This is a genomic window from Mycobacterium colombiense, from assembly GCF_001953985.1.
GTDB classification, from domain to species: domain Bacteria; phylum Actinomycetota; class Actinomycetes; order Mycobacteriales; family Mycobacteriaceae; genus Mycobacterium; species Mycobacterium colombiense_B.
In genome coordinates this window covers 57,672-115,342 of record NZ_MBEI01000066.1, presented here as the reverse complement: position 1 = coordinate 115,342, position 57,671 = coordinate 57,672, and the positions used below count along the sequence as shown (strand labels likewise).

The 57,671-nt window shown below is 68.1% G+C and carries 53 protein-coding genes (2 of these 53 cut by a window edge); 22 read left to right on the top strand and 31 right to left on the bottom strand.

Annotated elements, in window-relative coordinates; genetic code table 11:
• Window positions 1-349 carry the beginning of an NADH-dependent enoyl-ACP reductase InhA gene (inhA, locus tag A5732_RS21390; protein ID WP_076103227.1) on the bottom strand. Its footprint begins 461 nt before the window's first position, so the window shows 349 of its 810 coding nt (coding positions 1-349); its start codon is at window positions 347-349; its stop codon lies beyond the left edge, outside the window.
• A 34-nt stretch (window positions 350-383) separates the two neighbouring features.
• On the bottom strand, window positions 384-1,139 hold the full coding sequence (gene fabG1, locus A5732_RS21385; protein ID WP_064950162.1) for a 3-oxoacyl-ACP reductase FabG1: 756 nt from the start codon (window positions 1,137-1,139) through the stop codon (window positions 384-386).
• Window positions 1,140-1,235: 96 nt separating this feature from the next.
• Between fabG1 and A5732_RS21380 the strand changes: the two genes are divergently transcribed.
• Window positions 1,236-2,786 carry a hypothetical protein gene (locus tag A5732_RS21380; RefSeq protein WP_076103226.1) on the top strand — a complete coding sequence of 517 codons (1,551 nt, stop codon included), beginning with the start codon at window positions 1,236-1,238 and terminating at the stop codon, window positions 2,784-2,786.
• 10 nt (window positions 2,787-2,796) lie between these two features.
• On the opposite strand, the gene A5732_RS21375 is transcribed toward A5732_RS21380, so the two are convergent.
• The 6 genes from A5732_RS21375 to A5732_RS21350 form a co-directional block, all read right to left on the bottom strand.
• Window positions 2,797-3,804 (bottom strand): VWA domain-containing protein, encoded by a 1,008-nt coding sequence (locus A5732_RS21375; protein WP_064950164.1) that lies wholly within the window; start codon window positions 3,802-3,804, stop codon window positions 2,797-2,799.
• Window positions 3,801-4,751: a DUF58 domain-containing protein gene (locus tag A5732_RS21370; RefSeq protein ID WP_076053124.1), complete on the bottom strand. Its 951-nt coding sequence runs from the start codon at window positions 4,749-4,751 to the stop codon at window positions 3,801-3,803. Before A5732_RS21370 ends, A5732_RS21375 begins: the two co-directional genes overlap by 4 nt.
• Window positions 4,748-5,878, bottom strand: a complete 1,131-nt coding sequence (gene moxR1, locus A5732_RS21365) for a chaperone MoxR1 (RefSeq protein WP_064950166.1) — start codon at window positions 5,876-5,878, stop codon at window positions 4,748-4,750. Before moxR1 ends, A5732_RS21370 begins: the two co-directional genes overlap by 4 nt.
• A 164-nt stretch (window positions 5,879-6,042) precedes the next feature.
• Window positions 6,043-6,777, bottom strand: a complete 735-nt coding sequence (ripB, locus tag A5732_RS21360; RefSeq protein ID WP_065056445.1) for an NlpC/P60 family peptidoglycan endopeptidase RipB — start codon at window positions 6,775-6,777, stop codon at window positions 6,043-6,045.
• A gap of 25 nt (window positions 6,778-6,802) precedes the next feature.
• Window positions 6,803-8,248 carry an NlpC/P60 family peptidoglycan endopeptidase RipA gene (gene ripA, locus A5732_RS21355; protein ID WP_076053125.1) on the bottom strand — a complete coding sequence of 482 codons (1,446 nt, stop codon included), beginning with the start codon at window positions 8,246-8,248 and terminating at the stop codon, window positions 6,803-6,805.
• A 239-nt stretch (window positions 8,249-8,487) separates the two neighbouring features.
• On the bottom strand, window positions 8,488-9,036 hold the full coding sequence (locus A5732_RS21350; protein ID WP_076103225.1) for an Rv1476 family membrane protein: 549 nt from the start codon (window positions 9,034-9,036) through the stop codon (window positions 8,488-8,490).
• 234 nt (window positions 9,037-9,270) lie between these two features.
• Between A5732_RS21350 and A5732_RS21345 the strand changes: the two genes are divergently transcribed.
• Window positions 9,271-12,102 carry an aconitate hydratase gene (locus A5732_RS21345; RefSeq protein WP_076103224.1) on the top strand — a complete coding sequence of 944 codons (2,832 nt, stop codon included), beginning with the start codon at window positions 9,271-9,273 and terminating at the stop codon, window positions 12,100-12,102.
• Between the two features lie 25 nt (window positions 12,103-12,127).
• The gene (locus tag A5732_RS21340; protein WP_076103223.1) at window positions 12,128-12,709 is read left to right on the top strand and encodes a TetR/AcrR family transcriptional regulator; all 582 of its coding nucleotides are present in this window, start codon (window positions 12,128-12,130) and stop codon (window positions 12,707-12,709) included.
• A 38-nt stretch (window positions 12,710-12,747) separates the two neighbouring features.
• On the opposite strand, the gene A5732_RS21335 is transcribed toward A5732_RS21340, so the two are convergent.
• The 4 genes from A5732_RS21335 to trxA form a co-directional block, all read right to left on the bottom strand.
• Window positions 12,748-12,945, bottom strand: a complete 198-nt coding sequence (locus A5732_RS21335; protein ID WP_076103264.1) for a helix-turn-helix domain-containing protein — start codon at window positions 12,943-12,945, stop codon at window positions 12,748-12,750.
• A gap of 101 nt (window positions 12,946-13,046) precedes the next feature.
• Window positions 13,047-14,684: an ABC-F family ATP-binding cassette domain-containing protein gene (locus tag A5732_RS21330; protein WP_064950171.1), complete on the bottom strand. Its 1,638-nt coding sequence runs from the start codon at window positions 14,682-14,684 to the stop codon at window positions 13,047-13,049.
• Between the two features lie 26 nt (window positions 14,685-14,710).
• The gene (locus A5732_RS21325; protein ID WP_076053128.1) at window positions 14,711-15,520 is read right to left on the bottom strand and encodes an enoyl-CoA hydratase; all 810 of its coding nucleotides are present in this window, start codon (window positions 15,518-15,520) and stop codon (window positions 14,711-14,713) included.
• Between the two features lie 55 nt (window positions 15,521-15,575).
• Window positions 15,576-15,929 (bottom strand): thioredoxin, encoded by a 354-nt coding sequence (gene trxA, locus A5732_RS21320; RefSeq protein ID WP_044485223.1) that lies wholly within the window; start codon window positions 15,927-15,929, stop codon window positions 15,576-15,578.
• A gap of 186 nt (window positions 15,930-16,115) precedes the next feature.
• Between trxA and A5732_RS21315 the strand changes: the two genes are divergently transcribed.
• The 3 genes from A5732_RS21315 (at window position 16,116) to A5732_RS21300 (ending at window position 19,705) form a co-directional block, all read left to right on the top strand.
• On the top strand, window positions 16,116-17,942 hold the full coding sequence (locus A5732_RS21315; RefSeq protein WP_076103222.1) for an acyl-CoA dehydrogenase: 1,827 nt from the start codon (window positions 16,116-16,118) through the stop codon (window positions 17,940-17,942).
• Between the two features lie 81 nt (window positions 17,943-18,023).
• Entirely contained in the window at window positions 18,024-18,794 is a 771-nt protein-coding gene (locus A5732_RS27825) for a DUF5666 domain-containing protein (RefSeq protein WP_170880049.1), read from the top strand.
• A 146-nt stretch (window positions 18,795-18,940) separates the two neighbouring features.
• Window positions 18,941-19,705, top strand: coding sequence for a DUF5666 domain-containing protein (locus tag A5732_RS21300; RefSeq protein WP_076103221.1), 765 nt, complete (start codon window positions 18,941-18,943; stop codon window positions 19,703-19,705).
• A gap of 47 nt (window positions 19,706-19,752) precedes the next feature.
• On the opposite strand, the gene A5732_RS21295 is transcribed toward A5732_RS21300, so the two are convergent.
• From A5732_RS21295 to A5732_RS21265, 7 genes are read right to left on the bottom strand one after another with little or no spacing between them, the layout of a single operon-like run.
• The gene (locus A5732_RS21295; RefSeq protein WP_064950177.1) at window positions 19,753-20,100 is read right to left on the bottom strand and encodes a metal-sulfur cluster assembly factor; all 348 of its coding nucleotides are present in this window, start codon (window positions 20,098-20,100) and stop codon (window positions 19,753-19,755) included.
• Window positions 20,075-20,575: a Fe-S cluster assembly sulfur transfer protein SufU gene (gene sufU, locus A5732_RS21290; protein ID WP_139334660.1), complete on the bottom strand. Its 501-nt coding sequence runs from the start codon at window positions 20,573-20,575 to the stop codon at window positions 20,075-20,077. Before sufU ends, A5732_RS21295 begins: the two co-directional genes overlap by 26 nt.
• A complete protein-coding gene (locus tag A5732_RS21285) occupies window positions 20,572-21,831 on the bottom strand; it encodes a cysteine desulfurase (protein WP_076103220.1) in 1,260 nt (419 codons plus the stop codon). The genes sufU and A5732_RS21285 overlap by 4 nt, the downstream gene beginning before the upstream one ends.
• Window position 21,832: 1 nt before the next feature.
• Window positions 21,833-22,618: a Fe-S cluster assembly ATPase SufC gene (sufC, locus tag A5732_RS21280; protein WP_064950180.1), complete on the bottom strand. Its 786-nt coding sequence runs from the start codon at window positions 22,616-22,618 to the stop codon at window positions 21,833-21,835.
• Complete coding sequence (sufD, locus tag A5732_RS21275) at window positions 22,615-23,808, bottom strand: Fe-S cluster assembly protein SufD (RefSeq protein WP_076103219.1); 1,194 nt, start codon at window positions 23,806-23,808, stop codon at window positions 22,615-22,617. Before sufD ends, sufC begins: the two co-directional genes overlap by 4 nt.
• Window positions 23,808-25,256 (bottom strand): Fe-S cluster assembly protein SufB, encoded by a 1,449-nt coding sequence (gene sufB / locus A5732_RS21270; protein WP_064950182.1) that lies wholly within the window; start codon window positions 25,254-25,256, stop codon window positions 23,808-23,810. The genes sufD and sufB overlap by 1 nt, the downstream gene beginning before the upstream one ends.
• Window positions 25,253-26,068: a helix-turn-helix transcriptional regulator gene (locus A5732_RS21265; RefSeq protein WP_142248272.1), complete on the bottom strand. Its 816-nt coding sequence runs from the start codon at window positions 26,066-26,068 to the stop codon at window positions 25,253-25,255. Before A5732_RS21265 ends, sufB begins: the two co-directional genes overlap by 4 nt.
• Before the next feature lie 80 nt (window positions 26,069-26,148).
• Here A5732_RS21265 and mptB point away from each other — a divergent pair, with 80 nt between their 5' ends.
• From mptB to A5732_RS21245, 4 genes are all read left to right on the top strand, one after another.
• Window positions 26,149-27,906, top strand: a complete 1,758-nt coding sequence (gene mptB / locus A5732_RS21260) for a polyprenol phosphomannose-dependent alpha 1,6 mannosyltransferase MptB (protein ID WP_076103217.1) — start codon at window positions 26,149-26,151, stop codon at window positions 27,904-27,906.
• Window positions 27,903-28,868, top strand: a complete 966-nt coding sequence (locus tag A5732_RS21255; protein ID WP_076103216.1) for an ABC transporter ATP-binding protein — start codon at window positions 27,903-27,905, stop codon at window positions 28,866-28,868. The genes mptB and A5732_RS21255 overlap by 4 nt, the downstream gene beginning before the upstream one ends.
• Window positions 28,869-28,945: 77 nt before the next feature.
• Complete coding sequence (locus tag A5732_RS21250; protein ID WP_253189099.1) at window positions 28,946-29,656, top strand: ABC transporter permease; 711 nt, start codon at window positions 28,946-28,948, stop codon at window positions 29,654-29,656.
• A gap of 58 nt (window positions 29,657-29,714) precedes the next feature.
• Window positions 29,715-30,656, top strand: a complete 942-nt coding sequence (locus A5732_RS21245) for a COX15/CtaA family protein (protein WP_076103214.1) — start codon at window positions 29,715-29,717, stop codon at window positions 30,654-30,656.
• On the opposite strand, the gene A5732_RS21240 is transcribed toward A5732_RS21245, so the two are convergent.
• Complete coding sequence (locus A5732_RS21240; protein WP_076103213.1) at window positions 30,606-31,271, bottom strand: hypothetical protein; 666 nt, start codon at window positions 31,269-31,271, stop codon at window positions 30,606-30,608. The two genes, A5732_RS21245 and A5732_RS21240, sit on opposite strands and share 51 nt — an antisense overlap.
• A gap of 19 nt (window positions 31,272-31,290) precedes the next feature.
• On the opposite strand from A5732_RS21240, the gene A5732_RS21235 reads away from it, so the two are divergent.
• On the top strand, window positions 31,291-32,265 hold the full coding sequence (locus tag A5732_RS21235) for a quinone oxidoreductase family protein (RefSeq protein ID WP_076103212.1): 975 nt from the start codon (window positions 31,291-31,293) through the stop codon (window positions 32,263-32,265).
• A 160-nt stretch (window positions 32,266-32,425) separates the two neighbouring features.
• On the opposite strand, the gene A5732_RS21230 is transcribed toward A5732_RS21235, so the two are convergent.
• Window positions 32,426-33,352: a heme o synthase gene (locus tag A5732_RS21230; RefSeq protein ID WP_065075181.1), complete on the bottom strand. Its 927-nt coding sequence runs from the start codon at window positions 33,350-33,352 to the stop codon at window positions 32,426-32,428.
• Window positions 33,353-33,606: 254 nt separating this feature from the next.
• Here A5732_RS21230 and tkt point away from each other — a divergent pair, with 254 nt between their 5' ends.
• From tkt to A5732_RS21195, 7 genes are all read left to right on the top strand, one after another.
• The gene (tkt, locus tag A5732_RS21225) at window positions 33,607-35,706 is read left to right on the top strand and encodes a transketolase (protein WP_076103211.1); all 2,100 of its coding nucleotides are present in this window, start codon (window positions 33,607-33,609) and stop codon (window positions 35,704-35,706) included.
• A gap of 16 nt (window positions 35,707-35,722) precedes the next feature.
• Window positions 35,723-36,844: a transaldolase gene (tal, locus tag A5732_RS21220; protein WP_076053153.1), complete on the top strand. Its 1,122-nt coding sequence runs from the start codon at window positions 35,723-35,725 to the stop codon at window positions 36,842-36,844.
• The gene (gene zwf, locus A5732_RS21215) at window positions 36,841-38,385 is read left to right on the top strand and encodes a glucose-6-phosphate dehydrogenase (RefSeq protein ID WP_076103210.1); all 1,545 of its coding nucleotides are present in this window, start codon (window positions 36,841-36,843) and stop codon (window positions 38,383-38,385) included. The genes tal and zwf overlap by 4 nt, the downstream gene beginning before the upstream one ends.
• Complete coding sequence (opcA, locus tag A5732_RS21210) at window positions 38,382-39,293, top strand: glucose-6-phosphate dehydrogenase assembly protein OpcA (protein WP_064950199.1); 912 nt, start codon at window positions 38,382-38,384, stop codon at window positions 39,291-39,293. Before zwf ends, opcA begins: the two co-directional genes overlap by 4 nt.
• Window positions 39,290-40,045: a 6-phosphogluconolactonase gene (pgl, locus tag A5732_RS21205; RefSeq protein WP_076103209.1), complete on the top strand. Its 756-nt coding sequence runs from the start codon at window positions 39,290-39,292 to the stop codon at window positions 40,043-40,045. The genes opcA and pgl overlap by 4 nt, the downstream gene beginning before the upstream one ends.
• 88 nt (window positions 40,046-40,133) lie before the next feature.
• Window positions 40,134-40,532 carry a hypothetical protein gene (locus A5732_RS21200; protein ID WP_064950373.1) on the top strand — a complete coding sequence of 133 codons (399 nt, stop codon included), beginning with the start codon at window positions 40,134-40,136 and terminating at the stop codon, window positions 40,530-40,532.
• 20 nt (window positions 40,533-40,552) lie between these two features.
• Window positions 40,553-41,482, top strand: a complete 930-nt coding sequence (locus tag A5732_RS21195; protein WP_076103208.1) for a histone deacetylase family protein — start codon at window positions 40,553-40,555, stop codon at window positions 41,480-41,482.
• A gap of 1 nt (window position 41,483) precedes the next feature.
• Here the strand turns inward: A5732_RS21195 and A5732_RS21190 are convergent, their stop codons facing one another.
• The 10 genes from A5732_RS21190 to A5732_RS21145 all read right to left on the bottom strand — a co-directional run bounded on the left by A5732_RS21190 (window position 41,484) and on the right by A5732_RS21145 (window position 53,517).
• On the bottom strand, window positions 41,484-42,470 hold the full coding sequence (locus A5732_RS21190; protein WP_076103263.1) for an aldo/keto reductase: 987 nt from the start codon (window positions 42,468-42,470) through the stop codon (window positions 41,484-41,486).
• Between the two features lie 107 nt (window positions 42,471-42,577).
• Window positions 42,578-43,369, bottom strand: a complete 792-nt coding sequence (locus tag A5732_RS21185) for a DUF4239 domain-containing protein (RefSeq protein ID WP_076103207.1) — start codon at window positions 43,367-43,369, stop codon at window positions 42,578-42,580.
• Window positions 43,370-43,444: 75 nt separating this feature from the next.
• Complete coding sequence (ppc, locus tag A5732_RS21180) at window positions 43,445-46,252, bottom strand: phosphoenolpyruvate carboxylase (protein ID WP_076103206.1); 2,808 nt, start codon at window positions 46,250-46,252, stop codon at window positions 43,445-43,447.
• 52 nt (window positions 46,253-46,304) lie between these two features.
• A complete protein-coding gene (secG, locus tag A5732_RS21175) occupies window positions 46,305-46,538 on the bottom strand; it encodes a preprotein translocase subunit SecG (protein WP_064950377.1) in 234 nt (77 codons plus the stop codon).
• A gap of 30 nt (window positions 46,539-46,568) precedes the next feature.
• The gene (gene tpiA / locus A5732_RS21170) at window positions 46,569-47,354 is read right to left on the bottom strand and encodes a triose-phosphate isomerase (protein WP_076053164.1); all 786 of its coding nucleotides are present in this window, start codon (window positions 47,352-47,354) and stop codon (window positions 46,569-46,571) included.
• 14 nt (window positions 47,355-47,368) lie between these two features.
• Window positions 47,369-48,598 (bottom strand): phosphoglycerate kinase, encoded by a 1,230-nt coding sequence (locus A5732_RS21165; protein WP_076053166.1) that lies wholly within the window; start codon window positions 48,596-48,598, stop codon window positions 47,369-47,371.
• Between the two features lie 3 nt (window positions 48,599-48,601).
• On the bottom strand, window positions 48,602-49,621 hold the full coding sequence (gene gap / locus A5732_RS21160) for a type I glyceraldehyde-3-phosphate dehydrogenase (RefSeq protein WP_064950380.1): 1,020 nt from the start codon (window positions 49,619-49,621) through the stop codon (window positions 48,602-48,604).
• Window positions 49,622-49,745: 124 nt separating this feature from the next.
• Window positions 49,746-51,170, bottom strand: a complete 1,425-nt coding sequence (locus A5732_RS21155) for a phytoene desaturase family protein (RefSeq protein ID WP_076103205.1) — start codon at window positions 51,168-51,170, stop codon at window positions 49,746-49,748.
• Window positions 51,167-52,924 (bottom strand): DUF3556 domain-containing protein, encoded by a 1,758-nt coding sequence (locus A5732_RS21150; RefSeq protein WP_076053169.1) that lies wholly within the window; start codon window positions 52,922-52,924, stop codon window positions 51,167-51,169. The genes A5732_RS21155 and A5732_RS21150 overlap by 4 nt, the downstream gene beginning before the upstream one ends.
• A 146-nt stretch (window positions 52,925-53,070) precedes the next feature.
• Entirely contained in the window at window positions 53,071-53,517 is a 447-nt protein-coding gene (locus tag A5732_RS21145) for a hypothetical protein (protein ID WP_076103204.1), read from the bottom strand.
• Window positions 53,518-53,765: 248 nt separating this feature from the next.
• On the opposite strand from A5732_RS21145, the gene A5732_RS21140 reads away from it, so the two are divergent.
• The 4 genes from A5732_RS21140 to A5732_RS21125 all read left to right on the top strand — a co-directional run.
• Window positions 53,766-54,506 (top strand): lysophospholipid acyltransferase family protein, encoded by a 741-nt coding sequence (locus tag A5732_RS21140; RefSeq protein WP_231120104.1) that lies wholly within the window; start codon window positions 53,766-53,768, stop codon window positions 54,504-54,506.
• Between the two features lie 3 nt (window positions 54,507-54,509).
• On the top strand, window positions 54,510-56,141 hold the full coding sequence (fadD12, locus tag A5732_RS21135) for an acyl-CoA ligase FadD12 (RefSeq protein ID WP_076103203.1): 1,632 nt from the start codon (window positions 54,510-54,512) through the stop codon (window positions 56,139-56,141).
• The gene (locus A5732_RS21130; RefSeq protein WP_076053175.1) at window positions 56,141-57,412 is read left to right on the top strand and encodes an alpha/beta hydrolase; all 1,272 of its coding nucleotides are present in this window, start codon (window positions 56,141-56,143) and stop codon (window positions 57,410-57,412) included. The genes fadD12 and A5732_RS21130 overlap by 1 nt, the downstream gene beginning before the upstream one ends.
• Before the next feature lie 136 nt (window positions 57,413-57,548).
• On the top strand, window positions 57,549-57,671 hold the start of the coding sequence (locus tag A5732_RS21125; RefSeq protein WP_076103202.1) for a DUF559 domain-containing protein. 723 nt of this gene lie beyond the right edge of the window; only the first 123 of its 846 coding nucleotides appear in the window; its start codon is at window positions 57,549-57,551; its stop codon lies off the right edge, out of view.

Sequence of the window (57,671 nt, the reverse complement as noted above, 5' to 3'; positions counted from 1 at the left end):
AGACGTCCTCGTACGGCGCGTCGAAGAACGGGTTGATGCCCATCCCGGTCTGCGGCATGAAACCGATCGAGTGCACCACACCGTCGAGCTTGTTGCCTTCGCCGATCTCGGCCGTCACCCGCTCGGCGAGCGAGTTCAGGTGCTCCTCGTTTTGCACGTCGAGTTCGATCAGCGGCGCCTTCTCCGGCAGCCGGTCGGCGATGCGCTGAATCAGGCGCAACCGGTCGAACCCGGTGAGCACCAACTGCGCACCCGCCTCCTGGGCCGCCTTGGCGATGTGAAACGCAATCGACGAATCGGTGATGATCCCGGAGATCAGAATCCGTTTGCCGTCGAGCAGTCCTGCCATGTCCGTCCTCAATATCCTTGTGTCGTGGTTGAAGTCAGTGGCCCATGCCCATGCCGCCGTCGACCGGGATGACCGCACCGGCGATGTAACTCGCGTCCTCGGAGGCCAGGAAGCTGACCACCCCGGCGACCTCCGCGGCGGTGCCGACCCGCTTCGCCGGAATGAATTCCAGCGCCCCGGCCTGAATCCGCTCGTCGAGCGCGCGCGTCATCTCGGTGTCGATGTAGCCGGGGGCCACCACGTTCGCGGTCACCCCGGCCTTGGACAGCTCCCGCGAGATCGAACGGGCCATGCCGATCAGACCGGCCTTGGCCGCAGCGTAGTTGGACTGGTTGCCGATGCCCCAGCTGCCGGAGACCGAGCCGATGTAGATGATCCGGCCGAACCGCTTCTTCTGCATGCTGCGCGCGGCGCGCTGGGTCACCCGGAACGCCCCGGTGAGGTTGGCGTTGATGACCTGCTCGAACCGCTCCTCGGTCATCCGGATGAGGAATGCGTCCTTGGAGATGCCGGCGTTGGACACCAGCACCTCGACCGGGCCCTGGTGCTCTTCGACCTCTTTGAAGGCGCGGTCGATGGCGTCGTTGTCGGTCACGTCGCACTCGACGCCGAACAGTCCCTCGGGCGCCCCGGATCCGCGGTGCGTGATGGCCACCTTGTGGCCGTCGGCGGCCAGCCGCTGTGCGATCGCCAGCCCGATCCCCCGGTTTCCGCCGGTGACCAGGACTGAACGGGATACGAATGCCGGTTTGACGCCGTTGGCGGCGGGTTCGGTGGCTGCTTCAGTCACCCGGCCAACTTATCGCCTCGGCCAGCCAGCGCTGCAATCGGCTCAGCGCGAACGCAACGCGCGAACCCGAGGCGGCTCGCCTAGTATCTGAGCCTCATGGCCGCTGCCCCGACCCGTCTCTTCAGGATCGACGCCCGAGCCGCGGCGCTCTTCGCCGTTTGCTGCGGCGCTCTGCTCGTCTTGCTGCTGGTACGCAACCACGGGCTGTTCGGCCATCCCGTCTACGAGGCTGGAGATCCGGCGGCCAACTCGATTCTCACCATGCAAGCCAAGCATTTCGCCCTGCTGACCGGTCACTACTCCAGGGTCGGTTTCCACCATCCCGGTCCGGCTTTCTTCTACGTGCAGGCGGCCGGCGAATGGTTGCTGCACGACGTGACCGGTGTCGTTCCGGCGGCCTACAACGGGCAGGCGATCGCGATCATGGCCCTCAACGCGACGCTGATCGCACTCGCGCTGACCATCCTCTATTCGTGGGTGCGCTCGGCACCGGCAGTGCTCACCGCGGCCGGCATCACCCTGATCTTCCTCGCCGAACACCCCCAGCTGGTGTGCTCCACCTGGATGCCGCACGCCTGCTTCGCGCCCTTCTTCCTCTACCTCGTCGCGGTCGCGTCGGTGGCGGCCGGACGGGTGCGCCACCTGTGGATCATGGTGCTCGCCGGCGGCCTGCTGGTGCACGGGCACGCGGAATTCCTGCTGCTGGTGCCCCTGCTTGCGCTGGCGGCGCTGGTGCCCCAGCGGCGCCAGTTGCTCGCCCACCGCCGCGACGTGCTGGTCGCCGCGGCGGTGCTGGCGTTGTTCCTGCTTCCGATGGTGCTCAACGTGATCCTGCACTGGCCGGGCGAGATTCCGCAGTACCTGGCCTACGGCCATCGCGCCCCGAACCCACCGGTCGCGGCCGCGCGGTTCCTCGTCCAGTTCTGGGGCCCGGGCCCCGCCCTCGGCGCGATGTTCCTGGTGGCGCTGTTCGCGGCGGATCTGGCGCTGGTCCGCAAGCTGTCACATCCCGGCGTCGACGAGGCGGTGTATGACTTCTCCCGCCGGCTGCTTCGGGTCACCGCCTTGGCCACCGCGCTGTTCGCCTTCTACTGCTGGTACGGCGTGGACCATCTCTGGCAGTCGTACATCGGCGTCTTCTCCTACGCGTTGCCGCTGGCTTTGCTGATCCTGGGCTCGTCGGCGCTGGTGGTGCTGGCGATGTCACGGCCGGAGCCGGTAGCCCGGCGCCTGCCGGCCGGCGTCGCGGCCGTCAGCCTGGCGGTCGGGGTGGCGCTCGCGCTCACCACGGTCTCCTTGCGCCGGGACCGCGACGAGCTGACGGGTGTGCCCATCGCGCTCCACTACCTGGTCGCGCACGCCCACGGTAAGCCGATCGTGCTGCAGACCCGCACCGACGAATCCTGGGCCGACGCGCTCGCGCTCCTCGACGCCGCCACCCGGGACGGACAGCGCGCCTGCCTGGCGCAGGAACGCTGGCGGCTGCAGGCCACCCCGGAGTTCATGTGCACGCCGCAGGAGCTGGCCGGCGGGGCGCGCTTCACGCTCAGCCGCGTCGACCCGGTGGCGCCGGGCGTGCCCGTGGTGCCGAACCTCAATCCGATCCCCGCGTCCTACCCGCCCTCGGCAATCATCGCCGCCGGCTGACGGCCGAACGCTAGGTCGGTAGGCGCCGGTTGATCAGCAACGCCGCCAGCGCGGCCAGCGCCAGCACCAGCGCACCCAGCCGCACCCAGCCCACGCTGGCATCGCCCTTGATGGTCTCGTAGCCGATCTGCTGCTGCAGCGTCGCGTACACGGACTTCAGTTCCTCCAACGACGCTGCGTTGTAGGCGTTTCCACCTGAGAGCTGGGCGACCTTCTTCAGCGTCGCGTCGTCGACGGGCACCGGCTGGCGCTGGTCGTTGATCTCGACGAAGCCGTACGGGGTGCCGAACGAGATGGTCGAGATCGGCACGCCCTGGTCCTTGGCGGTGCGCGCGGCGGTGAAGGCACCCTTCGGGTTGTCCGGGTTGGTTGGCATCGTCTCCTTGCCATCGGAGAACAGCACGATGCGCGCCGGCGGCGGCTTGTCGCCGCCGCCGATCACCGCGCCGACCGTCGCGATGGCCTGCAGGGCGGTGAAGATGCCCTCCCCGGTCGCGGTGCGGTCGGCGTACTGCAGCTTGTCCAGCGCGGTCTTGGTCGATTCGCGGTTGGTCGTCGGCGACACCAACACCGTCGCGGTCCCCGCGTAGGCGATCAGCCCGAGGTTGATGCCCGGGGTCAGCTCGTCGGCGAACTGCTTGGCGGCCTCCTGGGCGGCCGCCATCCGGGTCGGCTGCACGTCGGTGGCGCGCATGGATTGCGAGACGTCGATGACCAGCATCACCACCGCGCGGTTGCGGGGAATCCGGACGTCGTTCGTCGGGCCCGCCATCGCGATGGTGAACAGCACCAGCGACGCGATGAGCAGAATCGCGGGCAGGTGACGCCACTTGGGTGGCCGTTTGGGGGCGACGCTTTCCAGCAGCTCCATGTTGGCGAACCGCAGCATGCGCCGCTGCCGCGCCAACTGCATCAGGATGTAGAGCGCGGCCAGCCCGACGACGACAAGCAGGAAAAGAAAGAACCACGAATGTTCAAAGCCCGACAACGACATTGGGCCGAGTAGCGGCAGTGTCACTGCCGCCCTGCCAATGCACCGCGCCGGCGGGATTCGACAAAGCGCACGATGTCGGCGATCCAGTCACGGTCGGTGCGCAGCGTCAGGATCGGGGCCCCGCAGCTGCGGATGGTGCGAGCCACGTCGGCACGGTGCGCCGCGGCGGCCTTGGCGAAATCGTCGCGCAGCTGAGCGTCGATGGTGAATTCGCGGGTGACGCCGGACTCGGCGTCCTGCAGCACCACGTCGCCGATGTCGGGCAGCTCGACGTCGCGCGGGTCCAGCACCTCGATGGCCAGCACCTCGTGCCGGGCGGCGACGGCCCGCAGCGGGCGCATCCAGTTGATCGGCCCGAGGAAGTCGCTGATGATGACCGCCATGCCGCGGCGGCGTTCCGGCCGGCGCAGCGAGTCGATCGCCGTCGCCAGGTCACCGCGCACCCCGACCGGGGCCCGGGGCGTGGTGGCGATGGTGCGCAGCAGCGTCTGCTCGTGCTGCCGACCGGAGCGGGCCGGTACCCGGGTGATGTTGGCGCCGGTGGAGACGATCGCGCCCAGCCGGTTGCCGCCCCCGCTGTTGAGGAAGGTGATGGCTGCCGCGGCCGCGACGGCCAGGTCGCGCTTCTCGCACACGGTGGTGCCGAAGTCCAGGCTGGCCGACATGTCGACCACCAGCCAGGTTTCCAGCTCGCGGTCGGCGATCATCTGCCGCACGTGCGGGTGCGTGGTGCGCGCGGTGACGGCCCAGTCCATCCGGCGGACGTCGTCACCGGGCTGATACTCGCGCGACTCCCCCGGCTCCGAGCCCGGCCCCGGGATCAGGCCGAGGTGATCGCCGTGCAGCACACCGTCGAGCTTGCGTTTGACGGTGAGCTCGAGGGTGCGCAGCGCCGCCGACAGCTTCGGGTCGTCGATCTGACCCCGCTGCATCGACGGCGGATGGACCGCCGGCCGCTTGGGGTCGGTCACCGACCGCTGGCCGCGCCGGCGGGTTGCATCACCGGGGGCACCGAATGACCTTGCTGCGGAACGGCATTCACCTGAGGCAGGGCAACCGTCTGCAGCACCCGGTTGATGACGATCTCCGGTGAGATCTCGTCGGCCAGCGCGTCGTAGGTGAGCACCAGCCGGTGGCGCAGCACGTCGGGGATGACGTCCACGACGTCCTGCGGGATCACGTAGTCACGGCCGCGGACCAGCGCCAGCGACCGGGACGCGGCGATGATGCCCAGCGAGGCGCGGGGCGACGCCCCGAACGAGATCCACGTCTTGACGTCGTTCATGCCGAGCTGTTCGGGGTGGCGGGTGGCGGTCACCACGCGCACCACGTAGTCGACCAGCGCGTGGTGGACGAAGACGTTGGCCGCGATGTCCTGCAGGCGCAACAGGTCGCCGGTGTTCAGGATCTGCTTGGGCTCCGGCGGGCGCACGCCCATCCGGTAGATGATCTCCCGCTCCTCCTCCGGCGACGGGTAGCCGACGTTGATCTTGAACAGGAACCGGTCGCGCTGAGCTTCGGGCAGCGGGTAGACACCCTCGTGCTCGATCGGGTTCTGCGTCGCCATCACCAGGAACGGGTTGGGCAGCGGGAACGTCTTGCCGCCGATCGAGACGTGCCGCTCCTGCATGACCTCCAGCAGCGCCGACTGCACCTTGGCCGGCGCGCGGTTGATCTCGTCGGCGAGCAGGAAGTTGACCACCACCGGGCCGAGCTCGGTGTCGAACTCTTCCTTGCCCTGCCGGTAGATGCGGGTACCGATGATGTCGGTGGGCACCAGGTCGGGCGTGAACTGGATGCGCGCGAACGTCCCGCCGACCACCTTGGCGAACGTCTCGACGGCCAGCGTCTTGGCCACGCCGGGAACACCCTCGAGCAGCACGTGTCCCTTGGACAACAGGCCGACCAGCATGCGCTCCACCAGCTGGTCCTGGCCGACGATGATGCGCTTGACCTCGAAGATGGCCCGTTCCAGGGTCTGCACCTCGGCGGCCAGTCCGTTGCCACCGCCCGTCGGCGCTTCGTGAGCCGGGCCGGTTTGCCCGCCCGGGCCCGAGTAACCGCTGGCGCCTGGCGGCGGCCCACCTGCTGCTGTCATGAACTGCTACCTTCCACGGCTCAACCGACAAAGCTCAATCGGACACGATTGCTGGCACGACCGATGTCGTGGCGACGTGCCCGCGTCCAACTATTCCAGGCCCGCCGAATTCCGTCGACGCTGGTGCACCGGCCCGGGGGCCCGCCCACTCAACCGCACGTGGGTCAGTACTCGATGATCCTGGTCAAAAACGGCGTCATGCCGGGCTTACGAACCGGGCTGACCGTAACCTTGGCGGCGCTGCCCGACGCCTCGAGCATCTGGCCGTTGCCCAGGTACATGGTGACGTGCTGGCTGCCGCCCGGGCCGTAGAAGATCAGGTCGCCGCGCCGGGCTTGGTCCGGCGGGATGTGGCGCCCGGCGTTGTACTGGTCGCCGGAGAACCGCGGGATCAGCACGCCGACGCCGGCGAATCCGTACCGCATCAGGCCCGAGCAGTCGAAGCCGGTGATGTTGGCGCCATCGCCGACGCCCTTGCTCGGGCCGTCCAGCGAGCCACCGCCCCACGAATACGGCACCCCCATCTGGGAGCCCATCCGGCGGATCACGTACTCGATGGCCTGCCGGCCGTTTGCCCGCGGAATCTTGGCGCCGGGGTTGCTCGGGGTGGCCGCCGCGGCGGGCGGATCGCCACCGAGGTTGATCCCGAGCCCGCTCAAGAATTGCTTGCCCAGGTCCATCGTGGTCTGGGTGGCCTGGGCGGTGGCCTGCAGCGAGGCGTTGGCGACGGCGAGCGGGTCGCCGGGCGCGCCGGCGCTGATCTGCGCCGGCAGGGTGGGGTCCCACTGGCCCGGGTCGGCACCGGCGAGAGGAGCCGGCGCCGCCACAGAAAACATCAGCCCGGACACCACTGCGGTGATCCAGGCGAAGTTGATGAGACGAAACCGATTGCGGCGCATGGCTCCTCGTTCAATGCTCACTCGATCACCATTCGATGTACCGGACCACGTAGGGCGTCATGCCGCTGGTGCGCACCGGGGCGACGCGGACCTTCAACCCGATGTCGGGCGCCTCGAGCATCTGACCGTCACCGAGGTAGATCGTGACGTGCTGGCTGCCGCCCGGGCCGTAGAAGATGACGTCGCCGCGGCGCATCTGCGAGGACGGGATCTTGCGGCCCAGGTTGTACTGCGAGCCCGAGTAGTGCGGCAGCTTGATGCCCACCCCGGCGAACGAGTACAGCACCAGCCCCGAACAGTCGAAGCCGGTGATGCCCGCCCCGGAGTCGATGCCCTTGCTCGGGCCGGCCGCGTTGCCGCCGCCCCAGGAGTAGGGCACGCCGATCTGCGACATGCCGCGCCGGATCACGTATTCGGTGGCCTGCCGGCCGTACACCCGGGGAATGCGCCCGCCGACGCCACCGGGCGCCGCGTTGGTGATGCCGGTGTCGTCGGGCTTGAGGATGCCCATCTGCTGCAAGAAGTTTCGGCCCAGCCCGGCGGTCACCTGAGTCGAGGTGGCCGAGATGCCGAGCACCTGGTTAATCACTGCGATCGGGTCCCCGGGAACGTTGGCGCTGGGGATCATCGGCAGCGTCGGGTCCCAGGCGCCATCCCACTGACGGCCCCCGGACGACGGCGCCGGCCCGCCCGATCCGGTCTCCCACCGGTCACCCGACGCGGGCGCTCCCGGCCCTCGGGCGCCGGCGGACCACTGCCGCGCCGCCTCGCGCTTGGCCGCCTCGAGCTTGATCTGAGCCTGATCCCGTTCGGCGGCAAGGCGAATGATGTCTTCGCGTTGCTGGTCGAACTTCTGCTTGGAGTTGGTCAGCGCCGCCACCGCGGCGTCCTGGCTGGACTTGGCGTCGGCGGCGGCCTTGTCCGCATTCTGCTTGGCCAGCCGGGCCGCCGACTCCTTGTTCACCTGCTCGGTGCGGGCCTGCTGCAGCTTGGCCATCACGGTCTGCGAGCTGGTGGTCAAGTTCTTGGCGGCGGCTTCGGTCGCGATGATGTCGTCGGGGCTGCTCGCCGTCAGGTAGCTGTTCGACGGACCGTTCATATAGGTGGCCGCGGCGAACGTGTCGAAGCGGCGCTGCGCCCCGGCGATGGCGATGTTGGCGTCTTTGACCGCCTGCTGGCTGGTCTCCACATCGTGCTGGGCGGTGGCCGCGTTGTCCCGCGCGGTCTCGACGTCGACCAGAGCCTTGTTGACGCTTTCCTGTTCGGTCTGGATTTCGGCGCTCAAATTCTGCAGCCGCTGGTTGGCCTTGGCGACGTTGGCGATGAGTGCGGCCAGGTTGTCGGCGGTGGGATCGGCCTCCGCGAGGCCCGGCGTCGCGATCAACAGCGCCAGGCTCAAAACGGATGGGACGACGGGCCGCACCAGCCTTGCGGCCGGTCGCGCAGAAGACCCCCAGCGTGTCCGTCTCATTCGACTCAGGTCTCCTACGGCTCAACACGACGGGTGGCGCCAGCCACAGATTCCCCGAAAGGCGCCAAAGACAACACCAGCATCATTTGCACCGTACGTCACACCAGTGGGCGTGCAAACGCTCCACCGAAATCGCACTCTCTACGTGCGTTTAATGTGACCGAACAGTGACCTGACCGGTTTGCCGCAGTCGGCCGTGAGGGCCCGTCGACAGACCCCGAAGATGCGAATACCGGTGGCTACACGGCGGTATCGGTGTCGGCGGCGGGGGCCGCCGTGGTGTCGTCCGTCGTTGCTGAGCGCTTGCTACGCAACTGCAACAACCGGGTGCCGACGGCCGCCGCGAACACGGCGATCAACAGGAAAATCGTCAGCCCGGTCCAGGGAAACTCGGGCGTGTCCAACTCGTGCAAGAAATGCTGCGCGGAGACCACCGGGTTGCCCGTCTTGGCGATGTCCTCGCCGGCCTCGAGCGTGACGCGGGGGAACTGAGTGCTGTAGCTGCCGACGTAGCTCGGGCTGAGCGTCAGCACCGTCGCGTCGTGATAGTCCGCCCCGACCACCGTCGAGATGTCGCGCAACGGGGTGTCGTTCGGGGGGTTGTGGTCGAGCAGCACGATCTTGAGGTTGATGCCCTCGGCGTGCGCCTGGTTGACCACGTCGAGCAGTCCCGGCATCGCCGACGGCGCGGCGCTGACGCCGGTGGCGGCGACCTGAGCCTTCACCATGGTCATGTCGACGTCCACCGGAATGTAGAGCGGCAGGACGACGGAATCGAGCCCGGTCATTTCGCGGTCCTTCCTGCTGCGCGGTCACGCTGGCGTGACTCTCGGCCACGGCGGTCACTCTAGTGTGACGGTCGGCCAGGATCGGAGCCGTCGGGGGTTTAAACCGGCGGCCGCGCCGACAAGACTGAAATCGAGAGTGCCGCCGTAATGCAGGACAAGCGTACTGTTAAAGTTAGTACCGCACCGCCGACACGGCCCGTCGCGGTGGGAGAACTAAAGACTCTGGGAGTTGAAGTGAGTGATTCTGTGAATTCGTTCGAAGCCCGCGACACCCTCGAGGTCGGCGACCAGAGTTACCAGATCTATCGTCTCGATGCCGTCCCCAACACCGAGAAGCTCCCCTACAGCCTCAAGGTGCTGGCCGAGAACCTGTTGCGCAACGAGGACGGCGCCAACATCACCAAAGAGCACATCGAGGCCATCGCGAACTGGGATCCCAAGGCGGAACCCAGCATTGAGATCCAGTACACGCCGGCCCGCGTGGTGATGCAGGACTTCACCGGGGTGCCCTGCATCGTCGACCTGGCCACCATGCGCGAGGCCATCGGCGAGCTTGGCGGCAAGGCGGACAAGGTCAACCCGCTCGCGCCCGCCGACCTGGTGATCGACCACTCGGTGATCGCCGACCTGTTCGGCACCCCCGACGCGTTCGAGCGCAACGTCGAGATCGAGTACCAGCGCAACGGCGAGCGCTACCAGTTCCTGCGCTGGGGCCAGGGCGCTTTCCAGGACTTCAAGGTGGTGCCGCCGGGCACCGGCATCGTGCACCAGGTCAACATCGAGTACCTCGCCAGTGTCGTGATGTCACGAGCGGATGACGCGGGGAATATGACCGCCTACCCCGACACCTGTGTCGGAACCGACTCGCACACCACGATGGTCAACGGCCTGGGCGTGCTGGGCTGGGGCGTCGGCGGCATCGAGGCCGAGGCCGCGATGCTGGGCCAGCCGGTGTCGATGCTGATCCCGCGCGTCGTCGGCTTCAAGCTGACCGGTGAGATCCAGGCCGGCGTCACCGCCACCGACGTCGTGCTGACCGTCACCGAGATGCTGCGCAAGCACGGTGTCGTCGGCAAGTTCGTCGAGTTCTACGGCAAGGGCGTTTCCGAGGTGCCGCTGGCCAACCGCGCCACGCTGGGCAACATGAGCCCCGAATTCGGTTCCACCGCAGCCATTTTCCCCATCGACGAGGAGACCATCTCCTACCTGAAGTTCACCGGCCGCAGCGAACAGCAACTGGCACTGGTGGAGACCTACGCCAAAGAGCAGGGGCTGTGGCACGACCCCGACCACGAGCCCGCGTTCTCGGAGTACCTCGAGCTCGATCTCTCCACGGTGGTGCCGTCGATCGCCGGACCCAAGCGCCCGCAGGACCGAATCGCCTTGTCCGCCGCCAAGTCCACCTTCCGCGACCAGATCGTCAGCTACGTCGACGGTGACGCGGACGGCCAGCAGGGCTACTCGAAGCTGGACGAGTCGGTGGAGGAAACCTTCCCGGCCAGCGACCCCGGCGCGGTGTCGAACGGACATGCCGACGACGTCCCCGAGGTGCACTCGGCGGCCGCGCATGCCAAGGGCCGCCCGAGCAACCCGGTGACCGTAAAGTCCGACGACCGAGGCGAATTCGTGCTCGACCACGGCGCGGTGGTGATCGCCGCGGTCACGTCGTGCACCAACACCTCCAACCCCGAGGTGATGCTGGGCGCCGCGCTGCTGGCCCGCAACGCCGTCGAGAAGGGGCTGGCGTCCAAGCCGTGGGTGAAGACCACCATGGCGCCCGGCTCGCAGGTGGTCAACGACTACTACGACAAGGCCGGCCTGTGGCCGTATCTGGAGAAGCTCGGTTTCTACCTGGTCGGCTACGGCTGCACCACCTGCATCGGCAACTCCGGCCCGTTGCCCGACGAAATCTCGAAGGCCATCAACGACAACGACCTGTCGGTGACCGCCGTGCTCTCGGGTAACCGGAACTTCGAAGGCCGCATCAACCCCGACGTCAAGATGAACTACCTGGCGTCGCCGCCGCTGGTGGTGGCCTACGCGCTGGCCGGCACCATGGACTTCGACTTCGAGTCCCAGCCGCTCGGTAAGGACAAAGATGGCAACGACGTCTTCCTGAAAGACATCTGGCCCTCGCAGAAGGACGTCTCAGACACCATCGCCTCGGCGATCAACTCCGAGATGTTCACCAAGAACTACGGCGACGTGTTCAAGGGCGACGAGCGGTGGCGCAACCTGCCCACCCCGAGCGGCAATACCTTTGAGTGGAACGCGGATTCGACCTACGTCCGCAAGCCCCCGTACTTCGACGGCATGCCGGCCGAGCCCGAGCCGGTCGCCGACATCACCGGCGCCCGGGTGCTGGCGCTGCTGGGCGATTCGGTGACCACCGACCACATCTCCCCCGCCAGCAGCATCAAGCCGGGAACCCCGGCGGCGCAGTACCTCGACGAGCACGGCGTGGAACGCAAGGACTACAACTCCTTCGGCTCGCGGCGCGGCAACCACGAGGTGATGATCCGCGGCACATTCGCCAACATCCGGCTGCGCAACATGCTGCTCGACGACGTGTCCGGTGGCTACACCCGCGACTTCACCCAGGACGGCGCGCCGCAGGCGTTCATCTACGACGCGGCGCAAAACTATGCGGCGCAAGACATTCCGCTGGTGGTGCTGGGGGGTAAGGAATACGGGTCGGGTTCGTCCCGAGACTGGGCCGCCAAGGGAACGCGGCTGTTGGGCGTCCGCGCGGTGATCGCCGAGTCGTTCGAGCGGATCCACCGCTCCAACCTGATCGGCATGGGCGTGATCCCGTTGCAGTTCCCCGACGGCAAGTCGGCCACCGACCTGGGCCTGGACGGCACCGAGGTGTTCGACATCACCGGGATCGAAGAGCTCAACAACGGCAAAACACCGAAGACGGTGCACGTCAAGGCCAGCAAGGACGGCAAGGACGCGATCGAGTTCGACGCGGTGGTACGCATCGATACCCCGGGTGAGGCGGACTACTACCGCAACGGCGGCATCCTGCAGTACGTGCTGCGCAACATGCTCAAGTCCGGCTAGTCCCGGCCCGAATCCACCTACCCCCGTGCCCAAGGTCAGCGAGGACCATCTGGCGGCCCGACGCCGCCAGATCCTCGACGGCGCCCGCCGTTGCTTCGCCGAATACGGCTACGAGAAAGCGACGGTGCGCCGGCTGGAGAAGGCGATCGGGATGTCGCGCGGCGCGATCTTCCACCACTTCCGGGACAAGGACGCGCTGTTTTTCGCCCTCGCCGACGAGGACGCCGAGCGGATGGCCGACGTGGCGTCCCGCGCGGGACTCATCCAGGTGATGCGCGACATGCTGGCCGCGCCGGACCAGTTCGACTGGCTGGCCACCAGATTGGAGATCGCCCGCAAGCTGCGCAACGATCCCGCCTTCAGCCAGGGATGGGCGGAGCGTTCGGCCGAGCTGGCGGCGGCGACCACCGATCGGTTGCGCCGGCAGACGGAGGCACACCGGGTGCGCGACGACGTGCCCGGCGACGTGCTGCAGTGCTATCTCGAGTTGGTGCTCGACGGCCTGGTGGCCCGCTCGGCGTCCGGCGAGGACCCGGAGCGCCTATCCGCGGTCCTGGACCTGGTGGAAAACTCGGTGCGCCGCAACGACTCTGAGAAGCGATCGTAACGTCACTGCGAACAAGGGGACGAGATTTCGCAGTGACGCTACGCCCGCGCGACCTTGGCGGTCCGGTTCGGGCCGCCGCGGCTGCGCATCGTGGTGCCCCACTTGCGGAGCAAGCTATGAACCGATCCGTACGACCTGCCGGTCTTCGCAACCAGGCTGCGGATGCTGGCGCCGCCTTCGTAGGCGTGGCGCAACTCGTCCAACAACTGGTCGCGCGTCTTGGCCGACCTGTGCAGTGTTCTCTTCATGGCTCCTCCGGCGCGGGACACGATCGCAAGCACTCAGAGTAAGAAGCCGCTGTCGCCCGCGGGCCGATTTCGCCAAATCGCACGCGAAATCAGGCGAGCTCGATGAGATCCCGGTATTCGTCGGACCAGAAGTCCTCGGTGCCGTCGGGCAGCAGCACGACGCGCTGCGGGTCGAGCGCCTCGGCGGCACCCGGGTCGTGCGTCACCAACACCACCGCGCCCTGGTAACTGCGCAGCGCGTCGAGCACCTGCTCGCGCGAGGCCGGGTCGAGGTTATTGGTCGGCTCGTCGAGCAGCAACACGTTGGCGGTGGAGGCCACCAAACCGGCCAGCGCGAGCCGGGTCTTCTCGCCGCCGGACAGGGTGCCCGCCGGCTGGTCGAGCTGGGGGCCGCTGAACATGAAGGCGCCCAACAGGCCGCGCAGGTCCTGCTCGCCCGAATCCGGTGCGGCGTGACGGATGTTCTCCCACACGGTCGCATCGTTGTCGAGCGTGTCGTGCTCCTGGGCGAAGTAGCCGATCCGCAGCCCGTGCCCGGGCTCGAGTCCCCCGGTGTCGGGCGCCTCGGTGCCGGCCAGGATTCTCAGCAGGGTGGTCTTGCCGGCGCCGTTGAGGCCCAGCACCACCACCCGCGAGCCGCGGTCGATCGCCAGGTCGACACCGGTGAACACCTCCAGCGACCCGTAGGACTTGCTCAGCCCGCTGGCCACCAGCGGCGTGCGCCCGCACGCGGCCGGGTTGGGAAACTTGATCCGAGCCACCTTGTCGGCCACCCGCTCGTCGTCGAGCGCGGCCATCATCCGGTCGGCACGGCGCAACATGTTTTGCGCGGCAACGGCTTTGGTGGCCTTGGCGCCGAGCTTGGCGGCCTGCGAGCGCAGCGCGGTGGCCTTGCGTTCGGCGTTCGCGCGTTCCCGGCGCCGGCGCTGCTCGTCGGTGGCGCGCGCGTCGAGGTATTTCTGCCACGTCATGTTGTAGACGTCGACCTCGCCGCGCACCGCGTCCAGGAACCACACCCGGTTGACGACATCGGCGAGCAGTTCGACGTTGTGGCTGATGATCACCAGCCCGCCGGTGTGCGCGCGCAGGAAGTCGCGCAGCCAGCCGATGGAATCCGCGTCCAGGTGGTTGGTCGGCTCGTCGAGCAGCAGCGTGGTCGACGAACCCGACATCCCCGCGCCACCCTCGGATGCGGCGAACAGGATGCGGGCCAGCTCGACCCGGCGGCGCTGCCCACCGGACAGCGTGCGCAGCTGCTGCGTCAGCACCCGTTCCGGCAGGCCGAGACTCGCGCAGATGCGGCTCGCTTCGCTTTCCGCGCCATAACCGCCCAGGGCGACGAAACGCTCCTCCAGCTGCCCGTACCGGCGGATCGCGCGGTCGCGGGCGTCGTCATCGGCGACCTCGGCCATCAACGCCTGCTGCTTTTCCAGGTCGGTCAGCAACACGTCAAGCCCGCGCGCCGACAGCACCCGGTCGCGGGCCAGCACGTCGAGGTCGCCCTCTTTGGGATCCTGTGGCAGATAACCGATTTCGCCGGCGCGGTGGATCGCGCCCGCGTAGGGCTCGGTCTCCCCCGCCAGGATGCGCAGCGTGGTGGTCTTACCGGCGCCGTTGCGGCCCACCAGCCCGATCCGGTCGCCGGGTTGCACGCGCAGGTCGGGACCGTCCGGGGAGAGCAGGATGCGCGCACCAGCGCGGACCTCGAGGTCCGTGGCCGTGATCACGATCGCTCTCCTTGTTGAAAAGACGCCTATTTGTCGTCGGTGAACGCCGGTGGTCGTCGTTCTGCGCGCGCGGCAACCGCTTCTTCGAAGTTGGCGGTGAGCAGGCGGACGAAAAGCTGTCCCAAGCCTTCGGCTTGCATGTGCCCTTCCAGGCTACCGGCGTCCAGTCCACTCCACAGCGTGCGCTTGGTCAACTCGATGCCCGGCCGCGAGAAGGCCGCTATCCGCGCTGCGATGGCGTAGCAGGTGTCCAGCAGCTGCTCGTCGGGCACCTGGTTGGACACCAGCCCGATGCGCTCGGCCTCCTCGGCGGTGATGTCGCGACCGGTCAGCATGATCTCGAAGGCGCGCGACGAGCCGATGGCCCGCGGCAGCAGGTAGGACAGCCCCAGTTCGCTGGCGGTCAGCCCGTTGTTGATGCCGGCGGCGCGGAAGTACGCGCTGGTCGAGGCCACGCGGATGTCGGCGGCCAGGGCCAGGCACAGGCCCCCGCCGATGGCGGGGCCGTTGACCGCGGCGATCACCGGTTGGTGCAGCCGGCGCAGCGCCAGGATGACCTCGTCGAGGATCTCCATGGAGCGCAGCGCGTAGGTCGGGCGGGTCAGGCCCTCGACGTGGGGCACCGTGCCCGCCGACTTGTGATCGGCGCCGGAGGAGAAGCCGCGACCGGCCCCGGTCAGCACGACCACGCGCACCGAATTGTCGTAGGTGACCCTTTCCAGGGCCTCCTTGAGCGGGAGCATGACGTCGAACGCCATGGAGTTCATCCGCTCGGGCCGATTCAGCGTTATCAGCGCGACGCCGGGCCGCGGGTGATCTACCAGTACCAAACTCACCCATGCAACCTAGCGCGTAGCTAACCGTGGTTCAGCGCGCAGCGCGACGTGGAGCTTATTCGGCCTGCCCGGCCTCGGCGGCGTCGACGTCGAAGGCGCGGACTTGCTGGACGAGGTCCTCCAGGGCGGCCGGCGGCAGGGCACCGGGCTGGTTGAAGAGCAGTTTGCCCTTCTTGAACGCCATCAGCGTCGGGATGGACCGGATCTGGGCGGCCGCGGCCAGCTGTTGTTCGGCCTCGGTGTCGACCTTGGCGTGCACGATGTCGGGGTGTTTTTCCGCCGACGCCTGGAAAGTGGGACCGAACTGGCGGCATGGGCCGCACCAGGACGCCCAGAAGTCGACGAGCACGATGTCGTTGCCCTCGATGGTTTCGTTGAACTTCTCAGCGGTGAGATCAAGTGTTGTCACATTTGCCGTAACGCCCGGCGCCGACCCGATGTTCCCCGGTGGGTCAGGAGTTCGGAATACGGCTATCGGCGGGCGGGGCCGCTACCTCCTGCCGGACCGGCGCTGGTTACGGTTGCGTACGTTTTCCCGCGTCCGACAGACTGTGCCTGACGATCCGCCGCCTCGAGGACCAGTGAGGGAATCGCGTTGGGCCACTACATCGCAAACGTTCGTGATATCGAGTTCAACCTTTTCGAAGTGCTCGATGTCGGCGCCGTTTTGGGCACCGGCGGCTACAGCGACCTCGACGAGGACACGGTCAAAACGATATTGGCCGAAGCCGCTCGCCTCGCCGAAGGTCCGGTGGCCGAATCCTTCGCCTTCGCCGACCGCAATCCGCCGGTATTCGACCCGGCCGAGCACAAGATCACGGTGCCCGACGAGTTGGCCAAGACGGTGGCGGCACTCAAGGAGGCCGGCTGGTGGCGGCTGGGCATGGCCGAGGAGATCGGCGGCATGCCGGCCCCGCCACCGCTGGCGTGGGCGGTCAACGAGATGCTCATCTGCGCCAATCCGTCGGCGAATTTCTATTGCCTGGGCCCGTTCATGTCTCAGGCGTTGTATGTCGAGGGCAACGAGCAGCAGCGGCAATGGGCGGCGCAAGGCGTGGAGCGGGGCTGGGCGGCCACGATGGTGCTCACCGAGCCCGACGCGGGCTCCGACGTCGGCGCCGGCCGCGCCAAGGCCATCGAACAACCCGACGGCACCTGGCACATCGAGGGCGTGAAGCGCTTCATCTCCGGCGGCGACGTGGGCGATACCGCCGAGAACATCTTCCATCTGGTGCTGGCCCGCCCGGAGGGCGCCGGACCGGGCACCAAGGGGCTGAGCCTGTTCTACGTGCCCAACTTCCTGTTCGACCCCGACACCTTCGAACTCGGCCCCCGCAACGGGGTTTACGTCACCGGGGTGGAGCACAAGATGGGCATCAAGTCCTCCCCCACATGCGAATTAACTTTCGGCGCAACGGATGTGCCCGCCGTCGGCTACCTGGTCGGTGATGTGCACCGGGGTATCGCGCAGATGTTCACCGTGATCGAGCAGGCGCGCATGACGATTGGCGTCAAAGCGGCCGGCACGCTGTCCACCGGTTACCTGAACGCGCTGGCCTTCGCCAAGGAGCGGGTGCAGGGTGCGGATCTGACGCAGATGTCCGACAAGACCGCGCCGCGGGTCACGATCATCCACCACCCCGACGTGCGCCGCAGCCTGATGACCCAGAAGGCGTACGCGGAGGGCCTGCGCGCGCTCTACATGTATGCCGCCGCCCATCAGGATGACGCTGTGGCCCAACGTGTTTCGGGTGCCGATCCCGAGATGGCGCACCGCATCGACGATCTGCTGCTGCCGATCGTCAAGGGGGTCAGCTCGGAGCGGGCCTACGAGGTGCTGACCGAGTCGCTGCAGACGCTGGGCGGTTCCGGCTTTTTGGCCGACTATCCGCTCGAGCAGTACATCCGGGATTCCAAGATCGATTCCCTCTATGAGGGCACCACCGCCATCCAGGCGCTGGACTTCTTCTTCCGCAAGATCGTGCGCGACCGGGGTCAGGCCCTGCAGTTCTTGACGGCTCAGATCACCGCGACCATCGACGACTGCGACGAGACGCTCAAGCCGATCGCCCAGCTGGTGCAGACCGCGTACGACGATGTGACGGCGATGACGGGCGCGCTGACGGGCTACCTCATGTCGGCGGCCCAACAGGCAGAAGAGATCTACAAGGTGGGGCTGGGATCGGTGCGCTATCTACTCGCGGTCGGCGATCTGCTGATCGGCTGGCGGTTGCTGGTGCAGGCCGAGATCGCCACCCGCGCGCTGGCCGATGGCGCCGGGAATGACGAAGCGTTCTACCGGGGCAAGATCGCGACCGCCGGGTTCTTCGCCAAAAACATGCTGCCGAAGCTCACCTCGCTGCGCGGCGTCATCGAGGCCATCGACGACGAGATCATGAAGGTGGCCGAAGAGGCGTTCTGAGCGCGGCGGATACACAGCTTAAGCACAGTTTAAACGGGTAAACCATGGCGTTGGCTCTAACCGACGAATGGAGAAACGTTGATGTCTGCCAGCTGTCAAGTGCCCCGGCTCACTCGCTTCGCGGTCTTCGCCGTCGCTGGAGCCACCGCATTGTCCCTGTCCGCCTGCGGCTCTTCGAACAAATCCAGTTCCACGTCGACCTCCACGTCGACGTCAACGTCCACCGTCACGTCGACGGCCACCTCGTCCCCGCCTAACGCCGAAGCGCGGGTCAGCGGTCTGATCGCCTCGGTGGCCGGCAACTCCATCCAGGTCACCAAGGAGGACAACGGGACCGCATCGGTCAACTTCACCTCGACCACCAAGATCACCGAAGCCGTGCCGGCCGGGCTTCCGGATGTCACCCCGGGCAGCTGCGTCAGCGTGAAGCCGACGGAGGGATCGGCGCCCGGCCAGCCGGTCACCGCCGCGTCGGTGAAGATCAGCGAGTCCGTGAACGGCGCGTGCCCGAAGCCTCCGCAGACCGCGCCCGGCGCTTCGACCACCACGCCGCCGTCCCTCCCGCCGTCGCAGGCGCCCGCGAAGCCGGCCTGGGTCCGTGGCTCGGTGGCCTCGGTGTCGGGCAACACCATCAATTTGACCAACACCGATCCCAGCGGCAACACAAAGCAAACGACGGTGACGGTCGACGACAAGACCAAGTACAGCAAGCAGTCGTCCGCGAACACCGACGCGATCACGCCGGGTAAATGCCTGTCCGCGCGCGGGACTCAGGACAGCGGCGGCGCGCTGCAAGCGACGAGCATCAAGTTGCGACAGGCCGTCGACGGCAAATGCGGCAAGCCCAAGTAGCCCGGCAGGCTGGGTGACCCCGGCCCGGGCTGACTGAGATTGCCGTCACTCTCGCCGGGCGCGGCGTGAGAACCGGGCCCGGCGGGGGTAATTGCTTAGGGCGGCGAAGCGGTTGATCGGAGATGAGTTCTGTGCCTGCCTTATCGTTGAAGACCCGGCGGACACAGATCGCGCTCGGCGTCATTGTTGCCTTCGTCGCGCTGTGCGTCGCCATGTGCGGCTCCTCACACGAGTCGTCGACCAGCAGCGCCCCGCCGGCCGTCACGGCGGTGCCACCGAGTGCGGCGCCCAGCGCCGCGCCGCCGCCGGCGCCCCCGCCACCTCCGGTCGGCAAGGATTATGTCGAGGGCATGGTGCAGTCGAATTCGAATGGCACGATTGCGCTCCGGACGCGATCCGGCTCGGCGACGGTGGACTACTCACCGCAGACCATAGTCATGGACGTCACCCCGGCGAAGCTGACCGATGTGACGCCCGGCAGTTGCGTGAACGTCAAAGCCACCCCGCAGAGCTCGCCGCCCCAAGGGGCTCCAGCGCCGGGCGGGCCGGCTCCGGGCCCGATCACCGCGCAGGCCGTGACGGTCACCCAGTCCGCGGACGGCAAATGCCCGCCGCCGGCCGGCTTCTACGGCACGGTGGCCTCGGTGACGGGCAACACGATCGCCGTCAACGGTCTGGGGCCCGGCGGACCGGGCGCCGCCACCAATGTGACCGTCGCCGACTCGACCACATACCAGCGGCAGACGCCGTCGGACACCGAGGCGATCACGAACGGTAAATGCATTGGGGCCCAAGGGAGTCAAGACGGCGGCGCCCTGCACGCGCAGATGATCAGTGTGGAGACGTGCCCGCCCATGGGGCGCCCGCACCACCACCTACACCTGCCCCACCTCCCGCACATCCACCTCTAGGGGACGCGGAACACCGCAGTGGCGCTGCGGCGTAGGAAAAGCCGGACTCAGACGGTGAAGCCGAGGGCGCGCAGCTGCTCGCGGCCTTCCTCGGTGATCTTGTCAGGACCCCAGGGCGGGTTCCACACCCAGTTGATCCGCAGGTCGTCGACCAGACCGGCGCCCACCAGCGCGCTGCGGGACTGGTCTTCGATGACGTCGGTCAGCGGGCAGGCCGCCGACGTCAGCGTCATGTCGATCAGGGCGACCGTTCCGTCGTCGCCGTCTTCGACGTTCAGCCCGTAGACGAGTCCCAGATCGACGACGTTGATGCCGAGTTCGGGGTCGACGACGTCGCGCATTGCCTCCTCCAGGTCGGCAAGGAATTCCTCACCCTGCGCGGTGGTTTCGCTCATGTGTGACCTCCTCGAAGTCTGCTTCCTGGTCCGAACAAGCTTTGGCCAGAGCATCTTTGAACGCCATCCAGCCCAATAGCGCGCATTTCACCCGCGCCGGGTATTTGGCCACCCCGGCGAACGCGATCCCGTCGCCCAGCACGTCCTCGTCGCCCTCGATGGTGCCCCGCGAGGACACCATCTCGGTGAACGCGGTGATGGTCTTGAGCGCCTCGCCGACGCTTTGACCGATCACCTGTTGGGTGAGCACCGAGGTCGCGGCCTGGCTGATGGAGCAGCCCTGCCCGTCATAGGACACGTCGGCGACGGTCTCGCCGTCCTCGGACAGCGCCACCCGCAGGGTGACCTCGTCACCGCAGACCGGGTTGACGTGAAACACCTCGGCGCCGAACGGCTCCCGCAGCCCCCGGTGCTGTGGGTGCTTGTAGTGATCCAGGATCACGTCCTGATACATCTGCTCGAGACGCAATGTCAGCCTCTCCCAAAGAAATCCAGAGCACGGCGCACACCGGCCACCAAACGCTCGACCTCCTCGGCGGTGTTGTACACCCCGAAGGACGCCCGAGCTGTGGCCGCGAGACCGAACCGGCGATGCAGCGGCATGGCGCAGTGGTGTCCCACCCGAACCGCGACGCCCTCGTCGTCGAGCACCTGCCCGACGTCGTGGGCGTGCACGCCGTCGACGACGAAAGACACCGGCGAGGCGCGGTTCTCCATGGACACGGGCCCGACGATGCGCACGGCGTCGATGCCGGACAGGCCGTCGATGGCCGCGGCGACCAGCTGGTGCTCGTGGGCCTCCACGGCTTCCATGCCGAGGGCGCCGAGATAGCGGGTGGCCGCGCCCAATCCGACCACCTGCGACGTCATCGGGGTGCCGGCCTCGAATCGCTGCGGCACCGCCGCATAGGTGGACGCTTCCATGGTCACCGACTCGATCATCGAGCCGCCGGTCAAGAACGGCGGCAGCGCCGACAGCACCTCGCGCCGCCCATAGAGGACGCCGATGCCGTTGGGGCCCAGCATCTTATGCCCCGAGAACGCGGCGAAGTCCACGTCAAGGGCGTGGAAGTCGACGGGCTGGTGCGGCACCGACTGGCAGGCGTCGAGCACGGTGAGCGCGCTCACGGCCCGGGCGCGGCTGACCAGCTCGGCCACCGGAGCCACCGCGCCGGTGACGTTCGAATGATGGGTGAAGGCGATGACTTTGACGCGTTCGTCGAGCTCCAGCGAGTCGAGGTCGATGCGGCCGTCGTCGGTGACGCCGTACCAGCGCAGGGTCGCACCGGTGCGCCGGGCGAGTTCCTGCCAGGGAACCAGGTTGGCGTGGTGCTCGAGCTCGGTGGTGACGATGACGTCGCCGGGTCCCACGGCACGGCCGAAACGCTTGTCCCCCAGCACATATGACACTAGGTTGAGCGCCTCGGTGGCGTTCTTGGTGAACACCAGCTCGTCGGTGTCCGCGCCCACGAACGCCGCGACGTCGGCGCGGCCCTGCTCGTAGGCGTCGGTGGCCTCCTCCATCAGCTGGTGCGCACCGCGGTGCACGGCGCCGTTGGACGTCAGCAGAAATTCCCGCTCGGCGTCGAGCACCTGCAGCGGCCGCTGTGACGTCGCGCCGGAATCCAGGTACGCCAACGGATTTCCGCTGCGCATGACGCGCTTGAGGATGGGGAAATCGGCGCGGATGGCCGCGACATCCAGGGGTGAGACCGCCGAAGGTGTCGCCATGTCAGGCCCCGGTTGCCGCCGCTTGGGTGGTGAAGCGGACGTAGCCGTTCTGCTCGAGTTCGTCGGCCAGTTCAGGACCGCCGGATTCGGCGATCCGGCCGCCGACGAACACGTGCACGTATTCGGGGCGGATGTAGCGCAGGATGCGGGTGTAGTGCGTGATCAGCAGGATGCCGCCGTGCTCGGTCTCGGCATAGCGGTTGACGCCCTCGCTGACCACCCGCAGCGCGTCGACGTCGAGGCCGGAGTCGGTCTCGTCGAGAATGGCGATCTTGGGCTTGAGCAGTTCCAGTTGCAGGATCTCGTGGCGCTTCTTCTCACCGCCGGAGAAACCCTCGTTGACGCTGCGCTCGGCGAACGCCGGGTCGATCTCCAGCGAGCCCATGGCCGTCTTGACCTCTTTGACCCAGTGGCGCAGCTTCGGGGCCTCGCCGCGCACGGAGGTCGCCGCCGAGCGCAGGAAGTTCGACACCGAGACGCCGGGCACCTCGACGGGATACTGCATGGCCAAGAAGATTCCGGCCCGCGCGCGCTCGTCGATGCTCATCGCGAGCACGTCCTGGCCGTCCAGCGTGATGGAGCCGGAGGTCACGGTGTACTTGGGGTGACCGGCGATGGCGTAGGACAGCGTCGACTTGCCCGACCCGTTGGGACCCATCAAGGCATGTGTCTCACCGGATTTCACCGTCAGGTCGACGCCGTTGAGGATGGGGATCTCCCGCTCGGACTCGGCGGCGTTCGGGTTGACGACGCTGACGTGCAGATCTTTGATTTCCAGAGTGGTCATGAGGCTGTTGTTTCCGTCTTTTCCGTTAAGGCCAATTCGTGTTCGATGGCTGCGGTGAGGCGTTCCCGTATCTCGGGCACCGCGATCTTGGAGATGATTTCGGCGAAGAAGCCGCGGATGACCAGGCGGCGTGCCTGCTCCTCGGGAATGCCGCGGGAGCGTAGGTAGAACAGTTGCTCGTCGTCGAAACGCCCGGTGGCGCTGGCGTGTCCGGCGCCGACGATCTCGCCCGTCTCGATCTCGAGGTTGGGCACCGAGTCGGCGCGTGCCCCGTCGGTGAGCACCAGGTTGCGGTTCACCTCGAAGGTGTCGGTGCCGGTGGCGTCGGCGCGGATCAGCACGTCGCCGATCCAGACCGTGTGCGCGTCGGGCAGCGCGGAGTCCGGATCGCCTTGCAGCGCACCCTTGTACAGCACGTTCGACTTGCAGTCGGGCTGGGCGTGATCCACCAGCAGCCGCGACTCCAGGTGCTGGCCGTCGTCGGCGAAGTACAGGCCGAGCAGCTCGGCGTCGCCGCCGGGGCCCAGGTACCGCACGTTGGCCGTCAGCCGGACCACCTCGCCACCGAGCGTGACCGCGACGTGGCGCAGCACCGCGTCCTTGCCCAGCCTGGCGTGCTGCATGCTGACGTGCACGGCGTCGTCGGCCCAGTCGGCCAGCCACACCACGGTGAGCCGGGCGGCGTCGTCGACGACGAATTCGACGTTGTCGGCCAGAGTTCCGCTGCCCCGGTGGTCGATGACGACGACGGCCTCGGCGAGCTCGGAGACCCTGATCTGCAGGTGCCCGTAGGCCACCGCGCCCTCGCCGGGGCCGGTGACGGTGACACCGATCGGCTCGGCGATGTGGGTGTCACGCTCGACGGTGATCAGGGTCGCGGAGTTGAACGACGAAAACGCTTGCGCGGCAACACGGTCGGTCGGCACGCCGCCCTGGCCGAGGCGCTCGTCGCCACGCGAGACGGTCTCGACCCGCAGGCCGGGCTGCTCACTGACGCTGATCGCGGCCTTGCCGGTGGCGCGCGCCGACCCGTCGTGCAGGCCACGCAGCCGGCGCAGCGGGGTGAACCGCCAGATCTCGTCGCGGCCGTGCGGAACCTCGAACGCGTCCACATCGAACGAGGAGAAGACCTCGCCCTTGTTGGCCGCGGTCAGGGCCGAACCCTCAACCGCTTCAGTCAGGTTCGTCACTAGCCGACCGCGCCTTCCATCTGCAGCTCGATCAGCCGGTTGAGCTCCAGCGCGTACTCCATCGGCAGCTCTTTGGCGATCGGCTCGACGAAGCCGCGCACCACCATGGCCATCGCCTCGTCCTCGGTCAGGCCGCGGCTCATCAGGTAGAACAGCTGGTTCTCGCTGACCTTCGACACGGTGGCCTCGTGGCCCATGGTGACGTCGTCCTCGCGGATGTCGACGTAGGGGTAGGTGTCGCTGCGGCTGATCGTATCCACCAGCAGCGCATCACATTTCACGCTGGAACGCGATCCGTGTGCGCCCTTGTTCACCTGCACAAGGCCGCGGTAGGAGGTGCGGCCGCCGCCGCGCGCCACTGACTTGGACACGATGTTGCTCGACGTGTTCGGCGCCAGGTGCAGCATCTTCGCGCCGGTGTCCTGGTGCTGGTCCTCGCCGGCGAAGGCGACCGAGAGTACCTCGCCCTTGGCGTGCTCGCCGGTCATCCAGACCGCTGGGTACTTCATGGTGACCTTCGACCCGATGTTGCCGTCGATCCACTCCATGGTGGCGCCGGCCTCGGCGCGGGCCCGCTTGGTGACCAGGTTGTAGACGTTGCCCGACCAGTTCTGGATCGTCGTGTAGCGAACGCGCGCATTGGGTTTCACGATGATCTCGACCACCGCCGAGTGCAGCGAATCCGACTTGTAGATCGGAGCGGTGCAGCCCTCGACGTAGTGCACGTAGGAGCCCTCGTCGGCGATGATCAGCGTGCGCTCGAACTGGCCCATGTTCTCGGTGTTGATCCGGAAGTAGGCCTGCAGCGGGATGTCGACGTGCACGCCCTTCGGGACGTAGATGAACGAGCCACCGCTCCACACCGCGGTGTTCAGCGCGGAGAACTTGTTGTCCCCGGCCGGGATCACGGTGCCGAAGTACTCCTGGAAGATCTCCGGGTGTTCGCGCAGACCGGTGTCGGTGTCCAGGAAAATGACGCCCTGGGCCTCCAGGTCCTCGCGGATCTGGTGGTAGACCACCTCGGATTCGTACTGGGCCGCGACGCCGGAGACCAGGCGCTGCTTCTCGGCCTCCGGGATGCCCAGGCGGTCATAGGTGTTGCGGATGTCTTCAGGAAGATCATCCCAAGTGGCGGCCTGCTTCTCGGTGGACCGCACGAAGTACTTGATGTTGTCGAAGTCGATGCCGCCGAGGTTGGAGCCCCACTTCGGCATCGGCTTGCGCTCGAAGATGCGCAGCGCCTTCAGCCGGGTCTGCAGCATCCACTCCGGCTCATTCTTCTTCGCCGAGATGTCGCGGACGACGGCCTCGGACAGGCCGCGCTGGGCGCTGGCCCCGGCGACGTCGGAGTCCGACCAGCCGTAGCCGTACCGCCCCAGGGAGGCGATCGCCTCTTCCTGGGTCAGCGGCGCGGTAGCCGTCTTGCTGGCCTCGGGTGTGAGTGTCATCGAGACGCTCCTTTGGTGCTCGTGGTGTCGTGGCGCGGGCTGGGCGCCTGGCTGGATGCCGGAGTCAGGGGTACGTGCGTGGTGCAGGCGCAATCGCCGTTGACGATGGTCGCCAACCGCTGGACGTGGGTGCCCAGCACCTCGGCCATGGCCTGCTGTTCGGCGTCGCACAGCTCGGGGAATTCCTCGGCGACGTGCGACACCGGGCAGTGGTGCTGGCAGATCTGCACGCCGTGGATCGGCCCGCCGACCTGCGTGGTGGTGGTGACATAGCCGGCCTTGGTCAGCGCGGTGGCGATCCGGTCGGCCGCCGCCTCGACGTCGGTGTCCGCCGCGCTGTCGGCCGCGGGGACGTCGGCCAGGATGCCGTCGATGCGCTGCCGGGCGAAGGCCTGCACCGCTTCTTCACCACCGATCTCGCGGAGTTGCCGCATGGCCGCCGCCGCCAGGTCGTCGTAGGCGTGATCGAGCTTGGCCCGGCCGGCCGCGGTCAGCCGGTAGCGCTTCGCGGGACGCCCGCGTCCCACCTGCTGCCACGCCGCGGCCGCGGTGGACTCTGCGTCACCGGCCTCGATCAGGGCGTCGAGGTGGCGTCGCACACCGGCGGCCGCCAGGCCCAGCCGGTCACCGATCTCGCCGGCGGTGATCGATCCGGATTCCAGCAGCAGGCGCACGATCGCGCGGCGAGTGTGACCATCCGGCACCGACGCGCCGACGTCCGCCGCGCCGGTAACGGCGTCAGCGACCCCATCGGGGCTGGTTCGGATTTTCACAACACCAGTGTGACGCAATTCCGGGGATCGGTCTAGCAAGGGTCCCCTGTCCTGGCGTTGCGCTGCTCACACCCACCGCGCCGCAGTGACGCGGCCCGCCCGGCGGCTACGCTGCTCTGATGGCAGCCCGCCACCACACGCTGAGCTCATCGATCGCCAGTCTGCACGGCGACGAGCAAGCGGTGGGTTCGCCGCTGAACGATACCGAGCTCACCGCGCTGCGCCGCACCCGCCTGTTCGGCGCGACCGGCACAGTGGTGATGGCGATCGGCGCGCTCGGCGCCGGTGCCCGGCCCGTCGTGCAGGACCCCACGTTCGGCGTGCGGCTGCTCAACCTGCCGTCGCGCATCCAGACCGTCTCGTTGACCATGACGACCACCGGTGCGGTCATGATGGCGCTGGCCTGGTTGATGCTCGGCCGGTTCGCGCTGGGAAACCGGCGGATGTCGCGCGGCGACCTGGACCGCACCCTGCTGCTGTGGGTGTTGCCGCTGTTGATCGCCCCGCCGATGTACAGCAAGGACGTCTACTCCTATCTGGCGCAGAGCCAGATCTCGCTGGAGGGTCTGGACCCCTACCGGGTGGGCCCGGCGTCGGGCCTGGGCCTGTCCCACATCTTCACGCTGTCGGTGCCGACGCTGTGGCGCGAGACGCCCGCGCCCTATGGGCCGCTGTTCTTATGGATCGGGCGCGGCATCTCCGCGATCACCGGGGAGAACATCGTCGCCGCCGTGCTGTGCCACCGGCTGGTGGAGCTGCTGGGGGTGGGACTGATCGTCTGGGCGACACCGCGGCTGGCCCGGCGCTGCGGCGTCGCCGAGGTCAGCGCGCTGTGGCTGGGGGCGGCCAACCCGCTGCTGATCATGCACCTGGTGGCCGGGGCGCACAACGAGGCGCTGATGCTGGGCCTGATGCTGGCCGGGGCCGAATTCGCGTTGCGCGGCATCGACGCACCCCGAGTGCTGCCCATGTCGTGGACGATGGCCCCGGCGACGATGCCGGCCGGTGGCCGGAGGAGGAGCCGGGCACTCAGCATCGCCCCGGACTGGGAACCGCTGGGGATGCTGATCGCCGGGTCGGTGCTGATCGTGTTGTCGTCGCAGGTGAAGCTGCCGTCGCTGCTGGCGCTGGGCTTCGTCACGATGGCGCTGGCCTATCGCTGCGGCGGCACCCTGCGCGCCCTGCTGCTGACGGGCGGCGGCATGGCGGCGTTGTCGCTGGCGGTGATGGCGCTGGTGGGCTGGGCCAGCGGCCTCGGATTCGGGTGGATCTACACGCTGGGCACCGCCAACGTGGTGCGCAGCTGGATGTCGCCGCCGACGCTGCTGGCGCTCGGCACCGGACAGGTCGGCATCCTGCTGGGCCTGGGCGATCACACCACCGCGGTGCTGGGGCTGACCCGTGCGATCGGCGTGCTGATCATCACGGTCATGGTGGCCTGGCTGCTGCTGGCCGTCTTCCGCGGCCGGCTGCACCCGATCGGCGGGCTCGGCGTCGCGCTGGGCATCACGGTGCTGCTCTTCCCCGTCGTGCAGCCCTGGTACCTGCTGTGGGCGATCATCCCGCTGGCCGCCTGGGCGACGCGGACCGGCTTCCGGGTGGCCGCCATCGTGATCAGCCTGGTCGTCGGGATCTTCGGCCCGACCGCCAACGGCGACCGGTTCGCGCTGTTCCAGATCATCGACGCGACCCTGGCCAGCACGGTCATCGTCGTCGCGCTCATCGGGTTGACCTACACCCGCCTGCCGTGGCGCCGCCCGCCCGGGCAGGACACCGAATCCAACGGCGAACCGGTCAACGACACGGCGACAACGCCGCCGGCTCCGCCGACCCCCCGCCCGGCGCCGGCGCATGACGCCTACGCTGATTCCACGTGAGCTCGGCCTTTCCAGAATCGCGCGAATCCCCTGACGCAGTGGTGCGGCTGCGCGGGGTCACCAAGAAATACGGATCCGGCGCGACGGCCATCGAGGCCGTCTCCAATCTCGACCTCGAGGTGTACGCCGCCGAGGTGCTGGCCCTGCTCGGCCCCAACGGCGCGGGCAAGACGACGACGGTCGAGATGTGCGAGGGCTTCGTGCGCCCGGACGCCGGCACCATCGAGGTGCTCGGCCTGGACCCGATCGCCGACAACGCGCGGCTGCGGGCGCGGATCGGGGTGATGCTGCAGGGCGGCGGCGGTTATCCCGCCGCCCGGGCCGGCGAGATGCTCAACCTGGTGGCCGCCTACGCCGCCGATCCGCTGGACCCGGCCTGGCTGCTGGACACGCTGGGCCTCACCGACGCCGCCCGCACCACCTACCGGCGGCTCTCCGGCGGCCAGCAGCAGCGGCTGGCGCTGGCGTGTGCGCTGGTCGGCCGCCCCGAACTGGTGTTCCTCGACGAGCCGACCGCGGGCATGGACGCCCATGCTCGCCTGCTGGTCTGGGAACTGATCGACGCGCTGCGCCGCGACGGCGTGACGGTGGTGCTGACCACCCACCAGCTCAAGGAGGCCGAGGAGCTCGCCGACCGGCTGGTGATCATCGACCACGGGGCGACGGTGGCCTCCGGCACGCCGACGGAGCTGATGCGCAGCGGGGCCAAGGACCAGTTGCGGTTCAGCGCACCGCCACGCCTCGACCTGTCGTTGCTGTCCGCCGCCCTGCCGGAGGACTACAAGGCCACCGAGGTGACGCCGGGCGAGTACCTGGTCGAGGGGCACGTCGACCCCCAGGTGCTGGCGACCGTCACATCCTGGTGCGCGCGGATCGACGTGCTCGCCACCGACATGCGCGTCGAGCAGCGCAGCCTCGAGGATGTGTTCCTCGACCTCACCGGCAGGAAGTTACGGCCTTGACGGACAACGAGATTCATTCGAGCGTGTTCCCCGCCGGCACCTTCGCTCCCGACCCGCGGCCCAGCGCCGTGCCGAAAATGCTTGCCGCGCAATTCGGTTTGGAGCTCAAGCTGTTGCTGCGCAACGGCGAACAGCTGCTGCTGACCATGTTCATCCCGATCACGCTGCTGGTCGGGCTCACGCTGCTGCCGCTCGGTTCGTTCGGCCCGCACCGCGCGGCGACCTTCACCCCGGTCATCATGGCGCTGGCGGTGATCTCGACGGCGTTCACCGGGCAGGCGATCGCGGTTGCCTTCGATCGGCGCTACGGCGCGCTCAAGCGGCTCGGCGCCACCCCGCTTCCGGTGTGGGGCATCATCGCAGGCAAGTCCCTGGCCGTGGTCACGGTGGTGTTCCTGCAGGCAATCCTGTTGGGCGCCATCGGTTTTGCGCTCGGCTGGCGACCCACGCCGACCGCGCTGACGCTGGGTGCGGCGGTCATCGCGCTGGGCACCGCGGTGTTCGCGGCGCTGGGGTTGCTGCTCGGCGGGACCCTGCGCGCCGAGATCGTGCTGGCGGTCGCCAACCTGTTGTGGTTCGTCTTCGCCGGGTTGGGCGCGCTGACCCTGGAAACCGGGATCACCCCGGCGGCGGTGAAACTCGCGGCCCGGCTGACCCCGTCCGGCGCGCTCACCGAGGCGCTCTCGCAGGCGATGACCATGTCGGTGGACTGGTTCGGCGTGATCGTCCTGGTGGCGTGGGGCGCGGTCGGCGCGCTGAGCGCGCTGCGCTGGTTCCGCTTCACCTGACGGTCTTACTACAGCCCGTAGTTTTAGGTGCCTTAGGATCGGGCCCGTGGTTGGACGGATGCTGTTGCGCGTGGTGGACCTGCTGCCCAACCCCAGCGTGGGCGTGCAGCGCCTGATCGCCGCGGCCGTCATCCTCACCCAGGGCGGCATCGCCATCACCGGCGCGATCGTGCGCGTCACCGCCTCGGGGCTGGGTTGCCCCACCTGGCCGCAGTGCTTTCCGGGCAGCTTCGTTCCGGTGGCCCACGCCGAGGTGCCGCGCATCCACCAGGCCGTCGAATTCGGCAATCGAATGGTCACCTTCGCGGTGGTCATCACCGCGGCGCTGGCCGTGCTGGCCGTGACCCGGGCCCGGCGGCGCCGCGAGGTGCTCGTCTATGCCTGGCTGATGCCGGTGTCCACCGTCGTGCAGGCGGTGATCGGCGGCATCACCGTGCGCACCGGGCTGCTGTGGTGGACGGTGGCCATCCACCTGCTGACGTCGATGACGATGGTGTGGCTGTCGGTGCTGCTCTACGTGAAGGTCGGCGAGCCCGACGACGGAGTGGCTCGCCGGCGAGTGGTCAGGCCGCTGACCGCGCTGACCGCGCTGTCCGGCCTGGACCTGGCCGCGGTGCTGGTCACCGGCACGCTGGTGACGGCCGCGGGCCCGCACGCGGGCGATCGCAGCCCCACCCGGACGGTGCCGCGGCTGAAGGTCGAGGTCGACACCCTCGTGCACATGCACTCGTCGCTACTGATCGCCTACTTCGCGCTGCTGGTGGGCCTGGGCTTCGGGCTGCTGGCGGTGCGCGCCGCCCGTCCCGTGCTGCTGCGGCTCGCGGTGCTGCTGGTGCTGGTGTTCGCGCAAGCGGGCGTCGGCATAGCGCAGTACTACACCGGGGTTCCCGCCGTGCTGGTCGCCCTGCACGTGGCCGGGGCCGCGGCGTGCACGGCGGCCACCGCGGCGCTATGGGCGTCGATGCGAGAGCGGGCCGAGCCCGAGCCGCTCGCAGGCTGACTCCACCGCCAGGGCGAAGCGGTGCTGCGCGAGGTCGCGGGCCGCGGTGTCCAGCCGGCGCCAGCCCAGCGACGGCGCGACCAGGTCGAGCCCGACCAGCCGTTCGCCGGCCACCTCGACCCGCGCGCAGAGCAGCTCCCGGGCGGCGACGCCGGAGTGCTTGGCGGCCGCGGCGAGCGCGGCGTGGCCGAGGTCCCACGACTCGAATTCCGGCTCGACCGGCCAGGCGTGCGACCGCTCGCCGCCCAGGAAGATCAACGACGCGTCGGGCGGTGTGTCCGGATCGGTCGTCGGCACCCCGTCGCGCTCGAGGTCGCGCAAATACCGCTCATCGAGGTTCCAAGCCACCGCGCCGGGCGGGTTGAGCAGGTGGCGCACCCGCCCGGTCCAGGCCAGGAATTCGTCGCGCCGATCCGGGGCGCGCGCGACGGCCCGCAGTATCACCAGGTCCGCGCCGGCGGTGCCCGGATCGTCCCAGGACAGCCAACGCGCGTGCAGGCCCCGCCGCCGCAGCGCGCCCACCAGACCGGCGTCGTCGGCCGTCGCGCCCGCGCCGTCGCCCGCCCCCGCCAGCACGATGCGGGGATGGAAGACGTCCGGGCGAGCGAGTTTCATGCCCGGGCATGATAAGCAGATGCACGCGATCGAGATCAGCGAGACCGGCGGCCCCGAGGTGCTGCGCTACGTCGACACGACCACGCCCACGCCCGGGCCGGGCGAGGTGCTGATCAAGGCCGAGGCCATCGGCGTCAACTACATCGACACCTACTTCCGCTCCGGGCAGTACCCGCGGGAGTTGCCGTTCGTCCTCGGCTCGGAACTGGCCGGCACCATCGAATCCCTCGGCGACGGCGTCGACGGGTTGCGCGTCGGCGACCGCGTGGTCAGCGCCGCGGCGTCCGGCGGATATGCCGAATATGCCACTGCCCCAGCACATTTGACGGCTGAGTTGCCCGACGGCGTGACGGCCGACGTGGCGGCCTCGTCGCTGCTGAAGGGGTTGACCGCCCATTACCTGCTGAAGTCGGTGTATCCGGTGCAGGCAGGCGACACGGTGCTGGTGCACGCCGGCGCGGGCGGCGTCGGCCTGATCCTGACTCAGTGGGCCCACCTGCTCGGTGTGCGGGTGATCACCACGGTCTCGACTCCGGAGAAGGAGCGGCTGTCCCGCCAGGCGGGCGCCGACGAAGTGCTCCCCTACCCCGACGATCCCGCGGCGTTCGGCGAGCGGATCCGCTCGTTGACCGACGGCGCCGGCGTGGCCGTGGTGTACGACGGCGTGGGCGCGACCACCTTCGACGCCAGCCTGGCCAGCCTGGCCATCCGGGGCACGCTGGCGCTGTTCGGCGCGGCCAGCGGGCCCGTTCCGCCGTTCGACCCGCAACGCCTCAACGCCGCCGGCTCGGTGTTCTTGACCCGCCCGTCGCTGGCGCATTTCGTGCGCACCGGCCAGGAATTCAGTTGGCGGGCAGAGGAATTGTTCGCCGCGATCGCCGGCGGCGACATCACCGTCGAGGTAGGCGGGCGCTACCCGCTGGCCGAGGCGACCCGCGCCCACCAGGATCTGCAGGGCCGCAAGACGGCCGGCTCGATCGTGCTGCTGCCCTGAACCGGCCTTGTCACAGGAGCCCCGCCCGCCCCCGGCTCGGAAGCACCGACTTTTGCCCGCCTCGCAGCGACAATGACACCAAAGCGACCATTGTCGCTAAGAGGCGGGCAAAGACCATCCCACCCGTCGGAGGGACCCGCGGGGCTCGTGTGGTCGAAGGTCAGAACAGGTGCGGCAGCCCGATGGCCGAATCCACGGCCAATGCGCAGAACACCACGGCCAGATAGTTGTTCGACTGCAGGAACAACCGCAGCGGCTTCACCGGCTCGCCGGCGCGGACCCCGGCGTAGAGCTGGTGGGCCATCGCCAGGAACCAGACCCCGGCGACCACGGCGACGGCCGCGTACAGCCACCCCGTCGCCAGCGCCAGTGCCAGCGTGGCCAGCACCGTCAGCCAGGTGTAGATCAAGATCTGCTTGGTCACCTGACGCTCGGTCGCCACGGCCGGCAGCATCGGCACGCCCGCCGCCTTGTAGTCGTCCTTGTAGCGCATCGCCAGCGCCCAGGTGTGCGGCGGCGTCCAGAAGAAGATGATGGCGAACATCACCAGCGCGGGCCACTGAATGGTGCCGGTGACGGCCGACCAGCCGATCATCACCGGCATGCAGCCGGCCGCGCCGCCCCACACCACGTTCTGCGAGGTGCGGCGCTTGAGCAGCAGCGTGTAGACGAACACGTAGAACGCGATCGTCGCCAGGGCCAACAGCCCGGACAGCAGGTTCGTCGTCCACCACAGCCAGACGAACGAGGCCACCGTCAGCACCAGTCCGAGCACCAGGGCGTTGCGCGTGGGCACCGCCGCCCGGGCCAGCGGCCGCCGCGCAGTGCGCTTCATCACCTTGTCGATGTCCGCGTCGGCCACGCAGTTGAGGGTGTTCGCGCCGCCGGCGGCCAGCATCCCGCCGATCAGGGTGTTGACGATCAGCAGCGGGTTCACTGTGCCGCGCTGGGCCAGCAGCATCGCCGGGATGGCTGTGACGAGCAGCAGTTCAATGACCCGCGGCTTGGTCAGCGCCAGGTATGCCAACACCGTGCCTTGTATTCGGCTTGGCAATCGGCTCGGCGCGACGCGCCCGCGAACGCTCACGCAATTACTCCTTGGGGTCGCAGCGGCGCGCAGCATCTACTACACACGATGGTAGACCGCGTTGCGGCGATGGCCCGCCCGCGGGTCCGTTCCCGCAGTTTTTTCCCAGATTCCCGAACTGAATGTTAAGCGGTTTCGACGGGCGCGTAATTTTCACACCTGCCGGTCGTGGGTACCCGAATCCTGCACTGCAAGAGCCGGCCCTCCCGCACTAGGGTGGGATTGATCAGCTCGATGACCCAAGGACAATGTCTGTGACGACACTCGAAGAGATCTCTACGCTGACCCAACCGCACCTCCCCGACGGCTGGTCGGAACTCGACTCGGCCGCCGTCGACACCATCCGGGTGCTGGCCGCGGACGCGGTTCAAAAGGTCGGCAATGGCCATCCCGGGACGGCGATGAGCCTTGCGCCCCTGGCGTACACCTTGTTTCAGCGCGCGATGCGCCACGACCCCAGCGACACCCACTGGTTGGGCCGCGACCGGTTCGTCCTGTCCTGCGGGCACAGCAGCCTGACGCTGTACCTGCAGCTGTACCTGGGTGGTTTCGGCCTGGAGCTCTCCGACATCGAGTCGCTGCGCACCTGGGGCTCCAAGACCCCCGGGCACCCGGAGTTCCGGCACACCAAGGGCGTTGAGATCACCACCGGCCCGCTCGGGCAGGGCCTGGCTTCGGCGGTGGGCATGGCGATGGCGGCCCGCTACGAGCGCGGCCTGTTCGATCCCGACGCCGCCCCGGGCACCAGCCCGTTCGACCATTTCATCTATGTGATCGCCTCCGACGGCGACATCGAAGAGGGCGTCACCTCCGAGGCCTCATCGCTGGCGGCCGTGCAGCAGCTGGGCAACCTCATCGTCTTCTACGACCACAACGAGATTTCGATCGAGGACGACACGAACATCGCGCTGTGCGAGGACACCGCCGCGCGGTATCGGGCCTACGGCTGGCACGTGCAGGAGATCGAGGGCGGCGAGAACGTCGTCGCGATCGAGGAGGCCATCGCCAACGCCAAGGCGGCCACCGACCGGCCGTCGTTCATCTCGCTGCGCACCATCATCGGCTATCCCGCGCCCAAGCTGATGAACACCGGCAAGGCGCACGGCGCCGCCCTGGGCGACGAGGAAGTCGCCGCCGTCAAGGAGATCCTCGGCTTCGACCCGGACAAGAAGTTCGAGGTGCGCGACGAGGTGATCGCCCACACCCGCAAGCTGGTGGACCGCGGCAAGGAAGCGCACGAGAAATGGCAGGCGGATTTCGACGCCTGGGCGCAGGGCCAACCCGAACGAAAGGCGCTGCTGGACCGGTTGACCGCCGAGGAGCTGCCCGATGGCTGGGACGCCGACCTGCCGCACTGGGACCCCGGCTCCGACCCGATCGCGACCCGCAAGGCATCCAACGAGGTGCTCAACGCGGTCGGGCCGAAGCTGCCGGAGCTGTGGGGCGGTTCGGCCGACCTGGCGGGCAGCAACAACACCACCATCAAGGGCGCCGATTCCTTTGGGCCGCCGTCTATTTCGACCAAGGACTACACGGCGCACTGGTACGGTCGCACGCTGCACTTCGGTGTGCGCGAGCACGCGATGGGCGCCATCCTGTCCGGCATCGTGCTGCACGGCCCCACCCGCGCCTACGGGGGCACGTTCCTGCAGTTCTCCGACTACATGCGGCCGGCGGTGCGGTTGGCCTCGCTGATGGACATCGACACCATCTACGTCTGGACCCACGACTCCGTCGGTCTCGGCGAGGACGGCCCGACGCACCAGCCGATCGAGCACCTCGCGGCGCTTCGGGCCATCCCGAACCTGTCGGTGGTGCGCCCGGCCGACGCGAACGAGACGGCCTATGCCTGGCGAACCGTCCTGGCCCGCGGCAACGGCAGCGGCCCCGTCGGCCTGATGCTGACCCGCCAGAATGTGCCGATCCTCGAGGGCACCAACGCCGACGGCGTCGCCCGGGGCGGCTACATCCTGGGCTCGGACGGCGAGGAAGCCGGCCAAGACCCCGACGTGGTGCTGATCGCCACCGGCTCGGAGGTCCAGCTCGCGGTCGAGGCGCAGAAGTTGTTGGCGGACAAGGACATCGTGGCGCGGGTGGTCTCCATGCCGTGCGTCGAGTGGTTCGAATCCCAGCCGGACGACTACCGCGACAGCGTGCTGCCGCCGACCGTGTCGGCCAGGGTGGCCGTCGAGGCCGGCGTCGCGCAGAGCTGGCACAAGCTGGTCGGCGACACCGGCAAGATCGTCTCGATCGAGCACTACGGCGAATCCGCCGACTACAAAACCATATTCCGTGAGTTCGGCTTCACCCCCGAAGCCGTCGCGGCCGCCGCGGAAGAAGTAGTGGATAACTGAGGAAAGGGTAATTCACATGACCGCTCAGAACCCGAATCTGGCGGCGCTGTCCGCCGCCGGCGTATCCGTGTGGCTTGACGACCTGTCGCGTCAGCGGCTGCAGTCGGGCAACCTGCAGGAGCTGATCGACACCAAGAGCGTCGTCGGCGTGACCACCAACCCGTCGATCTTCCAGAAAGCGTTGGCGGAGGGCGACGCCTACGAAGGTCAGATCGCCGAGCTGGCCGAGCGCGGCGCCGATGTCGATGCGACGATCCGTACGGTCACCACCGACGACGTTCGCAACGGCTGCGATGTCTTGAAGCGTGAGTGGGAGGCGTCCGACGGCGTGGACGGCCGGGTGTCCATCGAGGTCGACCCGCGGCTGGCGGCCGAGACCGACAAGACCATCGCGCAGGCCGTCGAGCTGTGGAAGATCGTCGACCGCCCGAACCTGTTCATCAAGATCCCGGCCACCAAGGCCGGCATCCCGGCCATCACCGCCGTTCTGGCCGAAGGGATTTCGGTCAACGTCACGCTGATCTTCTCCGTCGAACGGCACCGCCAGGTGATGGACGCCTACCTGGCCGGCCTGGAGAAGGCCCGCGAGGCGGGACACGACCTGTCCAAGATCCATTCCGTCGCTTCGTTCTTCGTGTCGAGGGTGGACACCGAGGTGGACAAGCGGTTGGAGAAGATCGGCTCGGACGACGCGAAGGCCCTGGCGGGACAGGCCGGTGTGGCCAACGCCCGCCTGGCGTACGCCGCATACCAGGAGGTGTTCGAGGGGGGCGATCGCTTTGAGGCGCTCAAGGCCGACGGGGCCCGGGTGCAGCGTCCGCTGTGGGCGTCGACGGGCGTCAAGAACCCCGACTACTCCGACACCCTCTACGTGACCGAGCTGGTGGCGCCGAACACGGTGAACACCATGCCGGAGAAGACGATTGACGCGGTCGCCGAACACGGCGAGATCAAGGGTGACACGGTCACCGGCACCGCCGACGCCGCGCAGGAGGTGTTCGACAAGCTTTCGGGCGTCGGCATCGACCTCACCGACGTTTTCAAAGTGCTGGAGGACGAGGGCGTGGAGAAGTTCGTGGATTCGTGGACCGAGCTGCTGGAAGAAACGCAGAAGCAGCTGGGTTCCACCTCCAAATGAGCCCAGCCCGTACCGCGCAACAATGGCAGAACCCATTACGGGACAAGCGCGATAAGCGGCTCCCGCGCATCGCGGGGCCGTGCGGGATGGTGATCTTCGGCGTCACCGGCGACCTGGCCCGCAAGAAGGTCATGCCGGCGATCTACGACCTGGCCAATCGCGGGCTGCTGCCGCCGAGCTTCTCGCTGGTGGGCTTCGCCCGCCGGGATTGGAGCACACAGGATTTCGGCAAGGTGGTGCACGAGGCCGTCAAGGAACACTGCCGCACCCCGTTCCGCCAGGAGAACTGGGATCGACTGGCCGAGGGATTCCGTTTCGTGCCGGGCGCTTTCGACGATGACGAGGCGTTCGGCAGGCTGGCCGAGACCCTGGACAAGCTGGACGCCGCGCGCGGCACCGGCGGCAATCACGCCTTCTATCTGGCCATCCCGCCCAAGTCCTTCCCGGTGGTGTGCGAGCAGTTGCACAAGTCCGGCTTGGCGCGCCCGCAGGGCGAGCGGTGGAGCCGGGTGGTCATCGAGAAGCCGTTCGGTCACGACCTGGAGAGCGCGCAGGCCCTGAACAAGGCTGTCAACGCGGTCTTTCCGGAGGAGGCGGTGTTCCGGATCGACCACTACCTGGGCAAGGAGACGGTCCGCAACATCCTGGCGCTGCGGTTCGCCAATCAGTTGTTCGATCCGATCTGGAACGCGCACTACGTCGACCACGTGCAGATCACCATGGCCGAGGACATCGGTCTGGGCGGCCGGGCCGGCTACTATGACGGCATCGGCGCCGCGCGCGACGTCATCCAGAACCACCTGATGCAGCTGCTGGCGCTGACCGCGATGGAGGAACCGGTCAGCTTCAGCCCGTCGGCGCTGCAGGCCGAGAAGATCAAGGTGCTCTCGGCCACCCAGCTCGCCGCGCCGCTCGACGAGACCACCAGCCGCGGCCAGTACGCCGCGGGCTGGCAGGGCGGCGAGAAGGTCGTCGGGCTGCTCGACGAGGAAGGGTTCGCCAAGGACTCGACCACCGAGACCTTCGCCGCCATCACGCTCGAGGTGGACACCCGACGCTGGGCCGGGGTGCCCTTCTACCTGCGCACCGGAAAACGCTTGGGCCGCAGGGTGACCGAGATCGCCCTGATCTTCAAGCGGGCGCCACACCTGCCGTTCGACGCGACCATGACCGACGAGCTGGGCACCAACGCCATGGTGATCCGGGTGCAGCCCGACGAAGGCGTCACGCTGCGGTTCGGCTCCAAGGTGCCCGGCACGGCGATGGAAGTCCGCGACGTCAACATGGACTTCTCCTACGGCTCGGCGTTTGCCGAGGAATCCCCGGAAGCCTATGAGCAGCTGATCCTTGACGTGCTGCTGGGCGAGCCGTCCCTGTTCCCGGTCAACGAAGAGGTCGAATTGGCTTGGGACATACTCGATCCCGTGCTCAATAACTGGGCGTCCGGCGGCAAACCCGAACCGTACGATTCGGGCACCTGGGGCCCGGACTCCGCCTTCGAGATGCTGCGCCGTACCGGCCGGGAATGGCGGCGCCCGTGATCATCGATATGCCGGACGCCACCACCACGGCCGTCAACAAGAAGCTCGACGAACTGCGCGAAAGGGTGGGCGCCGTCGCGATGGGCCGGGTGCTGACCCTGATCATCGCGCCGGATAGCGAAGAGATCCTCGAGGAGTCGCTGCAAGCGGCCAACGACGCCAGCCACGAACACCCCAGCCGCATCATCGTGACGATGCGGGGCAATCCGTATGCGGACAAACCGCGCCTGGACGCGCAGCTGCGCGCAGGCGGGGACACCGGGGCCAGCGAAGTGGTGGTGCTGCGGCTGTCCGGGGCGTTGTCCGGCCACGCGGCCAGCGTGGTCACCCCGTTCCTGCTGCCCGACATCCCGGTGGTGGCCTGGTGGCCCGACGTCGCGCCGGCGGTCCCCGCACAAGATCCGTTGGGCCGGTTGGCGATTCGGCGCATCACCGACGCGACGAATGGGGTCGACCCGTTGGCGGCCATCAAGAGCCGGCTGCCCGGATACACCGCGGGCGACACCGACCTCGCCTGGGCGCGCATCACCTATTGGCGCGCGCTGCTCACCTCCGCCGTCGACCTGACGCCGCACGAACCGATCGAGTCGGCGCTGGTGTCCGGGCTGGCAACCGAGCCCGCCCTGGACGTCCTGGCGGGGTGGCTGGCCAGCCGGATCGACGGCCCGGTGCGCCGGGCGGTCGGCGAGCTCAAGATCGAACTGGTGCGCAAGAGCGAGACCATCATCTTGAGCCGCCCGCAGGAAGGAAGGACGGCCACGTTGAGCCGGACGGCCCGGCCGGACGCCCTACTCCCCTTGGCGCGCAGGGAAACCGGTGAGTGCCTCGCCGAGGACCTGCGCCGACTGGATCCCGACGAGATCTACCAATCAGCGCTCGAAGGCATTGAGAAAGTGCAATACGTGTGAGCACCAACGTCGAAGTTTTCCCGGATAGCCAGACCATGGTCGACGCCGCCGCGACGCGGCTGACCGACACCATCGCGAACGCCGTGGCGGCGCGGGGCCGAGCGCTCATCGTGCTGACCGGCGGCGGCAACGGCATCGGGCTGTTGCAGTCGTTGAAGGGACGCGAGATCGACTGGTCGAAGGTGCATCTGTTCTGGGGCGACGAACGCTATGTCCCCGAGGACGACGACGAACGCAACGACAAGCAGGCCCGGGCCGCGTTGCTGTCGCACGTCGACATCCCGTCCAGCCAGGTGCACCCGATGCCGGCCAGCGATGGCGAGTTCGGCAGCGACCTCGCCGCGGCGGCGCTGGCCTACGAGCAGCTGCTGGCCGCCAACGCCGCGCCCGGCGAGCCGGTTCCGAATTTCGATGTGCACCTGCTGGGCATGGGACCCGAGGGCCACATCAACTCGCTGTTCCCCGACACCCCGGCCGTGCTCGAAACCACCCGCATGGTGGTGTCGGTCGACGACTCCCCCAAGCCGCCGCCGCAACGAATCACCTTGACGCTGCCCGCCATTGCGCGGTCTCGTGAGGTGTGGCTGCTGGTGACCGGCGGCGGCAAGGCCGACGCGGTGGCCGCCGCCATCGGTGGCGCCGCACCGGTCTCGGTGCCGGCCGCCGGGGCGGTCGGACTGGACACCACGCTGTGGCTGCTCGACGAGGACGCCGCGGCCAAGCTGCCGTCGAACCCGTCCGGCGTAGCGTGACCCAGTTCTGAATTGCGCTAGCGCATCCGCTAGCGCTTTCGATAGTCGTGCATCCCTTCGGGCTCCCGCCCGCACCCGCCGGGTCATAATGACGGACATGGCAGACAGAACCGTCCGCGGGGGGCAAGAGCGAAGCCGGATCAAGACGCTCACCCAGGCCGCGTTGAACGCCGACAAGACGGTGGAGCAGGTCGAAGACGTCCTCGATGGTTTGAGCACCACCATGAAGGAGCTCAGCAGTTCCCTTTCCGCCCTGAACGCCACGGTGGAGCGCCTGGAGGCGGGCCTGGATCACCTGGACGGCACCATGACCAGCCTGGACGACCTGGCCAAGCGGCTGATCGTGCTGGTCGAGCCGGTGGAAGCCATCGTCGCGCGGATCGACGACATGGTGAAGGTGGGCGAGACGGTGATGTCACCACTCACGGTCACAGAGCACGCGGTGCGCGGCTTCGTGGACAGGCTGCGCAACCGGACCATTCAGTAGCCACCTCCGCGGGACGCTCGATGGCCACATTGCTGCTGCATCACTCCGCCTTCGCCGCCCATCGGACGGCTCCGGGCCATCCGGAGCGACCGGACCGCTACCGCGCCGTGGAGGCGGCGCTGAGCCGGCCGCAGTTCGACGCCCTGGTGCGCGAGGAGGCGGAGCCGGCCGACCTCGCCGCGACGCGCTATGTGCACTCCAATCGCTACGTGGACGCGCTGGAAGCCGTGCGGCCCGACGCCGGTTACGTCTACCTCGACGCCGGCGACACCATGATGGAGCCCTCGACCTGGGAGGCGGCGCTGCGCGGGGTGGGCGCCACGCTGCAGGCCGTGGACCGGGTGCTGGCCGGTGACGCGCAGAACGCGTTCGTCGCGTGCCGCCCGCCGGGCCATCACGCCGAGACCGAGCGGGCCATGGGCTTCTGCCTGTTCAACAACATCAGCATCGGCGCGCGTCATGCACAGCGCAAACACGGGCTGACGCGGGTCGCCATCGTCGATTTCGACGTCCATCACGGCAACGGCACCCAGCAGATCTTCTACTCCGACCCGAGTGTGCTCTACGCGTCCACGCATCAGATGCCGCTGTTTCCCGGGACGGGCGCGGCGCGAGAAACTGGCGTCGGCAACATCTTCAATTCGCCGCTGGCAGCCGGTGACGGCGGCGCCGAATTGCGCGCCGCCTTTCAGGACCGGATAGTGCCTGCGCTGCAGGCGTTTTCGCCCGAGATGATCATCGTGTCCGCGGGTTTCGACGCCCACGAACGCGATCCGCTCGGCTCGCTGACCATGACGGCCGCCGACTTCGCTTGGGTCACCAGGGAATTGATGACGACGGCCGAAAAGCTGTGCGACGGCCGGTTGGTGGCGGTGCTCGAAGGCGGTTACGACCTGCAGGGCCTCACCGATTCGGTCACCGCGCACGTTGGCGAGCTGCTGAAGGGCTGAGCTAACTCGCCTTCTGGTGCATCTCGGGGTAGGGACCGCCGACCGGTGTCGCCGCCCCCAGGATTTCATCGATGGCCACCAGGTCCCCTTCGGACAGGACGACGTCGGCCGCGCGCGAGCTTTCCTGCAGGTATTGCAGGTGCTGAGCCCCGACGATGGCGACGTGCACGCCGGGCTGCGCGATGACCCGCGCGATCGCCAGCTGGCTGATCGTCACGCCCAGCCCGGCGGCCAAAGACTCAAGGCGCGCAACGACTTCCAGGTTGCGCAGGTAGCCGTCGCCGCTGAAAATGTCGCTCTTGCCGCGCCAGTCCTGGGCGGCGAAACTGGTGTCGGCCTTCATCGTGCCGGTCAGCAGACCGTGCGCCAGCGGCCCGTACACCATCACCCCGATGTCGTGCTCGCGCGCGTACGGCAGCAGCTCGTGTTCGATATCGCGGCGGAACAGGTGGTAGGGCGGCTGCACCACTTCCACCGGCAGCGTCTCGGAAAACTCACGCACCTGCGCGGTGTCGTAGTTCGACACACCAACGTGGCGAATCTTGCCTTCCGACACCAGTTCTGCGAGCGCCCCGGCGGTGTCGGCGGCCGGGGTGCTGGGGTCGGGCCAGTGCACCAGGTAGACGTCGATGTGGTCGATGCCCAGCGCGTTCAGGCTGGACTCCACGCCTTCGCGCAGCCATTTCCGGCTGCCGTCGCGAACCAGGCCGTTGTCGGTGGCACGCAGGCCACCCTTGGTGGCGATCACCACCTCGTCCCGGGATTTCTTCAGGTCGTCGCGAAGGGCCTTGCCCAGCAGGCGTTCGGACGCGCCGAACCCGTATTGCTGCGCGGTGTCGAAGAAATTGATGCCGAGCTCGCGGGCGCTGCGGATCATGGCGATCGCGGCCTCCTCGTCGGCATGGCCCCAGTCACTACAAAACTCCCAGGTACCGAACGCCAACCGGGAAACCTCGAGCCCCGTCTTGCCGAATGTGATGGTCTTCAATGCCAACCTCCCCGTTGCATAGACGTCCACTGCGTATGCGGCCGGTGCGGCCGAGCCCCCGAACCCCACCATAACCAGGCCGATGCCGCGGGCCGCAACGTCAATGCTCAGCGCGGGAAATAACGGCTGTCGTTGTCGACCGAGTCGAAAATGTCCAGCGCGTGCTGGAACGGCCCGGACGTGATGCGCTGATCGGTCGCATACGAGTGGTCGAGCTGGAACACGACGCACAGCAGCACACCCAGCAGAACCGCCACCGTGCCCGACACGATGACGTGGCCGACCGTGCTCGCCATCCGCAGGAAACCCGTAAACCCAACCAGCACAACCCCACCCAGGATCAGGCCCGCCCACATCAGGGCGGGTATCCGCGGCTTGGTGCCCACGATCCGCTCGTTACGGTCGGACGCCAGCACGCTCAACTGGTTGAGGAATTGCTGATTGATCGGCTTGGCCGCGACATTGGGCTGCTGGCGCCCGACGGTGCGATACATCCGGGTGATCGCGGCGCGCGCGCCGTCGTTGCGCTGCCTGTTCCACTCCGGGCCCGCCACCGCGCCCGCATACTTGCGCAACAGCTCCTGCACTTCGCTGCGCTCGGGTTCGGGCATCGCGACGGTCTGCCGATACATCGTCGTCAGCGCCGACGCCTCGCCGGACACGACGACCTGGGTGGACGAGAAGTGTTCCCAGGTGGCCACCACGGTGAAGCCCAGCAGGACGCCGTAGATGAACCCGACGACGGTCAGGAACGAGGCGATCGCCGGGTTCGGTTCCTTCCCGTAGCGCCGCATCGGCAGGATGCGGTTTCCCAACCAGATGGAGCCCACCGCGATCACGATCGCCACGGCGACGACAGAAACCAGAAATAGCCACAGGGGTAGTCCGGATCCGCTCACTGCTCTCCTCGGTCGACGTCGCGTCGACTCAGGGTATTCGCGAGCGGGCCCAGCCGGTGACCGAATCGCGGGTAATCAGCCGCTGTTTCGCAGCGCGCTGGCCAGCCCGTTCATCGTCAGCAAAATGCCGCGCTGCACCAATTCGTCGTCATCGCCGGACCGGTAGCGGCGGAGCAACTCCACCTGCAGGTGATTCAGCGGCTCGAGGTACGGGAAGCGATTGAACACCGAACGCGCCAGCGCCGGGTTGTCGGCCAGCAGGTTGTCCTGACCGGTGATGAGCTTGTGCATCGCGATGGTTCGCCGGTGCTCGTCGACGATCTTGTCGAAGACCCGGTGCCGCAACTCCTCGTCGTCCACCAGTTCGGCGTAGCGCGCCGCCAGGCCGAGGTCGCTTTTGGCCAGCACCTGAGCCAGATTCGACAGCACGCTGCGGAAAAACGGCCAGCGCTGGTACAAGTCGTGCAGGATGTCCACCCGCTCGCTTTCGCTTTCCGGGCCCGCCCCGATCCACTGCTCGAACGCCGACCCGGTGCCGTACCAGCCGGGCAACATGACCCGCGACTGACTCCACGCCAGCACCCACGGAATGGCGCGCAGGTCCGAGATGGACTGGGTGGGTTTGCGCGAGGTGGGCCGGCTGCCGATGTTCAGCGATCCGATCTCGCTGACCGGTGTGGAGGCCATGAAGTAGTCGACGAAACCCGGTGTGTTGTGCACCAATTCGGCATAGGCGCGCTGCGCCAGCACCGCCACCTCGTCGAGCACCGCATACGCCGGCTCCGCGGCGTCGCCCAATCCCTCCACATCCAGCAGCGTCGATTCCAGCGTGGCGGCCAGCAGGCTCTCCAGGTTGCGTTGCGCCGCTTGCGGTTCGGCGTACTTCGCGGCGATCACCTCGCCCTGCTCGGTGAGCCGCAGCGAGCCGTTCACCGCCCCGGGCGGCTGCGCCAGGATGGCTTCGTAGCTCGGGCCGCCGCCACGGCCGACGGTGCCGCCACGACCGTGGAAGAGCCGCAACCGGATTCCGGTCTTGCGCGCCACCTCGACCAGGGCCAGCTCGGCCCGGTACACCGCCCAGCTGGAGGCCAGATATCCGCCGTCCTTGTTGGAGTCGGAATAGCCCAGCATCACTTCCTGGCTGTCGTCGCGCGCGGCCACCATCGCGCGGTAGATCGGGAGTTCGAGCATCGCGTGCAGGATCGTCGCGCCGTTGTGCAGATCGTCGATGGTCTCGAATAGCGGCGAGATGCCCACCGGGCAGTACGGCGCATCCCCGGACGCGTCGATCAGGCCCGCCTCCTTGAGCAGGATCGCCGCCTCCAGGACGTCGGAGACCGAACGGCACATGGAGATCACGTAATTGGGCACGGCGGACGGTCCGTAGCGCTCGATGGCGTGCGCGGCCGCGCGCACCACGCCCAGCTCTGTGTGCGCCAGCTCGGACAGTTCCGCGCGGTCGCCGACCAGCGGCCGGCGGGTGGCCAGCTCGGCGGCCAACAGCTCGACCCGCTCGTCTTCGGGCAGCGACCCGTAATCCGGATGCACCCCCGCCCACGCCAGCAGCTCGGCGACCACTTCCTCGTGCACGTCGGAGTTTTGCCGCATGTCCAGGCCGCACAGGTGAAAGCCGAAGACCCGCACGCCTTCTCGCAGCAGCGCCAGGCGGTCGTCGGCCAGCAGTGCGCTGCCGTGCGCACGCAGCGACGCGTCGATGGTGTCCAGGTCGGCCTGCAGCTCGGCCGGGGCGGCGTACGGCGTCAACCCCAGGTCCAGCTCGTGCTGCGGTCGCCGGTCCAGGATCTGGGCGCCCGTCGCGGTGAGCCGGGCGCGGATCACCCGCACCGCGCGCCGGTAGGGCTCGTCGGCGCGGGCCTTCTCCCCGCAACCCTCGGCCAGCTCGGCCAGCTCGGGGGTGACGGCGACGAGGCGCGCCGACATCGACAGCTCCTGTTCCAGGGCGGTCAGTTCGGCCAGGTAGTGCGCCAGGGCAGTGAACGCGGCGTTGCCGGTGGCCTGGCGCACCACGTCGGCCGTGACGTTCGGATTGCCGTCGCGGTCACCGCCGATCCAGGACCCGGGCTGCAGGATCGGCTGGTTCAACAGGTCGGCGTCGGGCCAGCGTGTCCGCAGCGCGTCGCGCACCCCGGCGTTGACCTGCGGGACCACGCGGAAGAACGCGGCGGCGTAGTAGCGCAGGCCCACCTCGATCTCGTCGGTGATCTGCAGCCGGGACAACCGGATCAGCGCGGTCTGCCACAGCGTGAGGACCTGGCGGCGCAGCTCGAGTTCGATGTTGCGGCCCTCGTCGGTCTCCTGGTGCCCCTCGGCGTGCAGCCGCATCAGCTCGGTGATCCGGTGCTGGGTGACGAAGACGGTGCGCCGGCGGGTCTCGGTGGGGTGCGCGGTGATCACCGGGGCCACCACGGCGCCCCTCAGCGCGTCGGCGACGGTGGCCGAATCCAGTTGCGCCCGGTCGAGTTTGGCGTAGGTCGCGGCCAGGCTGCTGTCCTGCGGCGCCTCGCCGGCGGCGACGTGAATCGCCCGGCGGCGTTCCCGGTGGATGTCTTCGGCGACGTTGGCGAGCAGGGCGAAGTGGCTGAACGCGCGGATGACCGGGATCGCCTGGCGGATGTCGATGCCGTCGAACATCCGCGCCAGCTGGGCGCGGTCGATCTCGGAGCGGCGCACCCGGAACGATTCCACCCGGGCGCGCTCGACGAGGTCGAACACCTCGTGCCCGTTCTGCTCGCGGACGGTGTCGCCCAGGATGGCGCCCAGCAGCCTGATGTCGGCCCGCATCGGCTCGGTCGCCTCACGACCGACCGGGGTGCGCTGGACGGCGCCGATCGGTTCCAGCGTGCCGTCGGATGCCTCAACCATGGGACCCAGTATCGATGCGGATGTCAGCGTCCGCCCGTCGACAGATCAGCGGTCAGCGGTATTTGATCAGCAGCGCCATTGCGACGATGCACACCAGCCAGATGGCGGTGATGAAGTACGTCAGGCGGTCCAGGTTCTTTTCCACCACCGTGGAACCGGACAGGCTGGACTGCACGCCGCCACCGAACAGCGTGGACAGGCCACCACCCTTGGCGCGGTGCAGCAGCACCAGCAGCACCACCAGGATGCTGGTGACGACCAGGGTGATCTGCAAAGCCAACTGCATGACGGCCAGCCTACCGGGGCGGGGTCGTTCTCAGGGCAGCGGCCCACCGGCGGCGATCGCCGCCAGCGTGGCGAACTGCTCGCCGTCCAGGGAGGCGCCGCCCACCAGACCACCGTCGATGTCGTCGCGGGCGATCAGCTCGCCGATGTTCTTCGCGTTCACCGAGCCGCCGTAGAGCACCCGCACCGAGTCGGCGACCTCTGACGAGGCGAGGGACGCCAACTGCTTGCGGATCGCCGCGCACACCTCTTGGGCGTCGCCCGCGCTGGCCACCCGCCCGGTGCCGATGGCCCACACCGGTTCGTAGGCGATGACGACCTTGCCGATCTGTTCGGCGGACAGCCCGGCCAGCGAGCCGCGCAGCTGGTCCTCACAGTGGCCGACGTGGTTTCCCGCCTCGCGCACCTCGAGGTGTTCGCCGATGCAGACGATCGGGGTCAGTTCGTGCTTGAGCGCCGCGGCGGCCTTGGCGGCCACCACCGCGTCGTCCTCGTGGTGGTAGGTCCGCCGCTCGGAGTGCCCGACGACGACGAACGTGCAACCCAGCTTGGCCAGGAAGGCGCCGCTGATGTCGCCGGTGTAGGCGCCCGAGTCGTGCTCGGACAGGTCCTGCCCGCCGTAGGTCAACCGCAGTTTGTCGCCGTCGACCAGGGTTTGCACGCTGCGCAGATCCGTGAACGGCGGCAGTACCGTGACGTCCACCTTGTCGTAGTACTTGTCCGGCAACGCGAACGCGATCTTTTGCACCAGCGCGATGGCCTCGAAGTGGTTGAGGTTCATCTTCCAGTTGCCGGCGATCAGCGGTTTGCGGCTCACGACTCTGGGCCTCCCTAGTTGTGGTCGGGCTGGGGTCGGCTCAACACCTCGATACCCGGAAGCGTCTTGCCCTCAAGGTATTCCAGCGACGCTCCGCCGCCGGTGGAGATGTGCGAGAAGTCGCCCTCCGGGATGCCCAGCGCGCGCACCGCGGCCGCGGAGTCGCCGCCACCCACCACGCTGAAAGCGCCCTTGCCGGTGGCCGCGGCGATCGCCTCAGCGACGCCCTTGGTGCCCGCGGCGAACGCCGGGAACTCGAACACGCCCATCGGCCCGTTCCAGAAGACGGTCTCGGCGTTGGACAGCAGCGTGGTGAACCGCTTGACCGAGCCGGGTCCGATGTCCAGGCCCATCAGGTCGTCCGGGATGGCGTCGGCCGCGACCGTCTGCGGGGTCGCGTCGGCGGCGAACTTGTCGGCCACCACGATGTCCACCGGCAGCCGCAGCACGTCGACGTAGGTGTCCAGCAGCCTGCGGCAGGTGTCGACCATCTCGGTCTCCAGCAGCGACTTACCGACCGAGAAGCCTTGGGCGGCAAGGAAGGTGAAGCACATCCCGCCGCCGATGAGGATGCTGTCGGCCTTGGTGGCCAGCGACTCGATGACGCCGAGCTTGTCGGACACCTTCGACCCACCCAGGACCACCGCGTAGGGGCGCTTGGTGGAGCTGGTCAGCTGCTCCAGCACCTGGATCTCGTCGGCCACCAGGGTGCCGGCGTAGTGCGGCAGCAGGGTGGCGATGTCGTACACGGAGGCCTGCTTGCGGTGCACCACGCCGAAGCCGTCGGAGACGAAAGCGCCTGTCGGCCCGACCAATTCGGCCAACTGCCGGGCGAGCGCGAGCCGTTCGCCGTCGTCCTTGCTGGTTTCGCGGGGGTCGAAGCGGATGTTCTCCAGCAGCAGGACGTCGCCGTCGGTCAGGCCCTCGGCGCGTGCCAGCGCGTCGGTGCCCACCACGTCGCCGGCGAGTTGCACGTGCCGGCCCAGCTGCTCGGACAGCGCCGCGGCGACCGGCGCCAGCGACAGCTTCGGGTCCGGTCCGCCCTCGGGCCGCCCCAGGTGCGCGGTGACCACCACCTTGGCGCCCGCATCGACCAACGCCTTCAGCGTCGGCACCGAGGCGGTGATGCGGCCGGCGTCGGTGATCTTGCCGTCATCGAGCGGCACGTTCAGATCGGAGCGCACCAGCACGCCGCGTCCGGAAACCCCTTCGGCGAGCAGGTCTTTCAGATCGTGGACAGCCACGGTTTACAGCGACTTGCCGACCAGGGCGACCAGGTCGACGAGGCGGTTGGAGTAGCCCCATTCGTTGTCGTACCAGGACACCACCTTGGCTTGGTCGTCGATCACCTTGGTCAGGCCGGAGTCGAAGATCGAGCTGTGCGGGTCGGTGACGATGTCGCTGGACACGATCGGCGCGTCGTAGTACTTCAGGATGCCCTTCATGGGCCCCTCGGCGGCGGCCTTCATCGCGGCGTTGATCTCGTCGGCGGTGGCGGACTTCTTCAGCTCGGCGGTGAGGTCGGTGACCGAGCCGGTGGGGATCGGCACCCGCAGCGCGTACCCGTCCAGCTTGCCCTTCAGCTCCGGCAGCACCAGGCCGATGGCCTTGGCGGCGCCGGTGGAGGTCGGCACGATGTTCAGCGCGGCGGCGCGGGCCCGGCGCAGGTCCTTGTGCGGCCCGTCCTGGAGGTTCTGGTCCTGGGTGTAGGCGTGGATGGTGGTCATCAGGCCCTTGACGATGCCGAACTCGTCGTTGAGCACCTTGGCGATCGGGCCGAGGCAGTTGGTGGTGCACGAGGCGTTCGAGATGATGTTCTGGCTGCCGTCGTACTTGTCGTCGTTGACGCCCAGCACGATGGTGATGTCCTCGTCGGTGGCGGGCGCGGAGATGATCACCTTCTTCGCGCCGGCGTCCAGGTGGCCCTTGGCCTTGGCGGCGTTGGTGAAGATGCCGGTGGACTCGACGACGACGTCGACGCCCAGGTCGCCCCAGGGCAGCGCCGCCGGGCCTTCCTTGACCTCGAGCGCCTTGATCTTCTTGCTGCCGACGACGATGGTGTCGTCACCCTCGAGGCTGACGTCGTGGGGCAGGCGGCCCAGGATGGAGTCGAATTTCAGCAGGTGCGCCAGGCTGGCGTTGTCGGTGAGGTCGTTGACCGCGACCACCTCGATGTCGGCGGTGCCTTGCTCCTGTTGAGCCAGCAAGGCCCGGTAGAAGTTCCGCCCGATGCGACCGAAGCCGTTGATACCTACTCGGACCGTCACTTGTCTCTCCTCTGTCTTTCTTTCCCGTGTCCGCTGATCTGCGCTCTTCGCCAGCCTAGATCAGTGACGTCCGCCGTTGCCGCGCTGGTACAACGGCCGTGACGTCGGCCACACGCGACGCGAGCTATCGGCGCCGTCCGCGGGACCAGCGCAGCGCCGCCTCGGCGGCGTGGTAGCCACACAGGCCGTGGATGCCGGCTCCCGGCGGCGTGGACTGCGAACACAGGTAGACGCCCGGCACGCCGGTCGCATACGGGTTGACCGAGATGCGCGGCCGCAGTATCACCTGGAGCCCGTCGTTGGCGCCGCCGATGATGTCGCCGCCGATGAAGTTGGGGTTGTAGGCCTGCATATCGGCGGTGCCGCTGGTGACGGTGGCGACGACGCGGTCGCGGAATCCGGGCGCGAAGCGCTCGATCTGGTCGGTGATGATCTCGGTGGCATCGCCGGTGTAACCGAACGGCACGTGGGCGTAGGCGTAGATCGGGTTGATATTGCCCGCCGAGCGCGACGGGTCGGCCAGGTACTGCTGCCCAAGGATGATAAACGGACGCCGGTACATCCGTCCTTCCGACCGCTCGCGTTCGCTGTGTGCGATCTCGGCGAATGTCCCGCCCAGGTGCACGGTGCCGGCGTGCCCGCAGTTGGGATTGGTCCAGGGAATGTGGCCCTCGATGGCGTAGTCGACCTTGAAGGCCGAGGACCCCTGGCGGTAGCGCCGGTAGGAGCGCTTGATGCGGCCGGGCATGGCGTCGCCGTAGAGCCGCAGCGCCGCGGCCGGGGTGAGGTCGAGCATGACGATGTCGGCGTCGGGAATGTCTTTGGGGCGGGTCACGGTGACGCCGGTGGTGATCGCAGTGCCGTGTTCGGCCAGGACGGCTGCCAGCGCCGCGATGATCGACCCCGATCCGCCCTCAGCCACCGGCCAGCCGTAGTGGTGCCCGCTGGCCATGAACATCAGCGCCATTGCGGCCGTCAGCGGCCGGTCGAGCCGGGTGTAAGCGTGCGCGGCCTGGCCGCCGTATAGCGCGCGCACCCGCTCGGTGCGAAACCCGCGAGCCAGCACCGTGGCCGGCAGCACCGCGCGCGGCCCGAAGGCAGCAAGCCGGATGGGGTGGTGTGGAACATGCAGGACCGGGCGCATCAGATCTTGGCATAGCTCGTCGAAGCCGGCGGCGAGATCACCCACCGCGAGCCGCCACCGCCGTCCGTCGGCGCCCATTTCGGCCACCGTTCGGTCGATCGACCGATACAGCAACCCCGCGGTGCCGTCGTCGAGCGGATGCGCGCAGTCGATCTCCGGCCACTTCCACACCAGCCCGTAGCGCGGCAGGTCGATCTCCTCCCAGAACGGTGAACCCACCGCCATGGGATGCGCAGCCGAGCAGACGTCGTGGACCACGCCGGGCACCGTCAGCTCGGCCGAGCGCGCTCCCCCGCCGACGGTGTCGCGCGCCTCCAGCACCTGCACGTCGACACCGTGGCGGGCGAGCTGAATCGCCGCGGCCAGGCCGTTGGGCCCGGCGCCGACGACGACCGCCTTCGTCACGACTCGCCGTGCACGACGGGTTGCGTGGTGAGGTGAACCGGAAATTCGTCACCCGGCTCGGGCCACGGCTGACGCGACGCCATGTCCTCGATGGTGACGTAGCCCGCCTCGATCAATCCGGTCTTGGCGTCCAGGATGCGGTACCACTGCTTTTGGATATGGATCGGTTGACCCTCGAGGACGATCACGCGAAGCTCGCCGTCCTCGAAGTTGCAGCGCCGCTGTACCGCCTCGAGCAGCTGCTCGTTGTGCAAATGGCCTTCGCCGAAGTTCCACCCGACCAGGGGGCCGGCCACGACCTCGCCCTCGCGCACCTTGTAGTCGGCCTCGTTGCCTATCGCCCGCGGCAACAGGCCATTGAGCGCCCGGCCGTGAATATGCATCGCGCGGAACGCCGCCACCTTGTCCGCCATGACTTCGGCGGTCTCCGGTCCATAGAGCCGGGCCAGCTGATTGACGACGAGCGCGGAGCTTTTGACAACCTGGGCGTCGACCTTCTCCTCGGCGCCCGCCCGGAAGCACCACAGGCTGGTGGCCCAGTTGCCGGCGTAGTAGCGCATGGCCGGCAGGAACGAAATCTTTTCGGGGAACATGTTTCCCGCAACCACGATGGCCACCACGACCACCACGAGCGCCAGCAGCAGCGGCGAGGAAAGATCGGTGGCACGAATCCCGCCGTAATGCCCGAACAGGTAGAACAGCGAAAAGATGAAGAACACGTTCCACTCCAACGGCACTCCCATCGGGAGGTTGGAAATGATGTTGAGGTGGAAGACCACCATGAACCCGATCAGGAACCACCGCCACGGTTGATCGCCGGCGACGAACACCAGAACCGTGGGAACGATGAATTCGGCTGTCGTACCACCGACATGAGCCATCAGCTTCGGCAACCAGGTGGGCCGTAGGTCGTTGACGTGGTCGCGGTAGAGCAGGTGCTTGATCGGGGTGAACAACTTGGGCCGCAGTAGCGCGTTGTTGCTCGTCATCACCGCAACTACGTAAGGGAAGTGGTGGTTGAGCTTGGAAGTCGCTGCGCCCCACCACAAGCAGAGCATGATGAGCTTGAAGGCCGCGATCTGGTCGGTGAACGGGAAGAAGAACACGAACAGCTTCAGCCAATAGTGTTCGCCGCGGGCGGCCAGGAAGATCGTCTTGTCGCGCAGTCCCAACAGCGTCAGGGCGACGATCGTCGGGATGACCCGAACGGGCTCGATCAGACCGACGTCGCCGGTGGCGGTGACCGGCCCGTCGTGACCGGGTGATAGCAGCGCCCACACCCCGCCGATCAGAACGATGGCATACAGTGCGACGTCGACGACCGTGCGGCTGTCACCACTGGTGAACGGAACCTTGCCGGGCCAGGCCGGTAGGCGAATCGTGTTGGGCCGCAACCAGTAAAGGATGCCTCCGATCGGTGGCATGAACCGCCCCGTCAGTGGCCCGGATCCGCAGCCGAGGCCCGTGACCTCGAACAGCAGCGTGAAGATGACGACCTTCTGGTAGACGATGGGTTGCGTCCACCAGTCGCCGATGCGGCCCAGCCCGCCGAGGCCGGGGGTGAGCGAGATGATGGCGGCGGGCACCGCGATGTACAGCAGGATCTTGAGCAGGTACAGCAAGTACACCGCGTACGGCGTCCCGAAGCCGTGCTCCGCCCAATGTCGCGTCACCACTTGCAGTCGGGTGGCCCGGGGCAGGGTCGGCCAGTTCTTGTGATCGACGTCCGGAAGTTCCGGAGCGATGAATCCCATGGCGGCCTCTTTCCTGTCTAGAAAGCAGCTGGCCCATCGAATGTATCGGCACCACGATGCGGACGGGTCGATTTGCGCATGCCAGTGACCTGTGCGGCTACCTCGTCACCGCTCGGATGACGAAAACCGCTGCGGCGCTGGGCGATTCAGCGCGAGCCTGGGGCTACCCGGCGGACAAACCGCCGGCGCAGCTTGTCGAGCATGGCGTCCAGGGTCCGCCGGTCCTGCTCGGCGATGCGCACCAGGCGGCGCAGGTTCGCCACCGTGTCGAGGTCTCCCTTGGCTTCCGCGGTGCCGATCTTGCGCTGACACTCCTCTATGCGCTGATCGATGAAGCCGCGCCGCCCGGCGAGCAGCCGGACGAAGTAGTCGGCCTGCTGTTGATCCGCGCTATCCGAAGCTTCCGAGGCGAGCGCATCGGCGGCCCGCTCAACGGCCGGTGCGGGCCGGGACGCGCCTTGGCCCGCACGAGTGGTTTCCGGGCGCGACACGGCGGTGTGGGAGCGGCGCCCGCGCCGGTCCCGGGCGCCGGCCGATCTGTGTGTGGCGCTTGAGCGCGCGCCGCGCTCAGGTGACAGACCGGCTACGTCCATCGGGTCTCCTGCACTCGAGGATTGCTTAGGGCGCCGTAACAATAGCGCCCACCACCGTGGCGCACCACATGTCCGGAGGAAATAGGGTGAAACACCCCAACAGCAACAAGGGTCCGGTCGCTACCATCGAGGGACTCGACTCGGGCGGAGCGGCCTCGTGCGAGTGTCAAGGGAGGAACGTGACCGACAACGGCAACCCCGGCGGCGGGGACATCGGCAAATTCGACCCCGGCTTGACGCAGCGCCTGATGGCGGTGATGCGCCCGGTCCTGAAAACCTACTTCCGGTCCGAGGTACACGGCCTGGACGCGTTCCCGCCCGGCGGAGCGCTGGTGGTGGGTAACCACTCCGGCGGCATGTTCCCCATGGACGTCCCGATCTTCAGCGTCCACTTCTACGACAAACTCGGTTACGACCGGCCGGTCTACACGCTGAGCCACGACATCCTGATGACCGGCCCCACCGGAGATTTCTTCCGGCGCACCGGATACATCCGGGCCAACCGGGAGAACGCGGCCGAGGCGTTGCGGTCCGGCGGCGTGGTGATCGTGTTCCCCGGCGGCGACTACGACGCCTACCGGCCGACCCTGTCGGAGAACGTCATCGACTTCAACGGCCGCAAGGGATACATCCGCACGGCGATCGAGGCCGGCGTCCCGATCGTGCCTGCGGTGTCCATCGGCGGCCAGGAGACCCAGCTCTACCTGACCCGCGGCACCTGGCTGGCCGAGCGGCTGGGCATTAAACGCTTGCTGCGCAGCGCGATTCTTCCGTTGTCGTTCGGCTTCCCGTTCGGCCTGAGCGCGGTCATCCCGCCGAACCTGCCGCTGCCGACCAAGATCGTGACCCAGGTGCTGGAGCCCATCGACATCGCCAAGCAGTTCGGCGACGACCCGGACGTCGACGAGGTCGACGAGTACGTGCGGTCGGTGATGCAGGACGCGCTGACCGAGCTGGCCGCCAAGCGTCGCTTCCCGATCCTGGGCTGAGCCATGCCGAATCCGTTGAGCGAGACCCTCGGCCTGGTCACCACGCTGAGCCGCGCCGGCATGATCGCGCCGATGCGCCCCGACCGCTACCTCAAGATGGCCGCGGCCATGCGCCGCGAGGGCATGGGCATGACGGTCGGCTTCGCCAGCGCGGCGCAGCGCTGCCCGGATCGCCCCGGGCTGATCGACGAACGCGGCACGCTGACCTGGCGCGAGCTCGACGAGCGGATCAACGCGTTCGGCGCCGCGCTGCAACAGCTGCCGGCGGGTCAGCCCAAGGTCGTGGGCATCATGTGCCGCAATCACCGCGGCTTCGTCGAGGCGGTGGTGGCCGTCAACCGGATCGGCTCCGACGTCGTGCTGCTCAACACCTCGTTCGCCGGGCCCGCGCTGGCCGAGGTGGTCAACCGCGAGGGCGTCGACGCCGTGGTGTACGACGAGGAATTCACCCCGACGGTGGACCGCGCGCTGGCCGACAAGCCGGACGCCGCCCGCATCGTGGCCTGGACCGACGCGCAACACGATCTCACCGTCGAGAAGCTGATCGCCGCCCACACCGGGCAACAGCCCCAGCGCTCGGGCCGCAAGGGCCGGATGATCCTGCTCACCTCCGGCACCACCGGAACGCCCAAGGGCGCCAACCAAACCGGCGGCAACGCCGGAATCGGCACGCTCAAGGCGATTCTGGACCGCACGCCGTGGCGGGCCGAGGAGAACATCGTGATCGTCGCGCCGATGTTCCATGCCTGGGGCTTCTCCCAGTTGATCTTCGCCGCGTCCATGGCTTGCACGGTGATCACCCGGCGCAAGTTCGATCCCGAGGCCACGCTGGACCTCATCGACCGCCACAAGGCCACCGGGCTCGCCGTGGTGCCGGTGATGTTCGACCGCATCATGGAGCTGCCCGCCGAGGTGCGGCGCCGCTACAGCGGCCGGTCCCTGAGATTCGCCGCGGCATCGGGATCGCGGATGCGGCCCGACGTGGTCATCGCGTTCATGGACGCGTTCGGCGACGTGATCTACAACAACTACAACGCCACCGAGGCCGGCATGATCGCGACGGCCACCCCGCAGGACCTGCGCGCGGCACCCGACACCGCGGGCCGGCCCGCGGGGGGAACCGAAATCCGGATCCTGGACCCGGAATTCAACGAACTGCCCACCGGTGAGGTCGGCAGCATCTACGTGCGCAACAACACTCAGTTCGAGGGCTACACCTCGGGCAGTACCAAGGACTTTCACGCCGGCTTCATGTCGTCGGGCGACCTGGGCTATCTGGACGAGGCGGGGCGGCTGTTCGTCGTCGGCCGCGACGACGAGATGATCGTCTCCGGCGGCGAGAACGTCTACCCGATCGAGGTGGAGAAGATCCTGGCGGCACATCCCGACGTGGCGGAGGCATCGGTGATCGGCGTGGACGACGAACAATACGGGCAACGGCTGGCGGCCTTCGTGGTGCTCGAGCCCGGCGCCGCCCTCGACGCGGGCGCCGCACCCGAGGCGCTCAAGCAGCACGTGCGGGAGAACCTGGCCAACTACAAGATCCCCCGCGAGATCACCGTGCTGGACGAGCTGCCCCGCAGCAGCACCGGCAAGATCCTGCGCGCCGAGCTGCAAGCGCGGGTGACCGGCTGATGCGCCTGGCCCGCACCATCAGGAAACCCCGGCCGCTCGCCCGGGCCGCGCTCGAATTGGCCAACGCCGCCAACGGTTTACGCCCGCTGGCCCGCAAGGGCTACACCACCGTGCTGGTCTTCTGGTTCGGCTGGCCGGCCTCCGAGGTACCCGGCATCTACTTCTCCGCCTCGCTGCTCGACGCGCTGCGGCGGGGCCGCCGCGGCGACTTCGCGGGGCGGCGCGGCAAGGCCGCCCTGGCCCTGACGGCGGCGTCCTGGGCCGTGCTGGGCGTGATCAAGTATCGCGGCGTCACCACTCCCGGCCCGGTGCTGGAGGCGGGGCTGCGCGACCAACTGGGCGACGACTATGAAGAGGCGCTGAGCAAGCTGCCCGAGAGCACCCCGATGCGCAGCGGGCGGCGCACCCTGCCGTTGGGCAACACCGTGGCGCGCCGCCGCTATGTCGAGAAGACCAACGTGGTGTCGTACGGTCCGCACGGCCGCGCCAACCTCGCAGACATCTGGCGGCGCCACGACCTGCCGCGCGACGGCAAGGCGCCCGTGCTGCTGCAGGTACCGGGCGGCGCCTGGGTGATCGGAATGCGCCGCCCCCAGGCCTATCCGCTGATGAGCCACCTGGCCGCGCGCGGCTGGGTATGCGTGTCGATCGGCTACCGGGTGTCGCCCCGGCACACCTGGCCCGACCACATCGTCGACGTCAAACGCGCGCTGGCCTGGGTCAAGGAGAACATCTCCCGCTACGGCGGGGACCCGAACTTCGTGGCCATCACCGGCGGATCCGCCGGCGGCCACCTGTGTTCGCTGGCGGCCCTGACGCCCAACGACCCGAAGTTTCAGCCCGGGTTCGAGGATGCCGACACCTCGGTGGTCGCCGCGGTGCCGGTGTATGGGCGCTACGACTGGTTCTCCACCGAGGGTGAGGGCCGGCGCGAATTCGTGGACCTGCTCCAAAAGTTCGTCGTCAAAAAGAAATTCGCCACCCACCGCGACATCTACGTCGACGCCTCGCCGATCCGGCGGCTGCGCGCGGACGCACCGCCGTTCTTCGTCCTGCACGGCCACGACGATTCGCTGATCCCGGTCGGCGAGGCCGAAGAGTTCGTCGAGGAACTGCGCGCGGTATCCAAGAATCCGGTCGCTTACGCCGAATTACCGCATGCCCAACACGCTTTCGACATCTTCAGTTCCCCGCGGGCGCACCGGTCCGCGGAGGCTGTGGCGCGATTCCTGTCGTGGGTGTACGCGACGAATCCGCCCGAGCGCGACTAGGACCGTCCGGCTTCACCCGCAACGAGCGTCACGCTAGCGCGGCCTAGGCGCGCGTGCGTCACGCTGGCGTGACTGGTTGTGGATAGACGGCCCCTGGTGACATGACGATAGGTGCCCACTATGCGACGCTGCCGCGATGGCGCAGCCATTCATCGGCAGTGAGGCCGTCGCGAACGGAGAGGTCGTCAAGAGCGCTCTGCGCACGCACTACATGAAGTTGCTGCGCGATGTCTACGTCAACCCCGACGCCGAGTTGACT

Excerpts from the sequence above, each read along its gene's own strand:
- sufB (WP_064950182.1), bottom strand. The coding sequence starts at position 25,256 with ATGACACTCACACCCGAGGCCAGCAAGACGGCTACCGCGCCGCTGACC.
- A5732_RS21200 (WP_064950373.1), top strand. The coding sequence starts at position 40,134 with ATGACGGACATGGCAGACAGAACCGTCCGCGGGGGGCAAGAGCGAAGC.
- A5732_RS21145 (WP_076103204.1), bottom strand. The coding sequence starts at position 53,517 with ATGGACGTAGCCGGTCTGTCACCTGAGCGCGGCGCGCGCTCAAGCGCC.
- zwf (WP_076103210.1), top strand. The coding sequence starts at position 36,841 with ATGAGCCCAGCCCGTACCGCGCAACAATGGCAGAACCCATTACGGGAC.
- moxR1 (WP_064950166.1), bottom strand. The coding sequence starts at position 5,878 with ATGACAGCAGCAGGTGGGCCGCCGCCAGGCGCCAGCGGTTACTCGGGC.
- fadD12 (WP_076103203.1), top strand. The coding sequence starts at position 54,510 with ATGCCGAATCCGTTGAGCGAGACCCTCGGCCTGGTCACCACGCTGAGC.
- ripB (WP_065056445.1), bottom strand. The coding sequence starts at position 6,777 with ATGCGCCGCAATCGGTTTCGTCTCATCAACTTCGCCTGGATCACCGCA.
- A5732_RS21235 (WP_076103212.1), top strand. The coding sequence starts at position 31,291 with ATGCACGCGATCGAGATCAGCGAGACCGGCGGCCCCGAGGTGCTGCGC.
- A5732_RS27825 (WP_170880049.1), top strand. The coding sequence starts at position 18,024 with ATGTCTGCCAGCTGTCAAGTGCCCCGGCTCACTCGCTTCGCGGTCTTC.
- ppc (WP_076103206.1), bottom strand. The coding sequence starts at position 46,252 with ATGGTTGAGGCATCCGACGGCACGCTGGAACCGATCGGCGCCGTCCAG.
- ripA (WP_076053125.1), bottom strand. The coding sequence starts at position 8,248 with ATGAGACGGACACGCTGGGGGTCTTCTGCGCGACCGGCCGCAAGGCTG.
- A5732_RS21245 (WP_076103214.1), top strand. The coding sequence starts at position 29,715 with ATGCTGTTGCGCGTGGTGGACCTGCTGCCCAACCCCAGCGTGGGCGTG.
- A5732_RS21130 (WP_076053175.1), top strand. The coding sequence starts at position 56,141 with ATGCGCCTGGCCCGCACCATCAGGAAACCCCGGCCGCTCGCCCGGGCC.
- A5732_RS21285 (WP_076103220.1), bottom strand. The coding sequence starts at position 21,831 with ATGGCGACACCTTCGGCGGTCTCACCCCTGGATGTCGCGGCCATCCGC.
- A5732_RS21350 (WP_076103225.1), bottom strand. The coding sequence starts at position 9,036 with ATGACCGGGCTCGATTCCGTCGTCCTGCCGCTCTACATTCCGGTGGAC.
- tal (WP_076053153.1), top strand. The coding sequence starts at position 35,723 with ATGACCGCTCAGAACCCGAATCTGGCGGCGCTGTCCGCCGCCGGCGTA.
- secG (WP_064950377.1), bottom strand. The coding sequence starts at position 46,538 with ATGCAGTTGGCTTTGCAGATCACCCTGGTCGTCACCAGCATCCTGGTG.
- sufC (WP_064950180.1), bottom strand. The coding sequence starts at position 22,618 with ATGACCACTCTGGAAATCAAAGATCTGCACGTCAGCGTCGTCAACCCG.
- A5732_RS21295 (WP_064950177.1), bottom strand. The coding sequence starts at position 20,100 with ATGAGCGAAACCACCGCGCAGGGTGAGGAATTCCTTGCCGACCTGGAG.
- A5732_RS21140 (WP_231120104.1), top strand. The coding sequence starts at position 53,766 with ATGGCGGTGATGCGCCCGGTCCTGAAAACCTACTTCCGGTCCGAGGTA.
- A5732_RS21150 (WP_076053169.1), bottom strand. The coding sequence starts at position 52,924 with ATGGGATTCATCGCTCCGGAACTTCCGGACGTCGATCACAAGAACTGG.
- mptB (WP_076103217.1), top strand. The coding sequence starts at position 26,149 with ATGGCAGCCCGCCACCACACGCTGAGCTCATCGATCGCCAGTCTGCAC.
- A5732_RS21250 (WP_253189099.1), top strand. The coding sequence starts at position 28,946 with ATGCTTGCCGCGCAATTCGGTTTGGAGCTCAAGCTGTTGCTGCGCAAC.
- A5732_RS21195 (WP_076103208.1), top strand. The coding sequence starts at position 40,553 with ATGGCCACATTGCTGCTGCATCACTCCGCCTTCGCCGCCCATCGGACG.
- A5732_RS21380 (WP_076103226.1), top strand. The coding sequence starts at position 1,236 with ATGGCCGCTGCCCCGACCCGTCTCTTCAGGATCGACGCCCGAGCCGCG.
- A5732_RS21240 (WP_076103213.1), bottom strand. The coding sequence starts at position 31,271 with ATGAAACTCGCTCGCCCGGACGTCTTCCATCCCCGCATCGTGCTGGCG.